General features: G+C 69.8%; 37 protein-coding genes (1 of these 37 running past the window's edge). 19 read left to right on the top strand and 18 right to left on the bottom strand.

Features of this window, described 5'->3' with window-relative positions:
• Both JJJ14_RS08975 and JJJ14_RS08970 read right to left on the bottom strand, forming a co-directional pair.
• A protein-coding gene (locus tag JJJ14_RS08975; RefSeq protein ID WP_201443917.1) for an amino acid ABC transporter ATP-binding/permease protein crosses the window boundary here: on the bottom strand, positions 1 to 167 show its start. 1687 nt of this gene lie to the left of the window's left edge; 167 of the gene's 1854 nt are visible here — the first part of the coding sequence; the start codon lies at positions 165 to 167; its stop codon lies off the left edge, out of view.
• Complete coding sequence (locus JJJ14_RS08970) at positions 164 to 1975, bottom strand: ABC transporter ATP-binding protein/permease (RefSeq protein ID WP_201443916.1); 1812 nt, start codon at positions 1973 to 1975, stop codon at positions 164 to 166. Before JJJ14_RS08970 ends, JJJ14_RS08975 begins: the two co-directional genes overlap by 4 nt.
• Positions 1976 to 2229: 254 nt before the next feature.
• On the opposite strand from JJJ14_RS08970, the gene JJJ14_RS08965 reads away from it, so the two are divergent.
• The 5 genes from JJJ14_RS08965 to JJJ14_RS08945 all read left to right on the top strand — a co-directional run bounded on the left by JJJ14_RS08965 (position 2230) and on the right by JJJ14_RS08945 (position 7261).
• Positions 2230 to 3216: a malate dehydrogenase gene (locus JJJ14_RS08965; protein ID WP_075373778.1), complete on the top strand. Its 987-nt coding sequence runs from the start codon at positions 2230 to 2232 to the stop codon at positions 3214 to 3216.
• Between the two features lie 386 nt (positions 3217 to 3602).
• Entirely contained in the window at positions 3603 to 4922 is a 1320-nt protein-coding gene (locus JJJ14_RS08960) for an ABC transporter substrate-binding protein (RefSeq protein WP_009407007.1), read from the top strand.
• Positions 4923 to 5065: 143 nt separating this feature from the next.
• Positions 5066 to 5995 carry a carbohydrate ABC transporter permease gene (locus JJJ14_RS08955; RefSeq protein ID WP_009747956.1) on the top strand — a complete coding sequence of 310 codons (930 nt, stop codon included), beginning with the start codon at positions 5066 to 5068 and terminating at the stop codon, positions 5993 to 5995.
• Between the two features lie 6 nt (positions 5996 to 6001).
• Positions 6002 to 6856, top strand: a complete 855-nt coding sequence (locus JJJ14_RS08950; protein WP_010613440.1) for a carbohydrate ABC transporter permease — start codon at positions 6002 to 6004, stop codon at positions 6854 to 6856.
• 114 nt (positions 6857 to 6970) lie between these two features.
• Positions 6971 to 7261, top strand: a complete 291-nt coding sequence (locus JJJ14_RS08945) for a hypothetical protein (RefSeq protein ID WP_236592786.1) — start codon at positions 6971 to 6973, stop codon at positions 7259 to 7261.
• 35 nt (positions 7262 to 7296) lie between these two features.
• Here JJJ14_RS08945 and JJJ14_RS08940 read toward each other — a convergent pair whose 3' ends face one another.
• Both JJJ14_RS08940 and JJJ14_RS08935 read right to left on the bottom strand, forming a co-directional pair.
• On the bottom strand, positions 7297 to 7788 hold the full coding sequence (locus JJJ14_RS08940) for a hypothetical protein (RefSeq protein ID WP_201443915.1): 492 nt from the start codon (positions 7786 to 7788) through the stop codon (positions 7297 to 7299).
• 9 nt (positions 7789 to 7797) lie between these two features.
• Positions 7798 to 9420: a DivIVA domain-containing protein gene (locus tag JJJ14_RS08935; RefSeq protein ID WP_201443914.1), complete on the bottom strand. Its 1623-nt coding sequence runs from the start codon at positions 9418 to 9420 to the stop codon at positions 7798 to 7800.
• 468 nt (positions 9421 to 9888) lie between these two features.
• Between JJJ14_RS08935 and JJJ14_RS08930 the strand changes: the two genes are divergently transcribed.
• The 3 genes from JJJ14_RS08930 (at position 9889) to JJJ14_RS08920 (ending at position 13825) form a co-directional block, all read left to right on the top strand.
• Positions 9889 to 11661, top strand: coding sequence for a hypothetical protein (locus JJJ14_RS08930; RefSeq protein WP_201443913.1), 1773 nt, complete (start codon positions 9889 to 9891; stop codon positions 11659 to 11661).
• Positions 11658 to 12707: a Tat pathway signal protein gene (locus JJJ14_RS08925; protein WP_141406736.1), complete on the top strand. Its 1050-nt coding sequence runs from the start codon at positions 11658 to 11660 to the stop codon at positions 12705 to 12707. Before JJJ14_RS08930 ends, JJJ14_RS08925 begins: the two co-directional genes overlap by 4 nt.
• Before the next feature lie 167 nt (positions 12708 to 12874).
• Entirely contained in the window at positions 12875 to 13825 is a 951-nt protein-coding gene (locus JJJ14_RS08920; RefSeq protein ID WP_201443912.1) for a tetratricopeptide repeat protein, read from the top strand.
• 101 nt (positions 13826 to 13926) lie between these two features.
• On the opposite strand, the gene JJJ14_RS08915 is transcribed toward JJJ14_RS08920, so the two are convergent.
• The 7 genes from JJJ14_RS08915 to glgX form a co-directional block, all read right to left on the bottom strand.
• Complete coding sequence (locus tag JJJ14_RS08915; protein WP_101558551.1) at positions 13927 to 16293, bottom strand: glycogen/starch/alpha-glucan phosphorylase; 2367 nt, start codon at positions 16291 to 16293, stop codon at positions 13927 to 13929.
• 1901 nt (positions 16294 to 18194) lie between these two features.
• Positions 18195 to 20405: a 1,4-alpha-glucan branching protein GlgB gene (gene glgB, locus JJJ14_RS08910; protein WP_201443911.1), complete on the bottom strand. Its 2211-nt coding sequence runs from the start codon at positions 20403 to 20405 to the stop codon at positions 18195 to 18197.
• An 88-nt stretch (positions 20406 to 20493) separates the two neighbouring features.
• Entirely contained in the window at positions 20494 to 22101 is a 1608-nt protein-coding gene (locus tag JJJ14_RS08905) for a phosphotransferase (RefSeq protein ID WP_101558549.1), read from the bottom strand.
• Entirely contained in the window at positions 22101 to 24023 is a 1923-nt protein-coding gene (gene treS, locus JJJ14_RS08900; RefSeq protein WP_201445147.1) for a maltose alpha-D-glucosyltransferase, read from the bottom strand. The genes JJJ14_RS08905 and treS overlap by 1 nt, the downstream gene beginning before the upstream one ends.
• An 11-nt stretch (positions 24024 to 24034) precedes the next feature.
• The gene (locus tag JJJ14_RS08895) at positions 24035 to 26194 is read right to left on the bottom strand and encodes an alpha-1,4-glucan--maltose-1-phosphate maltosyltransferase (protein ID WP_330831678.1); all 2160 of its coding nucleotides are present in this window, start codon (positions 26192 to 26194) and stop codon (positions 24035 to 24037) included.
• A 131-nt stretch (positions 26195 to 26325) separates the two neighbouring features.
• A complete protein-coding gene (gene trpS, locus JJJ14_RS08890) occupies positions 26326 to 27438 on the bottom strand; it encodes a tryptophan--tRNA ligase (protein ID WP_201443910.1) in 1113 nt (370 codons plus the stop codon).
• Between the two features lie 70 nt (positions 27439 to 27508).
• On the bottom strand, positions 27509 to 29902 hold the full coding sequence (gene glgX / locus JJJ14_RS08885) for a glycogen debranching protein GlgX (RefSeq protein WP_101558547.1): 2394 nt from the start codon (positions 29900 to 29902) through the stop codon (positions 27509 to 27511).
• Between the two features lie 203 nt (positions 29903 to 30105).
• On the opposite strand from glgX, the gene JJJ14_RS08880 reads away from it, so the two are divergent.
• The 7 genes from JJJ14_RS08880 (at position 30106) to JJJ14_RS08850 (ending at position 42853) form a co-directional block, all read left to right on the top strand.
• Positions 30106 to 30864 carry an electron transfer flavoprotein subunit beta/FixA family protein gene (locus JJJ14_RS08880; protein WP_201443909.1) on the top strand — a complete coding sequence of 253 codons (759 nt, stop codon included), beginning with the start codon at positions 30106 to 30108 and terminating at the stop codon, positions 30862 to 30864.
• Between the two features lie 97 nt (positions 30865 to 30961).
• Positions 30962 to 31942 carry an electron transfer flavoprotein subunit alpha/FixB family protein gene (locus JJJ14_RS08875; protein WP_201443908.1) on the top strand — a complete coding sequence of 327 codons (981 nt, stop codon included), beginning with the start codon at positions 30962 to 30964 and terminating at the stop codon, positions 31940 to 31942.
• Between the two features lie 55 nt (positions 31943 to 31997).
• Positions 31998 to 33122 (top strand): ATP-binding protein, encoded by a 1125-nt coding sequence (locus JJJ14_RS08870; protein WP_201443907.1) that lies wholly within the window; start codon positions 31998 to 32000, stop codon positions 33120 to 33122.
• Positions 33119 to 35665 carry a DUF5682 family protein gene (locus tag JJJ14_RS08865; RefSeq protein WP_201443906.1) on the top strand — a complete coding sequence of 849 codons (2547 nt, stop codon included), beginning with the start codon at positions 33119 to 33121 and terminating at the stop codon, positions 35663 to 35665. Before JJJ14_RS08870 ends, JJJ14_RS08865 begins: the two co-directional genes overlap by 4 nt.
• 14 nt (positions 35666 to 35679) lie before the next feature.
• A complete protein-coding gene (locus JJJ14_RS08860; RefSeq protein WP_236592785.1) occupies positions 35680 to 36837 on the top strand; it encodes a VWA domain-containing protein in 1158 nt (385 codons plus the stop codon).
• On the top strand, positions 36834 to 38978 hold the full coding sequence (locus JJJ14_RS08855; protein WP_201443904.1) for a hypothetical protein: 2145 nt from the start codon (positions 36834 to 36836) through the stop codon (positions 38976 to 38978). Before JJJ14_RS08860 ends, JJJ14_RS08855 begins: the two co-directional genes overlap by 4 nt.
• Before the next feature lie 716 nt (positions 38979 to 39694).
• Entirely contained in the window at positions 39695 to 42853 is a 3159-nt protein-coding gene (locus JJJ14_RS08850) for a DUF4132 domain-containing protein (RefSeq protein WP_201443903.1), read from the top strand.
• Positions 42854 to 42996: 143 nt separating this feature from the next.
• Here the strand turns inward: JJJ14_RS08850 and JJJ14_RS08845 are convergent, their stop codons facing one another.
• Positions 42997 to 45294 carry a hypothetical protein gene (locus tag JJJ14_RS08845; RefSeq protein WP_201443902.1) on the bottom strand — a complete coding sequence of 766 codons (2298 nt, stop codon included), beginning with the start codon at positions 45292 to 45294 and terminating at the stop codon, positions 42997 to 42999.
• Between the two features lie 141 nt (positions 45295 to 45435).
• On the bottom strand, positions 45436 to 46623 hold the full coding sequence (mnmA, locus tag JJJ14_RS08840; RefSeq protein ID WP_201443901.1) for a tRNA 2-thiouridine(34) synthase MnmA: 1188 nt from the start codon (positions 46621 to 46623) through the stop codon (positions 45436 to 45438).
• A 410-nt stretch (positions 46624 to 47033) separates the two neighbouring features.
• Between mnmA and JJJ14_RS08835 the strand changes: the two genes are divergently transcribed.
• Positions 47034 to 47330 carry a hypothetical protein gene (locus JJJ14_RS08835; protein ID WP_201443900.1) on the top strand — a complete coding sequence of 99 codons (297 nt, stop codon included), beginning with the start codon at positions 47034 to 47036 and terminating at the stop codon, positions 47328 to 47330.
• 195 nt (positions 47331 to 47525) lie between these two features.
• Here the strand turns inward: JJJ14_RS08835 and JJJ14_RS08830 are convergent, their stop codons facing one another.
• Positions 47526 to 47891 (bottom strand): DUF5655 domain-containing protein, encoded by a 366-nt coding sequence (locus JJJ14_RS08830; RefSeq protein ID WP_075377966.1) that lies wholly within the window; start codon positions 47889 to 47891, stop codon positions 47526 to 47528.
• Positions 47892 to 47926: 35 nt separating this feature from the next.
• Positions 47927 to 49159, bottom strand: a complete 1233-nt coding sequence (locus JJJ14_RS08825; RefSeq protein WP_201443899.1) for a cysteine desulfurase family protein — start codon at positions 49157 to 49159, stop codon at positions 47927 to 47929.
• Positions 49160 to 49350: 191 nt separating this feature from the next.
• On the opposite strand from JJJ14_RS08825, the gene nudC reads away from it, so the two are divergent.
• Both nudC and JJJ14_RS08815 read left to right on the top strand, forming a co-directional pair.
• The gene (nudC, locus tag JJJ14_RS08820) at positions 49351 to 50463 is read left to right on the top strand and encodes an NAD(+) diphosphatase (protein ID WP_201443898.1); all 1113 of its coding nucleotides are present in this window, start codon (positions 49351 to 49353) and stop codon (positions 50461 to 50463) included.
• A gap of 63 nt (positions 50464 to 50526) precedes the next feature.
• Positions 50527 to 52614: an ATP-dependent helicase gene (locus tag JJJ14_RS08815; RefSeq protein ID WP_201443897.1), complete on the top strand. Its 2088-nt coding sequence runs from the start codon at positions 50527 to 50529 to the stop codon at positions 52612 to 52614.
• Positions 52615 to 52644: 30 nt separating this feature from the next.
• Here the strand turns inward: JJJ14_RS08815 and JJJ14_RS08810 are convergent, their stop codons facing one another.
• Positions 52645 to 53625: a hypothetical protein gene (locus tag JJJ14_RS08810; RefSeq protein ID WP_201443896.1), complete on the bottom strand. Its 981-nt coding sequence runs from the start codon at positions 53623 to 53625 to the stop codon at positions 52645 to 52647.
• A gap of 168 nt (positions 53626 to 53793) precedes the next feature.
• Complete coding sequence (locus JJJ14_RS08805; RefSeq protein ID WP_442859441.1) at positions 53794 to 55023, bottom strand: YlbL family protein; 1230 nt, start codon at positions 55021 to 55023, stop codon at positions 53794 to 53796.
• Positions 55024 to 55269: 246 nt separating this feature from the next.
• Between JJJ14_RS08805 and JJJ14_RS08800 the strand changes: the two genes are divergently transcribed.
• Positions 55270 to 56832 carry a zinc-dependent metalloprotease gene (locus JJJ14_RS08800; protein ID WP_201443894.1) on the top strand — a complete coding sequence of 521 codons (1563 nt, stop codon included), beginning with the start codon at positions 55270 to 55272 and terminating at the stop codon, positions 56830 to 56832.
• 60 nt (positions 56833 to 56892) lie between these two features.
• On the opposite strand, the gene JJJ14_RS08795 is transcribed toward JJJ14_RS08800, so the two are convergent.
• A complete protein-coding gene (locus JJJ14_RS08795) occupies positions 56893 to 57474 on the bottom strand; it encodes a PPA1309 family protein (RefSeq protein WP_201445143.1) in 582 nt (193 codons plus the stop codon).
• Positions 57475 to 57671 lie beyond the last annotated feature (197 nt).

Genomic DNA, 57671 nt, shown 5'->3' with positions numbered 1-57671 from the left:
GGTGAGAGGACCGGGCGGGTGACCTGAAGCAGCCAGCGCACCAGCATCGCACGGGAGACAGGCGCCTGCGTGGAGGAATCGGCCCGGCCGGTCCCGCTGCCCCGCCCCGAGCCGGCGGCCCTCGAGTGGGGCGCTGAGGACCGTCTCGACTGGATCGATCGGATCATGCCCGCTCCTCCTGGTGATCCCCGTCGGAGGCCTTGGAGGAGGACCCGTCGGCCCCGGTGGCTTCCTGAGCGGGCGCCGCGCCGGCGGATGTGGGCGTCCCGGCTCCACCCACCTCGTGGACCGCCCCGTCCTCAACCCTCACCGTCCGGTCCGCTGCGGTCAGCGCCCCGACGCGATGGGAGATGGTGACGACCGTGCGGCCCTGGGACAGCTGCTCAAGGGATTCCACGATGGCCGCCTCGCTGGCGAGATCCACCTGGCTGGTGGGTTCGTCCAGGAGCAGTACGGGGCGGTCGGCCAGGAAGGCACGGGCCAGGGACAGGCGCTGGGCCTGGCCGCCCGACAGCCCCAGGCCGGCCTCGCCGACCTGCGTCTCCAGCCCTTCAGGCATGAGCGCCACCTCCTTGTCCAGGCGGGCCACCTCCAGGGCCTGCCACATCTGCGACGGCGTCGCGTAGGGCTGGGCCAGGCGCAGGTTGTCGGCAATCGTCCCGGTGAACAGCCAGGTCGTCTGTGCCACCAGTGCGGAGGCCGAGCGCACCTCGTCCTGCGTCGCGGCGCTCAGCTCGGTGCCCTCGACGCGCACGGTTCCACCGCTGGGTAGCAGGTTGCCGGCAAGCACCGCCATGAGCGTCGACTTGCCCGCCCCCGAGGGGCCGACCACCGCCAGGCTCTCGCCGCGGCGCACGCTCAGGTTGACGCCCTCCAGCACCGGATCGGCGTCCCAGGCGGCCTCGACGTCGTCGAGCACGATGGAGGACTGAGCGGCAGCCGGCGAGGAGACCGCGGCCCCGGGACGAGCGGTCGAGCGGGGCAGGGGCCGCGACAGGATCCTGCGGATGGCGCGCTGGTTGGCCATTCCGGCCATGCCCACGTAGAAGAAGGCGCCCACGTGGTCCAGCGGCTCGAGGAGCACGTAGGAGGTCAGGACGATCGCCAAGGCGTCACTGATGTCGATGGCGCCGGAGGACAGACGCACCAGGGCCAGACCTGCGGCCACGGTGATGAGGAAGAGCGAGAACAGGCCGTCGGTGAGCAGGATGACGAGCTGGTTGCCCGCCAGCAGCCCCATGACGGCGCGTCGGTTCGACTCCCCCTCCAGGCGCAAGCGTGCACTGGTGCGCTCCGCGGCCCGGGCCAGGGTGAGGGTGCGCAGTCCCTGGATCGCGTCGAGGTACTCGGCGGCCAGGCGCATCCGCGCCCGTCGGGAGTCCGACGACGAGGCCCGCAGCCGCGAGTGGCACCAGGCGATGAAGACCGGGACCACGATGACGGCCGCCGCCAGGACAAGGGCGGGAACGACGTCGACGAAGGCGGCCAACTCGATGAGCACCAGCAGGGGAGCCGCAGCGGCCGCCAATGTGGGGGCCAGGAAGGTCTGCCGGTAGAGGGCCACCCGCTCTGCGCCGTCGGTCAGCAGGGAGGCGGTCGCACCGCTGCGGACGTCGGCGGCGCGTGCCGGGCCCAGCCCCAGCAGGTGAGCCAGGGTGAGGCGGCGCAGGTGCGCCTCCTCGGTGAGCGCACTGAAACGGGCGACCCGCTGGGCCACCAGCTGGCAGGTGGCGCTCACGGCGGCCGCGGCCAGGGCCTGGGCGAGCAGGCCCGCCGCAGGCGAGGAGCTCAGCAGGGCGCCCAGGGCGCGTCCGGTGCAGATGAGGCACCACCCGGCTCCCAGGGCGCCCATGAGCGTCAGACCGAAGGAGAGGGCGCCTGCCCGACGCCCGGCCGGTGAGGAGACCGTGGGGCGGGGCGGGGAGCCGCGGCGCAGTGGCGCGAGGATGGGCGCGGGGGATCGGCGTGAGCTCATCACGGTCCTGGAAACGAGAAATGGGTTGGGGGAGGCCTCCAGCGTATCGACTAGGACGGGAGGTTGTCAGGGGCGGTGAGTATCTTGCTGGAATCACGGGCTACCAGGAGGAATCCCACCTCCATGGCTACGGGAAGTGGTGAGAGTCACGAAATACGGTGGATCGGTGTGTTCACCTGCACGAACGTCATAGCGTTGTCCTGCCGGGCTGCCGCCTGCGGCCCGCGACGACACACGTCTCGAAGGAGTCCTCGATGGCTAACGCTCCCGTCAACATCACCATCACCGGTGCTGCCGGCAACATCGGCTACGCCCTGCTGTTCCGCATCGCCTCCGGCGCCCTGCTCGGCCCGGACCAGCGCGTCAACCTCCGTCTGCTGGAGATCCCGCCGGCCGTCAAGGCCGCTGAGGGTACCGCGATGGAGCTGTTCGACTCCGCCTTCCCGACCCTGGGCAGTGTCGACATCTTCGACGACGCCAAGGCCGCCTTCGAGGGCGCCAACATCGCCTTCCTCGTCGGCTCCATGCCCCGCAAGGCCGGTATGGAGCGCGCCGACCTGCTCTCCGCCAACGGCGGCATCTTCGGTCCCCAGGGTGAGGCCCTCAACGCCGGTGCCGCCGAGGACATCAAGGTGCTCGTCGTGGGCAACCCCGCCAACACCAACGCCCTCATCGCGGCCTCGCACGCCCCCGACATCCCCTCCTCGCGCTTCACGGCCATGACCCGTCTGGACCACAACCGCGCCCTGGCCCAGCTGGCGACCAAGGCCGGCTGCCACGTCACCGACATCGACAAGGTCACCGTCTGGGGCAACCACTCCTCCACTCAGTACCCCGACCTGACCCAGGCCACCGTCAAGGGCTCGCCCATCACCGACATCCTGGCCGACCGGGCCTGGGTCGAGGACGACTTCATCCCGACCGTCGCCAAGCGCGGCGCCGCCATCATCGATGCTCGCGGCGCCTCCTCGGCGGCCTCGGCGGCCTCTGCGGCCATCGACCACGTGCACGACTGGGTGCTGGGCACCTCCGGGTCCTGGACCTCCTCCTCGGTCATGTCCGACGGCTCCTACGGCGTGCCCGAGGGCATCATCTCCTCCTTCCCCTGCACCTCGGAGAATGGGGAGTGGAAGATCGTCCAGGGTCTCGAGATCGACGACTTCTCCCGCGCCAAGATCGATGCCTCGGCGGCCGAGCTCGTCGAGGAGAAGAACACCGTGGCCTCCATGGGGCTCATCTGAGCCCTTCGGGCCCTCCGGCTCGGCGCCTGGGCTCGGCCTGAGAGCCGACCCGGGGCCGACCCTCTCCTGGTACGGACCACCTTGGGGCGTGGGGGACCGTAAGGCCCTGCCGCTCTTCCATCCGGGTCCTCGTCGCTCACCCGAGCGGCGAGGACCCTTTTTCACACATCGGAGCAGATTGGGCAGCGGACGAATCATTGCTGCTGCTGGTATGGACCGGTCATTCACGACCGGTACAATGATTGTTCGCGCAACGTATGTTTGAGTTTCGCTCAGTTTAGGTCTACTCTCCTTGCGAGTTCAGATGACTAGACAACATCTGGCCTCGCCGCCCGCGGCAACGGTGCCGTGGTCATGAGACACCGTCGTTTCTAAGGAGCAGTCCCATGCGTCCCACCCACTATCTCTCCCGCCGCGCCGTGCTGGCGGGGTTGGGAACCACTGCAGTCGCCGCCACCCTGGCCGCCTGTGCCACCTCCGGCAGCTCCGGCTCGAAGTCCGGTGGAGCCGCCGGTGAGGGGGACGCCAGCCAGGTCGACGTCGTCACCTGGTGGTCGGCCGGCTCGGAGAAGCTCGGTCTGGATGCCCTGGTCAAGGTCTTCAACCAGCAGTTCCCCAAGACGAAGTTCGAGAACAAGGCCGTCTCCGGCGGCGCCGGCAGCCAGGCCAAGCAGAAGCTCGCCGCCGACCTGGCCGCCAAGAACCCGCCGGACACCTACCAGGCCCACGCCGGCGCCGAGATCAAGGACCACATCGAGGCCGGCTACCTGCTGGACGTGTCCAACCTCTACGAGGAGTTCAAGCTCAACGAGGCCTTCCCGGCCACCCTCATGGACCGCCTCAAGGACTCCGACGGCAAGATCTACTCCGTGCCCTCCAACATCCACCGGGCCAACGTCGTGTGGGCCTCGGTGCCCGCGCTCAAGGCCGCCGGGCTCGACCCGACCAAGCCCGCCACCACCATCGACGCCTGGATCGCCGACATGGAGAAGGTCAAGGCCGCCGGCCTGACCCCCATCACCATGGGTATGGCCTGGACCCAGCTCGAGCTGCTCGAGACCATCCTCATCGCCGACCTGGGCGTAGACGCCTACAACGGGCTCTTCGCAGGCAAGACCGACTGGGGCGGCGCCGAGGTCACCAAGGCGCTGGGGCACTACAAGACCATCGTGGGCTTCACCGACTCCTCCCTTTACACCGAGGACTGGGAGCCCGCCATGAAGCCCATCATGGACGGCAAGGCCGCCTTCAACGTCATGGGCGACTGGGCCGTGGCCGGCTTCGACGCCGCCGGCAAGAAGGCCGGCCAGGACTACGTCTACTTCCCGGTCCCGGGCACCGACGGCGTCTTCGACTTCCTGGCCGACTCCTTCACCCTTCCCGACGGCGCCAAGCACCCCGGTGGTGCCAAGAACTGGCTCAACACCATCTCCTCCAAGGACGGCCAGATCGCCTTCAACACGGTCAAGGGCTCCATCCCGGCCCGCACCGACCTCACTGACGAGGAGAAGGGCAAGTTCTCCGAGTACCAGCGCTCGGCCATGGAGTCCTTCGCCAAGGACAAGATCGTCTCCTCCATCGCTCACGGCGCGGCCCTTCCGTCGAAGGCCACCAACGCGATGAACGACGCCCTGACCAAGTTCGCCCAGGGCGCCTCCGACGTCGCCGCCCTGCAGGCCGACCTCAAGGCCGCTGCCGCCTCCTGACCGGTTCCCCGGGGACGGGGGCGGGCCGTGCGCCCGCTCTGGTCCGCTCCCGTCCCCGGGACGACCCCTCGCCGATCATCCGGCCGGAGCTCATCACCACGACAGGCGGATTCCTTCCGCCACCTACGCATCAGGAGAACCTTGTGAGCACCAAGAGCGCCCCCGCGCGGCGCCGTCGGGCGAACTGGAGGCAGTGGGGCCCGGGCCTCCTGCTCATCTCGCCCTCGATCATCCTCGTCGGCGTCTTCGTCTACGGGATGATCGGTATCAACATCAACACCTCCCTGCTGGACATGCACACCGCCGGCCAGGTCTCCGGCCGCAGGGGGACCACCGTCGTCGGGCTGAGCAACTTCACGGCCCTGTTCGGCAACCCGGACTTCCGCCACTCCTTCATCAACCTCATCCTGTTCACCGTCACCTTTCTGGCCGGCACCCTCGTGGTCGGCTTCCTGTGGGCCTGGCTCCTGGACCGCCCCATCAAGGGGGAGGGGATCTTCCGCTCCATCTTCCTGTTCCCCATGGCCGTGTCCTTCGTGGCCTCGGGCGTGGTGTGGCGGTGGCTGCTGAACTCCGCGCAGGGCGAGAGCGCCTCGGGGCTCAACCGCCTGTTCGAGATGACCGGCCTGAGGTTCCTGGAGAACTCATGGACCCAGAACACCACCTGGGGCATCCTGGCCATCGCGCTGCCGGCCGTGTGGCAGCTGGCCGGATACGTCATGGCGCTCTTCCTGGCCGGCTTCCGAGGCATTCCCGACGACCTGCGTGAGGCCGCCCGGGTCGACGGCGCCAGCGAGTGGCAGCTTTACAAGTCGATCATCTTCCCCCAGCTGACCCCGATCGCCCTGAGTGCCGTCATCATCATCGGGCACATGTCCCTGAAGTCCTTCGACCTCATCATGTCGATCACGGACCAGCGCACCTACTCCACCAAGGTCCCGGCCATCGACATGTTCAACTTCATGACCGACAACGACTACTCCAACGCCGCCGCCGTCGGCACGATCCTGCTGGTCCTGGTCGCCGTCGCCGTCATCCCCTACCTCATCCACGACGCCAAGGGCAGGAGGTGAGCGGCGATGACACAGGCACTCACGATGCGCAGCCCGCGCCGCCCCGGCTGGGGCCAGACCGTCCGCTTCATCCTGCTGTTGGCCTCGGTGGTCCTCGTCCTCATTCCGGTCTACGTCCTGCTGGTCACCTCCTTCAAGGGATCCGCCGACGCCGACCCCTCGCGGACCTGGTACCTGCCCGAGGTCTGGGTCACCAAGAACTGGTCCAACGCCTGGAACCAGCTCAGTGGCGGGTTGCTGCGCTCTCTGGCGCTGGTCATCCCCTCCTCGATCATCTCCGCGATGCTGGGCAGCGCCAACGGCTTCGTCCTGTCCAAGTGGCGCTTCCCCGGGGCCAACGTGGTCTTCACCCTCATCCTGTTCGGCATGTTCATCCCCTACCAGGCGGTCATGATCCCGCTCATGCGCCTGGTGACCAGTGCCGACCTGGGCTTCGGGATCCACACGCTGATCCTCATGCACGTCGTCTACGGCATCCCGATCACGACGCTCATCTTCCGCAACTACTACGAGACGATTCCCAACGAGCTCATTGAGGCCGCCCGGGTCGATGGGGCCGGCATGCTGCGCACCTACGTCTCGGTGGTCCTGCCGATCTCGGTGCCCAGCTTCGTCGTCGTCCTCATCTGGCAGTTCACCTCCGCCTGGAACGACTTCCTGTTCGCCCTGTTCTTCGGCGGCGGGGCGCAGTCCGGGCCGGTGACGCTGGCGCTGAACAACCTGGCCCACGGCTCGATCCTGGCCGACTACGGGGCCTCCATGTCCGGTGCGCTCATCGCCTCGGTGCCGACCCTGGCGGTCTACATCCTGCTGGGCAAGTACTTCGTCGGCGGCCTCATGGCCGGCTCCGTCAAGGGCTGAGACGGGCCCGGGCCGCTCGCCCGCGTCCTACGCCTCGTTTGCTCTCGGCCTGCTCTCACATCCGGCTGCCGCCCTCGGCTTGGGGACGGCAGCCGGATGTGATGTGATCGGGGCATGGCACGTCGCAGATCCAAGCGCCCCTACGGGCAGGGGCACATCCCCTTGAGCATGGACCGTCTCGCCTCCGTGCCGCGTACCCAGACCGGCCCGGGCGGCGTCGACTTCACCGTGCGCCACCTGCGCGGCGGGGACAAGCCCTACACCTGTCCTGGTTGCCACCGCGTCATTCCGGCCGGCACCGCGCACGTGGTGGCCTGGAGCAACGAGTCCCTCTTCGGGGCGGACCGGGGCCTTGAGGAGCGACGTCACTGGCACACCTCATGCTGGGAGCGCCGCCTCTGGTAGAACCCGACGCCGACGCGAGGCAGCGGGGCTGAGAGTCACACGAGCGGCTCGGGGGAGCTCTCCTCCCATCCCGGCAGCAGGCGGTCCAGCGCGAAGCGCAGCGGCACGATATCCCCGTCGCGTCCGCCCTCACCGATGGTCATCGGCACTGGCTGGCTCTCGGGCCTGACCCCGCGCAGGCGCTGCGCCAGGCTCAGCGGCATCGACAGGACGTAGTAGCGCCCCTGCGTGTCGATGCCGACCGTCTCGTCGGCCCTCAGGTACCAGCCGCGCAGCGGGGTGCGGGCGCTGCCGCCCGCGTAGCCACGCACCCGCAGAGGAACGTCCTGGAGGCCCTCTTCGCGGGCGACCTCGAGGAAGAGCCCCACGATGCGGGCGGCCCGGGCGTGCTCGGCCTCCTGGCGCTCCTGAAGCATGCGGGCCCGCTGTGTGGCCGCACGACGACGCGACGCCGCCCAGTCGCAGTCACCAGAACCACGGGTGCTGGTCGACTCGGTCTCGAACCGGGCGGCGTCGTCGGCAGTCACGTCGGTGTCTCAGCGACGTCCTTTGCCTTGGCGGGGGTTGCGGTTGGTGGAGTTGCCGGAGGCGTTGGAGCTCTTGCCGGGGGCCGGGACGTGCTCGATGCGACCAGTGCCGCCCTTCTGGGCGTTCTTCGGGGCCGACTGCGCGCCCGCCTGTTGTCCACCACCGGAGGCTGCAGCCGCCTTGTTGCCGGCCGGCGCAGGGGCCGCCGAGGTGGCCGACGGCGCTGAGGAGGCACTGCCGGAGCCGGCCGAGCTCGGACTGCCTGCGCTGCCGGAGGCCGCCGGCTCTGCCGACTGCGCGGAGGTCTGCTCCGGCGCCGCGGCCGGACTCGGCTCCTGAGGCAGGGCTGCGACGTGGTCGCTGAAGGAGGGGGCCTGGGGCAGTGCACCACCCAGAACACCGCGCATCTCGGTGAGGTAGGCGGCGACCGAGTCGCGCTGGCGCTCGAGCTCCTGGAGCTGGCGGGCGGCCACCTGGGCGGTGACGTCGGCGTCGGCGCGGGCGTCGCTGATGATCTGCTCGGCCTCGAGACGGGCCTGTGCCAGAGTCTCCTCCGCCTGGCTGACGGCCTCCTCCTGGCGCTTGCGGGCCTCGGCGTCGGTGCGGGCGCGGACCTCCTCGGCCCGGGACAGCGCCTCCTGCAGGCGCTCCTCGGCCTCCTGGGCCTGGACCTGGGCCTGCTCCTGCATCTCCCGGATGCGCTCGCGGGTGGCCTCGTGGGCGTCGGAGTCCTCCTGGGCGGCCTGCTCGTGCGCCGCAGCGATCTCCAGGGTGGCCTGCTGGCGCAGCTCGGTGGCCTCGGAGCGGGCCGCGGCGGCCTCGTCGGTGGCCGAGCGACGCAGTGTCTCGGACTCGTTGCGCGCCGAGGTGAGGATCTCCTCGGCCTCGCGCTTGGCCTTGCCGACGGTCAGTTCGGCCTCCTGCTTGGCGGCCGAGAGGATCTCCTCGGCCTTCGCCGTGGAGGTCTTGTGCAGCTCGTCGGCCTCGGCCGCGGCCGCCTCTCGGTTGGCGGTGGCGTCGCGCTCGGAGGTGATGGCGATCTCGGCGGCCTGCTTGCGCGCCTGGGACAGGACCAGTGCGGACTCACGCTCCGCGCTGGCGCGCATCTCGGTGACGGCCGCCTCGGCGTCGGCGGAGATCTGGGCGGCCTTGCGCGAGGCGGAGGAGACCAGCTCCTGGGCGCGGGCCTCGGCGTTGGCCAGGGCGGTCGAGGCCTCCCCCTGGGAGCGGGAGCGCAGCTCGCTGGCCTCTCGGCGGGCGTCGGCCAGCAGGGTCGCCGCCTCCGAGGCGCTGCGCTCGGAGAGGTTCTTGGCGTTGGTCCGGGTCCGGGTCAGCAGGGCGTCGGCCTCGGCGTTGGCCTTGGACAGGACGGAGGCGCTCTGCTCCTCGGCGCTGCGCAGCAGCTGCTCGATCCGTGAGCCCAGGCCGGCGTAGGTCGGCTTGTCGGACTCCCGCAGCCGGCGCTGGGCGTCGGCCAGCTCGCCGGCCAGCGTCATGGCGCGCTGGTCGAGGCTGGCCACCTCACGACGGGCATCGGCCAGCTGGCGCGAGAGCTGCTCCAGCTTCCGGTCGACCTGAGCACGGTCATAGCCGCGCATCGTGATGGCAAACTCGCTGTATTCCTCAGCCACGTCGGGTTCCTCCTCCTGGCGAGCCGGGGACGCTCACCACCAGGGCAAGCCTAACGATTGGGTGTGATCGGGACGGTCACCACGAAAGTGTGACCATGCGCACAGAAGGTCTGGGGTGGTGGGGCTCCCGACCGCCCGGGAGGGGTGACGGATGGAGGCGCTGGTGGGTTCTCCGGAGACTTCCGATCTCGCGTGCGCGATTCTCCGCGTCTTCCTCCGTGTCCACTTCGAGACCATCGTGCTGCTCGCGGGGCCGGCGAGACCCTTTCTGCTGGCGGAATTCCGGGAGATATCGCTTCGCTCAGCGCGTGCCAGGTTGTGATCTTGGGCCGAGGTCGGTGCGGTCGCAGGGTCCGTCATGCGATTCTGGTCCCTAGGCGGGCGCACGGTGAGCGCTCGCAGCGATACCCGGCTCCACGGAGCCGGCCGTCGTCCATACCGTGTCCGCGAGCATAGGAGATCCGCGTCGTGAGTCGACGTATCTTGAGCGTGGTGGTGACCGTCCTCGGGCTGGTCCTCGTCGCCCTGGCCGTTTGCTCGGCCACCATCTGGAAACCCGGCTCCAAGGTCGAGGCGAAGCTCGCCTCCGGCCCTTCTCAGCCCTACGTCATCACAGCCCCCGGGGTTCTCAGTGGTGCGGAGTCCGACGTCACCGTGACGGCGAGCTCCTCCGACGGCAAGGACGTCCACCTCTTCGTGGCCAGGGCGGCCGATCTCGACGCCTGGATGAGCCCCGACGCTGACAATGCGCTGCCCTACACGGCGATCACCAGCATCGACGCCGACGCCGGGACCCTTGCCTCCAAGGACGAGACCCAGTACTGCCCGCCGGCCAACGCGGCTCCCGCTCCTTCCGCGGCGCCCTCTGCTCAGCCCTCCGCCTCCGCGCAGGCCGGCGGCTCGAAGTGCTCGGAGCGCAAGGCCAAGGGCGTGACCGCCTCGGGCTCCGACATCTGGCTGGGGGAGAAGACCGGCGGCTCGTCAGTCACCTTCGACACCGGCAAGGACGCCGACCGCACCATGCTGCCCCACAAGAACCTCGACGAGCAGATCGTCGTCATGGCCATGACCGACGGCAAGGCCTCGGCTCCCGGTCTGACCGTCAGCTGGAAGCGCCAGGTGGAGACCCCCTGGTACTTCTACGGGGGACTGGTTCTGGGCAGCGTCTTCGTACTCGTAGGGGCCTTCCTGTTCTTCATCGACCTCCAGCTGCGCCGCGCCAATGTCGATCGGCGTACCCGTTCGGCCGAGCGGGCGGCCCGTATCGCCAACGCCGACTCGGTCTCCACCGAGGGCATCCCCCAGGTGGACGATCCCGACCGACGGCTGACCCGGCGAGAGCTGCGGGACAAGGAGCGCGCCGAGGCCTCGGGCGAGCCCTGGACCGACCCGCGCACCGGGCGCGTCTACCTCGGCGGCGTTGAGGCACCCGCCGCCTCCCAGACGCCTGAGGCGCTCCCGGCTGAGGGCTACGACTACGGCCCCGCCGCCGGGCTCAGTGAGGTCCCCGGAAGCGGGTTCGGTGACGGAACCACTGCCGCCTACGGCGAGGGCCACGGAGGGCAAGGCGACCATGCGGTTGCCGGGCTTGCCCGAGGCGCGTCGGTCGTCCCCGGTCTTGACGAGGCCGCCACCCAGCAGCACCGGGCCGCCCGGGAGCCGGAGGGCCTCCAGGCCGGCGAGGCGCTCACCATCACCTCGGATGCCACCAACGTCCCCGACTCGTCGGCCTACTCCAACCCCCCGGCTCTCAGTGATGTCGCCGGCGGTGCCGCCGGCGCAGGCCACATGGCCGTGGGCGTGGACCAGGTCGCAGAGCAGCCCACCGGCGCCCCGGACCACTCCCGCTTCGCGCCGCCGGAGCACCACACCAGCCACGTGGCGAGCGGCAGCGACGCGCGGTCCTTCGAGACCGACACCGCCGAGTTCCAGGACGCGGCCTCCTCGGTCCCGCCGCAGGACCCCGGCCTCCAGATGCCGACCGGACTCGCCCAGCCGGAGGTGAGCGACGCCTCCCTGAGCTGGAGTGAGCAGGAGGTCGAGCCGACGCACGGGCCCACCTTCTCCCCGAGCGGTTTCGGGGACTCCTCTGCGACGTCGACCACCGTGTCCTGGCCCTCCTACTCCGACGGCGTCGAGCTGCCTCCCCAGGCCGACCCCGCCGTCATCCAGGCCGTTGACGCCGAGCCCCTCAGTGAGCCAGACCCCACCGCGGACCCCGACAACCAGGAGCGCGCATGATGTCCACCCGTCGAGCCTTTCTGAGCGCAGGCGGTGCCTCCGCCATCGCCCTGAGCCTGGCCGCCTGCTCGCGGTCTCAGCCCAAGACTGCTGAGACCGTGGCCTCCGGCACGCCGATCGCCGAGCCCGTCCTCAACGACAAGCAGCTCGAGGAGATCCTCCAGCGCGTCCAGACCGGTCTGGCCGCGGCGGACAAGGAGAAGAACGCGGACAAGCTCAAGGAGGTCATGTCCGGTCCGGCGGCACGGATCCGTGCCGCCGAGTACGCCACCGCCTCCGCCAGCGGGAATGCCTCCGTCATCCACGCCATGAACACCAAGATCCAGGGCGGGGGAGTGGGGCAGACCGTCGGCTTCCCCCGCAACGCAGCCGTCGCCTCGGAGAGCGACAAGAGCGTCTCGATCATCTCCCTGGAGCAGGGCTCGGCCCGGGACCAGTTCAAGGTGTGGGCCTGGGTGCAGGGTTTCGCCGCGCAGGCGAGCATTCCCGTGCTGACCAAGCAGTCGGCCCAGCACGCCAAGCAGGTGACGGCCGAGTCCACCGGGCTGGTCGCCACCCCCAAGGCGGTCCTCGACTCCTACGTCGATGCGCTCAACCACCCCGACGGCGAGAACGGCAAGGCCTTCCCCGACGACAGCCTGCGTCAGAAGGTCCAGGACGCCCGAAAGACCGACCTGAGCAACTTGGGTGAGGTCACCGTGACGGCGGTCCCCGGACAGGACGGGTTCCAGGGCCTGCAGCTGGAGGAGGGGGACGGCGGGGCGCTGGTCTTCACCACCCTGACCTTCACAGTGGTCTACAAGCGCACCGTTGACGGCTCCGACCTCACCCTGCAGGGCGACATTGCCGCCCACATGGGTGGCAACCAGAAGATCGTCGGTACCGTGACCGCCACCTACGACTCCATGGTTGCCTTCTCCATCCCCAAGGAGGGAAGCGGCGGGAAGGTGACTGTTCTGGGCGCCGAGACGGCGCTGATGAAGGTGGACCGGGACGACTCCAAGACGCCGGCCCCCACGGCGTCGGCGTCGGCCAAGCCGTCCTGACCGCCTCCGGTCCCCGGCCCGGCTCCGTGACTGCTCGGAGTCGGGCCGCTGGCGCGCCCAGGCCGGAGCGCAGCGTGAGGCCTGCCAACCGCGCCGGCGCTCACGAACACCGAAAGACCCAGATCCATGAAGCAATCGGGCCGCGGCCCGAGGAAGGCAGAGCTGCTATGAGCATGTTCGGCGCCGTCGACCTGTCCAGTCTCGCCCCCGCCACCAAGCCGGCCGGCTCTTCCGGCGTCACCCCGAGCCCCGCCACCGGGGACCGCCCTACTGGAGCTGCCGGTTCTGGTCTGCCGGTACCGCTCGTGGTCGACGTCGACGCCTCCACCCTGCGCGACGTCGCCGAGGTCTCCACCCAGGTGCCTGTCATCGTCGTCCTGCACAGCCCGCGCAGCCAGGCCAGTGCCGACCTCGCCGCGGTCCTGGAGGAGCTCGCCGATCAGTACTCCGGCCGTTTCCAGCTGGCGCGCGTCAACGTGGATACGGCCCCGGAGGTCGCCCAGGCTCTCCAGGCTCAGGCCGTCCCCACGGTGGTGGCGCTCATCGCGGGCCAGCCGGTGCCGATGTTCCAGGGGGCGGTGCCCCAGGAGCAGCTGCGCTCCGTCATCGACCAGCTGCTGGAGGTGGCGGCCGCCAACGGTGTCAACGGCACCATCTCCGTCGATGGCGCAGCCGGCGCCGGCACTGCTGAGGCAGAGCCTGAGGAGACCGAGGTCGAGCGGGCCGCCCGCGAGGCCATTGAGGCCGGGGACTTCGCCGCCGCCGAGGAGGTCTACACCCACGCCATCGCCCAGAACCCGGGCGACGACGACCTCAAGGTGGCCCGCAACCAGGTGCGTCTCATGGCCCGCCTGGACGGCCAGGACCCTCACGAGCTCCTTGCGGCGGCCGACGCCGCGCCCACGGATCTGGCCGCCGCTCTGGCCGGTGCCGACGCCGCCCTGGCCCTGGGGGATGTCAACGCCGCGCTCGGCCGGGCGCTGGAGGCCGTGCGCACCCACACGGGGGAGGAGCGGGAGGAGGCCCGGCTGCGGCTGCTCGAGCTCTTCGAGGTCATCGGCTCCACCTCCCCAGAGGTCGCCCAGGCCCGCCGCCGCCTGGCCACCATGCTCTACTGAGCCACGACGAACAGCCCTGCCGGGCGTTCTCGGCTCACCCAGCGCATAAGCGAGCGCCCCTCACCGGTTGCGGTGAGGGGCGCTCGCCCATGCCGTGACGATCAGGCGATGGGCTCGGGGTCGATCTTCCAGACCTCGCGGGCGTAGTCGCTGATGGTGCGGTCGGAGGAGAAGCGGCCCGAGCGGGTGATGTTCACCCAGGCCTTGCGCTGCCAGGCGCGGGCATCGGCGTAGTCGGCCGCCATGGCGTCCTTGGTCTCGCGGTAGGAGGCGAAGTCGCCCAGGACGTAGTAGACGTCGGCCGGCTCGTAGGAGGCCTCGAGCAGGCTGCGGCGCAGGTCGGCGAACCAGCCCGAGCCGTTGTCGTCCAGGGTGCCGTCGGTGAAGGCGTCCAGGACGCGCTTGAGACCGGGGACGTTCTCGTAGTGCCACACGGGGTCGTAGCTCTCACGCAGGGCGGGCAGCTCGTCCTCGGTGGCGCCGAAGATGTAGGCGTTGTCGTCACCGACCGCCTCCAGGATCTCCACGTTGGCGCCGTCGAGCGTGCCCAGGGTCAGGGCTCCGTTCATCATGAACTTCATGTTGGAGGTACCCGAGGCCTCCTTACCGGCCATCGAGATCTGCTCGGAGACGTCGGCGGCCGGGATGATGTGCTCGGCCGGGGAGACGTTGTAGTTGTGGACGAAGACGACCTTGATGGTCTTGGAGACCACGGGGTCGTTGTTGACCAGGTCGGCGATGGCGTTGATGAGCTTGATGACGCCCTTGGCCCGGATGTACCCGGGAGCGGCCTTGGCCCCGAAGATGAAGACCCGCTTGGGGACCTGCAGGCTCGGGTCCTGCTTCATGCGGAAGTAGAGGTCCAGGATGTAGATGGCGTTGAGCAGCTGGCGCTTGTACTCGTGGAGGCGCTTGATCTGGACGTCGAAGATGGCCTCCGGGTCGATCTCGATCCCCTCGCGCTGGGCGATCCAGGCGGCGAAGTCCACCTTGTTGGCGTGCTTGATCTCCGCCAGGCGGTCGTAGACGGACTCGTCCACGGAGTCGGTGTGCTCGGCCAGGACGGACAGGTCCTTGACCCAGGTGTCCGAGCCGGTGACCTCGTCCAGGAGCGCCGACAGGCGCGGGTTGCACTGGCGCAGCCAACGGCGCGGGGTGACGCCGTTGGTCTTGTTGTTGAAGCGCTCGGGCCAGATGGCGTGCCACTCGCCCAGGGTCTCGCGCTTGATGATCTCGGTGTGCAGCGCGGCGACGCCGTTGATGGAGTAGGAGGCGTAGCAGGCGATCCAGGCCATGCGCACCTTGTCCCCGGAGATGGGGGCCATGTAGTCGATGGTGCCCTGCTCCAGGCCTCGCTCGGCCATCTCCAAGCGGAAGCGGCGGTCGATCTCGCGGACGATCTCGGTGATGCGCGGGAAGAGGCGGTCGAAGATGGAGATCTCCCAGGTCTCCAGGGCCTCGGCCAGTACCGTGTGGTTGGTGTAGGCGAAGGTCTTGGTGACCACCTCCCAGGCCTCCTCCCAGCCCAGGTGGTGCTCGTCCAGGAGGATGCGCATGAGCTCGGGGATGGCGAGCACCGGGTGGGTGTCGTTGAGCTGGATGGCGTTGTAGTCGGCGAAGCCGGTCAGGTCCTCACCGTGGTGGTTGACGTAGTTCTCAACGATCTGCTGCAGGGAGGCCGAGCAGAAGAAGTACTGCTGGCGCACCCGCAGGACCTTGCCCTCGTAGGTGGTGTCGTTGGGGTAGAGGACACGGGAGATGTCCGAGGTGCGCTCGCGCTCGACGATGGCCTCGGTGAATCGCTGGGAGTTGAAGGCGTCGTAGTCGAACTCCTCGAGCGGCTCGGCCTTCCACAGGCGCAGAGTCCCCACGTTCTTGGTGCCGTAGCCGGTGATGGGCATGTCGTAGGGGATGGCGCGCACGGTCATGTCCTGGTAGTGGACCAGGCGCTGGGCCTCCTCGTGGCGGATGACGAAGGGGTAGCCCTCCTCCATCCAGGGGTCGGGGTGCTCGGTCTGGAAGCCGTCCTCGAAGAGCTGCTTGAACAGCCCGTAGCGGTAGAGGATGCCGAAGCCGTTGACCGGCAGGTCGAGGGTGGCGCAGGAGTCGAGGAAGCAGGCGGCCAGGCGGCCCAGACCGCCGTTGCCCAGGGCGGCGTCGGGCTCCTGCTCCAGGACGTCGCTGAGGCTGACGCCGAAGGAGCCGACGGACTCGCGCGCCTCATCGATCATCCCCAGGTTGGAGAGGTTGTTGAGCAGGGCGCGCCCCATGAGGAACTCGGCGGAGAAGTAGTGCTCCTGGCGCCCGGCGCTGTACTTCTGCTCGGTGGCGTACCAGTCGTCCGCGATGGTGTCGACGACGGCGGCGGACAGGCCCTGCCAGACCTCCATGAGGGTGGCTGCGGAGGCGGGGCGACCGGATACGGCGCGCACCTGCGCGGGGGCGCTCGTGACCAGCTTCTGTGTCATTCTTCTTCCCTTGTCAGGCATCGTGGTCGCCGACTGCAAGAGCCTTGCAGCGGACTGAAACATCGTACATCGACGGGGCCGGGCCGACCGGAGCGCGCAAGGGAACAGGGCTCCGGAGGCCGCGCGCCTGTGCGAGACGCACCCAGACTACCGGCTCGGCCTGCGATACGCGTAGGACGAATGCCGCAGATCCGTCATGCGGGTTTCCGGGTGCAGGAGATGGTTGGTTGCAGGGCATGCGCTTCGTTACGCCGCGGGTTGGTCGGAGTGGGGCCACGCTGGTCAGTACTGGGGCCCTCGATGCATCGAGGGCCCCAGGCTGCTCTCATCGCACACCTCTTGAGGGGCGGATGAACTGTTGTGTGCCGTTTGTGGATTCAATCAGTGATCGCTGTGCTCGCGACGCGCTTGAGGAAAAACAAAGACAATCCCTGAAGCGTCATCGGAATGAGGAGCAGTGTCGGCATCCATAATCCCTTCACGCCGTACAAGTTTATGCTGAATGGTACGCTGAGTACGGCGATCGTGGCGGTGGCACTGAAGCACAGAACTGATATCGCGAAAGCCAGCTGAGCATTCCGTCCGTGCGGCGAGGTAGATGTGCTCTGGGACATTACAGGTACCCAAAGCATGTCACGGCGCCTGAGATTGCTCCTGCCCCAAGAGTTGCGATGCCGCCGATGCATGCGGCGCATATGGCTGCTCCGACGCCGGTTGCAGCGCCAGCGCATGAGCCCCCGCATAATGACGTGATCGCCCAGGCGGCACCTCCTCCGATTCCGAGGACGGCGCCCAGGCATGCGGCGACAGCTCCCGCGCCTACGGGCACAGCTTGGTCGGGGGCGGATTTTTGCTTCGCGATGGCGGCTCGAGTTTCGTCGAGTTGTTGCTGCAGGACATCGTCCCCGACGAATTCATGACCCGTGTCAGAATCCTTGACTAGTTCCCCGTCCGTGTATGATGTCATTTGGAAATGATTTGCGGCATTGTGGGTGAGGTGGGTCTCGGAGTAAGTGGCTGGTGCGCCATCTGGGGACAAGACGATGGTTGTGTTGCTCGTCAAGCTCAATCCGTTTCCTTTGAGGGGGAAGGTTACGGCACTGTAAGTTTTGTCTTCTGTGGTGACACGAAGAACAGTTGCGTTGTCGGTATCCACTGCTTCTCGTGAGGTGTGGATGTTGGCGGTTCCAGAGTCAAGGGCCTGTTCGGCCTGCAACTTCGCTCTGCTGGCGACAGATGGATCTGTTTCGTTGCGAACAGTCGCAGTTTTTTTCCCCTGTTGTTCTGCGGCGCACCCAGTGGTGACTGTACTGGATCGTGCCTGCGAACTTGATGGGGGCGAGTCTGGCGGGGATGCAACAGCGGCGCCTGCGGTTGAAATGGATAGCGTGACGGTTGCGGCGAGTGTCACGAGGAGTCGTCCTGGTTTCATGGGTCTTGCCTTCCCTGTCATCGTTGATTCTCGGCTGTTGTCCTTCCGCCCCAAGAGGAATCGATCGTAAGATACTCAGTGTGGGCGAATATTGTTCGATATGCGATGGGGTTGCTGCTGTGCCATGAGTCTTGATGCTGCTTCGTTGTTGCAGGGAGCCCCGATTGGTGCTGCTGCGCACGAAAATAAACTGGCGTCAGTCAGACTGAGGCCGTGCATGTCGAACATTTATTATATACATGAATGTAACGGAGTAAATCGGGATAATTCTCTGGACCTTCCCTGAGAATAAACTGATGTCATTATCTGGTTTTTAAGGAATTATCAAGCAAACTGCTGGCCCATCATATGGGGCGCTCCCGTTGCCACAGCTGGGAGGGGGGCCGATGGCGCGCGAAGCGCCATCGGCCCCTGGCTCTAGGTCTGCGTGCAACCGCCGATGCCCGGCGGGTGCAGGTCCAGTTGCGGCTCAGTCCCGGCTCGGGCGCAGGAAGACCGCTCCCATCGGGGGGACCCGCAGGCGCACCGAGGCCGGGCGCCCGTTCCAGGGCAGGTCCTCGGCCTCGACCCGGCCCAGGTTGCCCACGCCGGAGCCGCCGTACTCCTCGGAGTCGGTGTTGAGGACCTCCTCCCAGTCCCCGGCGAAGGGCAGGCCCACCCGGTAGCCCTCATGCGGGGTGCCGGCGAAGTTGATGATGCAGACCATCAGGTCGGCCCGCCCTTCGGCGTCGGTCCCCTTGCGAAGGTAGGACAGGACGTTGTGGTCGCCGTCGCCGGCCTCGATCCACTCGAATCCTCGGTGGGAGAAGTCCTCCGACCACAGGGCCGGCGAGCTCAGGTAGAGGCGGTTGAGGTCGCTGACCAGGGCGAGCAGCCCCTGGTGACCGGGATCTTCCAGGATCCACCAGTCCAGGGAGGTATCGGCGTTCCACTCGGTCCCCTGACCGAACTCCTGGCCCATGAACAGCAGCTGCTTGCCGGGGTGGGACCACTGGTAGGCGTACAGGGCGCGCAGGCCCGCCAGCTCCTGCCAGGGGTCGCCGGGCATCTTGGACAGCAGGGAGCCCTTGCCGTGGACGACCTCATCGTGGCTCAGCGGCAGGATGAACTGCTCGGAGAAGGCGTAGACGAGGGAGAAGGTCAGCTCACCGTGGTGGTAGCGGCGGTTGACGGGGTCCTCCGCCAGGTAGCGCAGGGTGTCGTTCATCCACCCCATGTTCCACTTCAGTCCGAAGCCCAGGCCGCCGTACTCGGTGGGGGCGGTGACGCCCGGCCACGCCGTGGACTCCTCGGCGGCCATGATGATGCCGGGGTTCTTGCGGTAGGCGGTGGCGGTGGCCTCCTGCAGGAAGCTGATGGCCTCCAGGTTCTCGCGGCCGCCGAACTGGTTGGGATGCCACTGGCCGTCCTGGCGCGAGTAGTCCAGGTAGAGCATGGAGGCCACGGCGTCGACGCGCAGACCGTCGGCGTGGAACTCCTGGAGCCAGTACAGGGCGTTGGCGACCAGGAAGTTGCGCACCTCGTTGCGTCCGAAGTTGAACACGTAGGTGCCCCAGTCGGGGTGCTCGCCGCGCTGCGGGTCGGGGTCCTCGTACAGGGGGGTGCCGTCGAAGCGGGCCAGGGCCCACTCGTCCTTGGGGAAGTGGGCCGGCACCCAGTCCAGAATGACGCCGATGCCGGCCTGGTGGAGCTGGTCCACCAGGTAGCGGAAGTCGTCCGGGGTGCCGAAGCGCGAGGTGGGTGCGTAGTAGCTGGTGACCTGGTAGCCCCAGGAGCCGCCGAAGGGGTGCTCGGCCACCGGCAGGAACTCCACGTGGGTGAAGCCGGCCTCCTTGACGTAGGGGACCAGCTCCTCGGCCAGGCCGCGGAAGCCCAGTCCCTGGCGCCACGAGCCGACGTGGACCTCGTAGATGCTCATCGGCCCGCTGTGGGGGTCGGTGGTGGCGCGCTTGGCCATCCACTCCTGGTCCTCCCACTGGTGGAACTGGTCGGTGACCACCGAGGCGGTGGCCGGGGGGACCTCGGTGGCGCGGGCCATCGGGTCGGCCTTCTGGTGCCAGGAGCCGTCGGCGAAGCAGAGCTCGAACTTGTATCGCGCACCGACGCCGACGCCCGGAACGAACAGCTCCCACACTCCCGATGAGCCCAGGGAGCGCATGGCGGTGGCGGTGCCGTCCCAGTAGTTGAAGTCGCCGACGACGCGCACGGCGCGGGCGTTGGGGGCCCACACGGCGAAGGCGGTTCCCTCGACCTCACCCATGGGGCCGTCGTAGCGCTTGACGTGGGCGCCCAGGACCTCCCACAGCTCCTCGTGGCGGCCCTCGGAGATGAGGTAGGTGTCCATCTCACCCAGGGTCGGCATGTAGCGGTAGGGGTCGTCGACGGTGGTGGTCTCGTCGCCGTAGGTGACCTTGATGCGGTAGTCGGGGATCTCCTGGCCGGGCAGGACTGCCACCCACACGCCGTCCTGCTCATGAGTGGCCGGGTGGGTGCCGTCCTTGGTGACGACGACGACGTCGTCGGCCAGGTGACGGACGGTGCGGATGGTGACTCCGTTCTCGCCGACGTGGGCGCCCAGGACCTCGTGCGGGTCGTGATAGCGCGCGTAGGCGACGTCAGCCAGAATCCAGGGGTCCACAGGGACAGGGGCGAGGTCCTTCTCAGGTGTGTTGGCGCTCATACAGCAACTCTTCCATGCGTTGGTGATTAACGGGTGCTTTTGGACGTCGGACCGATGGGGATGAGGGGAATGGAGGATCGTCGTGTGCTCAGCCCTCCGCGTGCTTGGACAGGACCGACTCGATCCCCGCCAGGGGGATGCCCAGCCAGTCGGGACGGTTACGGGCCTCGTAGACGGCCTCGTAGAGGGCCTTGTCCAGCTCCAGGCAGGTCAGGACCGTCTGGTACGAGGCCTCGGCCTGCTCCTGGTCGCCGGATGCCGCTGGCGACGGGGTGAGCGAGCCGGTCTCCTGGCGTCCCAGGCGGTAGCCCTCCTCGAAGGCGGAGCGCACGGCGGGGAGCCAGTCGGGGTGGGGTGCCTTGCCCACGGCGGCGGCGTAGTCGAAGGAGCGCAGCATGCCGGCCACGTCCCGGGCCGGCAGGTCGGGGTCGGAGCGCTGGGCCAGGGGGCGCAGGGGCTCGCCCTCGAAGTCCAGGACGTACCAGCGCTGCTGGCCGCCGATCTCGTGAAGCACCTGCCCCAGGTGGTAGTCGCCGTGGATGCGGGTGGCCGGCTCCAGGGCCTCGAGCGCCTCGAGCCGCTCCATGGTCTGCTCCACCTTGAGCTCCAGGGCTCGGATGTGCCCGGAGAGCTCGGGCACCTCCTCCAGCGCCCACCGGGCGCGCTTGCGCAGGGAGGCGGCGAGCTCGGTCGGCGTTGGCGGTCGGCTCGTGCCCAGGGAGGCGGCCAGGTGGTGGTGCATCTGCGCGGTCGTGCGTCCCAGATCCCGGGCCAGCTCCACGGCCCGGGCCCGCACCGGTCCGTCGACGTCGTCGGTGGAGGCCAGTGAGCAGAACAGCTCGAAGCCGTCATCGGCGCGGGGGACGAAGCTGCAGGCCACGGCCGAGTCGGTGGACTCCTCCAGGGCGGGCTGGCCGCAGCCGCCCATGCGCGTCCAGGTCATGGTGGACCAGGCCACCGGCGTGGGCACCCGGTCCCAGCCGCTGCGGGCCAGGGCCACCGACAGCTCCACGTCGGGATTGCGCCCGTGCTCCAGGACCCGCAGGAGCTTGACGATGAGGTCGCCGGTGGCGGCGTCCTGCTCCCCAAGAGCCTCGGCGGGGTCGGAGGGGGCCGGCAGGATGACGGAGGTGTTGGACTGCTCCCCGGTGGTTACCCGCAGCCTCGGCGCCCGCTGGGCGATGGCCAGGGCTCCGGCCTCGCTCAGGACGGTGCCCGCCTTCAGCGTGCTCAGGGCCCAGGCCCGCCAGAAGGCCGGGTGGTGGGCGCCGTCGACGAGCGCCACCTGCGTGGGTGACCCCTGAGAGTCGGTGGTCACCAGCAGGCCGTGGTTGCCGGGTGCCTCACCGGGGGTGGCGAAGGAGTCGAGCGCCTCGGCGGACTCCAGGACCACTGGCACGTGCAGCAGCACCATCCCGTCGCGGTGACCGGTCTCGGCCTGGTTGCCCCGTAGGGCGGCGATGACGAGGTCTCGCACCCCCTCCTCCGGCTCCCAGGAGGCGATCACGCGCAGGGAGCCCAGGGGCGGAGCGGCGTCCCCCTTGAGCGGGAACCAGCGCCGTTGGAGCATCCACGGTTCTAGCGCAGCGAGGATCTCGGCATTGGTGGGCCAGGTCGACGGGGCCTGGGTGCTGCGCAGGGAGTGTGCTGGCACGGTGGCGGGCTGCGGTGCGGCGGAGATCGGTTCGTTTGGCATCAGACTTCCTCGGTCGGGTGGTTGTCGTGGTCGTCCTGGGGGGCGTCGTCGGGCTCAGTCCGGTCAATGGACAGCCAGTAGTATCCGCGCGCTCCCAGCGTCAGGGTGAGGCGGCCGCGCTCGTCAACGGGCGGGAAGGCACAGCCCCCGAACAGGTCCGTGGTGCCCCTGCCAGCCAGCTCGGGAACCTCGATCGTCATCGACCGGGGGGTGGCCGAGAGGTTGGCGACGCACAGGAGGGTCTCTGCCCCCTCCACCGGCGCCTCGTCGCAGCGCGTGTGCGCCAGGACGGCGTCATCGCTGGTGGAGCGCAGGAGGAAGCTCCCGCGTCCCAGGACGGGGTGGGCGCGGCGCAGGTGCAGGATCCGCCGGGTGAACTGCAGCAGCGAGTCGGGCCGGGCCATCTCGGTGGCCACCGTCAGGTGCGCGTAGCCGGGGGCCTGGATGAGCGGAAGCGTCAGGGCGCCCGGGTCGACCACTGAGGAGAAGCCCATGTTGGGGGAGTCGTCCCACTGCATGGGGGTGCGCACGGCGTCGCGGTCCTCCAGCCAGATGTTCTCTCCCATGCCGATCTCGTCGCCGTAGTAGAGACAGGGGCTGCCCGGCAGCGACAGGAGCAGGGCGTAGGCCAGTTCCACCTCGGCGCGCGAGGCGTCCAGGAGCGGGGCCAGGCGGCGCCGGATCCCGATGTTGGCGCGCATGCGCTCCTCGGGGGCGTACCAGGCGTACATCTGGTCGCGCTCGGCGTCGGTGACCATCTCCAGGGTCAGCTCATCGTGGTTGCGCAGGAAGGTCCCCCACTGCCCGTGGGCGGGGATGTCGGGGGTCTTCTCCAGCACCCAGCGGATGGCCGAGGCCGAGCCCTGCCGCAGTGCGTAGAAGATGCGCGGCATGACCGGGAAGTGGAAGCACATGGTGCACTCGGGCGCCTCCTCGGTGCCGAAGTACTCCACGACGTCCTCGGGCCACTGGTTGGCCTCGGCCAGCGTGATGGTCCCGGGGAACTCCCGGTCGAGCATCTGACGGATCCCGGCGATGATCTCGTGGGTGCCGGCCAGGTTCTCGCAGTTGGTGCCCTCCGACTCGGTCAGGTAGGGGATGGCGTCGAGGCGGAAGCCGTCCACCCCGGTGCGCGCCCAGAAGCGGATGACGTCGTGGATCGCCTCGATGACCGCCGGGTTGCGGTAGTTGAGGTCGGGCTGGTGGGAGAAGAAGCGGTGCCAGTAGAACTGGCCGCGCTCGACGTCGTAGGCCCAGTTGGACTCCTCGGTGTCCACGAAGATGATGCGGGCGTCGTCGTAGCCGGAGTCGTCGTCGGCCCACACGTAGAAGTCCCCGTAAGGGCCCTCGGGGTCCGAGCGGGAGGCCTGGAACCAGGGGTGGGCGTCCGAGGTGTGGTTGACGACCATGTCGATGATGATGCGGATCCCGCGCTGATGGGCCTGGTGGACCAGCTCGCGGAAGTCCTCCATCGTCCCGTAGCGCGGGTCGATGGCCGTGTAGTCGGAGATGTCGTAGCCGCCGTCGCGCACGGGCGAGGGGTAGAAGGGCGGGATCCACACGCAGTCCACGCCCAGCCACGCCAGGTAGTCCAGGCGGGAGATGAGCCCGCGCAGGTCTCCGATGCCGTCGCCGTCGGAGTCGGCGAAGGAGCGCAGCAGCGCCTCGTAGAAGACCGCCGTGCGGAACCACTCGGGGTCCGGGCTCAGGCCGGGGCGGGCCTGGGCAGGTAGGGCCGGCACCCCGGGGATCGGTGGGGCCACCGCCAGCGGCATGGGGATCCCGCTGCTGGGGGTGGGGATCGCCGACATCTGGGCCGCCACGGGCGCCGTGACGGGCACGCCCGCCGCGGGCGGGCCGAAGGCTCCCCCCGGCGCCGCGGTTGGAGTCTCGCTGCCGGGGGGCACCTGGGCAGTACTCATCGGATCGGTGCTCACAGCGGCTCCACGGAGAAGACGTGGGCGACCTGCCCGGCGAAGGGGTCGAGGCGCACATAGTTCTGCCCCGACCACTCGTAGGAGTCTCCGGTGAGCGCGTCGGTCACCCGCACCACCGGGTGCGAGGCGTCCACCCAGCCCGGCAGGCCCAGGGCCTCCAGGTTGAGGTAGACCTCGCCGGCCCTCGCCCCGTGCGGGTCGAGGTTGACCACCGTCAGGACGACGTCGTCCCTGCCCGTGGGGCTGTGGAAGGCGTCCACCCGCTTGGAGTAGGCGAGGATCTGGTCGTCGCTGGTGGGGTGGAAGTAGATGTCCCGCAGCTGGCGCAGCGCCGGGTGAGCGGCCCGGGCGGCGTTGAGACGTGTGAGGAGGTCCTCGATGCCGTTGCGGCGAGCGGCGGCGAAGTCACGCGGCTTGTACTCGTACTTCTCGTTGTCGATCTGCTCCTCATAGCCCGGGCGCGGTGTGGACTCGGCCAGCTCGTAGCCCGAGTAGATGCCCCAGGTCGGGCTGAGCGTGGCCGCCAGGACGGCGCGCAGCTTGAAGGCCGGCACCTTCCCGTTGGTCATGAAGGGGGTGAGGATGTCGTGCGTCGTGGGCCAGAAGGCCGGGCGCAGCAGGTGGGCGGTGTCCTTGCTGAGCTCCATCATGTACTCGATGAGCTCGTCCTTGGTGTTGCGCCAGGCGAAGTAGGTGTAGGACTGGTGGAAGCCGATCATGCCCAGGGTGCGCATCATGGCGGGGCGGGTGAAGGCCTCGGCCAGGAACAGCACCTCGGGGGACTCGGTGTGGATCTCGGCGATGAGCCGCTGCCAGAAGGGCAGGGGCTTGGTGTGGGGGTTGTCCACCCGGAAGATCGTCACCCCGTGCGCGATCCAGGTGCGCACGACCTCCAGGATCGCCTGGTAGATGCCCTCGGGGTCGTTGTCGAAGTTGAGCGGGTAGATGTCCTGGTACTTCTTAGGCGGGTTCTCGGCGTAGGCGATCGAGCCGTCGGCCAGGACCGTGAACCACTCGGGGTGCTCGGTCACCCACGGGTGGTCCGGGGAGCACTGGAGCGCCAGGTCCAGGGCCACCTCCATGCCCAGCTCGCGCGAGCGCGCCACCAGGGCATCGAAGTCCTCGAAGGTGCCCAGGTCGGGGTGGATGGCGTCGTGGCCGCCGTCGGGGGAGCCGATGCCGTAAGGGGAGCCGGGGTCGCCGGGACGCGCCGTCAGGGTGTTGTTGCGGCCCTTGCGGTTGGTCAGGCCGATGGGGGAGATGGGCGTGAGGTAGAGGACGTCGAAGCCCATGGCCGCGATGCGGTCCAGCCGCTCGGTTGCGCTGCGCAGCGTCCCCGAGTGCCAGGTGCCGTCCTCATCGGCCCCCGAGCCCAGCGAGCGCGGGAAGATCTCATACCAGGAGCCGGTCAGGGCGCGCTCGCGGTCCACCTGGAGGGGGTACTCGGCGGAGGGCGAGACGTGGTCGCGCAGCGGCAAGCGCTCCAGGGCGGCCTGGACCGAGTCCGACATGCCCGCAGCCAGGCGGTCGGCCACGGGGTTGGAGGGGTCGCGCATGATCCACACGGCGTCGTTGAGGGCCTTGACGCCCTCCTCATCGCGCCCCTCAACGGCCACCGCCCGGTCCAGGACGCGGGCGCCCTCCTCCAGCATGAGCTCGACGTCGATGCCGGCGGGAACCTTGATGCCGGCGTCGTGGCTCCAGGTGGCGTACGGGTCCGACCAGCCCTCGACGCGCAAGCGCCAGTCCCCGGGGGCGTCGGGCGCCACGGAGGCCTCATAGCGGTCCAGCCCCGGGGCGATGTCGTGCATGCGGGCGCTGGGGCCGTCGCTGCCGTCAGGACGTACCAGGACCGCGGTGGCGCCGTAGCGGTCGTGCCCCTCGCGGAAGACGGTGGCGCGGATCGGAATGACCTCGCCGACGACGGCCTTGGCCGGCCAGCGCCCGTCCTCGACGACGGGGAAGACCTCGGTGACCGGGATCCGGCCGATCAGCGAGAACGGGGCCGGCTGCGGCGCCGCGCAGGCTGCGGACGACCCCGACGGCGCGGTCTGCGTCCCGGTGCCCTGAGCGGGTGCGTCGGTGGGAGCGGCAGAGGACTTGGAGGGACGGGTGGACTGCTTCTTGCCGGCCTTCGGCGTCGTGTTCGGAGTCACAGGATCAAGAGTACGGTGAGAAACGACCTGAGTCACATGCCGGCTCGCAGGACGCGGATCGGCCCGGTACGCGCGTCGCGAACCGGGCCGATCGAGGGGGTGTGCGGGCCGGCTCAGCGGCCGGCAGGCCCTCAGTAGTTCATCTGCATGGCGGTGCGGACGTCGTCGAGCGTCCGGTTGGCGACCTCGTTGGCCCGGGCGTTGCCCTGCCTCAGGACCTCCAGGAGGTAGTCCTCGTTGGCCGCGAGCTCGGCGCGGCGGGCCCGGATGGGGGAGAAGAACTCGTTGACGGCCTCTGTGGTGACCTTCTTGAGCGTGCCCGCTCCGCCGTCGCCGATGCGCTCGGCGATCTCCTCGGGAGCGCCCGCCCCGCACAGGGAGGCCAGCATCAACAGGTTGGAGACCTCCGGCCGGTTGGCCGGGTCGTAGGTGATGACGCGCTCGGAGTCCGTCTTGGCCTTCTTGAGGGCCTTGGCGGTCTCATCGGAGCTCATGCGCAGCTCGATCGTGTTGTGCCGCGACTTGCTCATCTTCTCCCCGTCCAGGCCCAGCAGCATCGGGGCCTGGCTGAGCAGCGCCTCGGGGCGGCGGAAGACCGGGTGGTCCTTGACCGCCCGCCCGTAGCGCTTGTCGAAGCGCTGGGCGATGAGCCGGGCCTGCTCCAGGTGGGGGAGCTGGTCCTTGCCGACGGGCACGAGGTTGGCCTGGCAGAAGAGGATGTCGGTGGCCTGGTGAACCGGGTAGGTGAGCATCAGGCCGCTCATGGCCCGCCCGTCGGTGGCCTCCAGCTCCGACTTCACCGTGGGGTTGCGGTGCAGCTCGGACTCGGTGACCAGGGACAGGAAGGGCAGCATCAGCTGATTCTGGGCGGGGACCGCCGAGTGAGCGAAGATCGTCGAGCGCTGCGGGTCCACGCCCACCGCCAGGGCGTCGGTGACCAGGGACAGAACCCGCTCGCGAATGGGGCCCACGCCGTCGCGGTCGGTGATGACCTGGTAGTCGGCCACGAGGATCCAGGTCTCCACGCCCGCGTCCTGGATCGTCTTCCAGGAGTGCATGGTGCCGAAGTAGTGGCCCAGGTGCATGTTCCCGGTGGGGCGGACCCCGGTGAACATCCGGTAGCGGCCGGGGTTGACGGCGATATCGGCCTCGATCTCGGCGGAGCGGGCGATGGATCGGGCCAGGGAGGCGTCATTGGTGGCGTTGGCCAGGGCCTCCTCGGCCGCGGTGGGGGTCTGAGTCATGCCCTCATCCTAGGGGGTGCGCTGCGGCGGCAGGCCGACGGCGGCCCGCCCCGAGCGCAGTGGTGCCGGCTCAGACCGCCTCGGCGCCCGGGGTCAGGGTCTCCAGCGGTTCACCGGAGAAGTAGATCCGCAGGGACAGCGCCTCCAGCATCGTCGTGTCGCCCGGCCGGTCGTGATGGCAGTCCGTGAGGCTCTCGGCGGTGTGGCCCTCGGGTTCGGCGGCCGTGGTCCTGACCTCCTTGACCTCGCCGGAGCCGTCCGTCTCGATGATGACGTCGGCCTGGGTGTCCTGGGGGCTTCGGCTCACGCGCCGTGCCTGGGAGAAGGGTGCTGTGTGAGGCTGGGGGACCGCCCAGGTCGAGTCCCAGGCCAGGTGCCAGTCGGTCCCGCGTCCCTCGGGCAGGACGACATCGACCTGGTCCAGGGCGCCGTTGATGACCACGAGCATGTCGTCGTCGTTCCAAGGGTGGCCCGAGCGCAGCATCTGGACGACGCGAGTGTGCGGGTCGTGCCAGGAGTCCCCGTCCATCGGTGCGGCATCCGCCCGGTACCAGGCCAGATCCGCGATCGCGTCGCCTTCCAGGACCTGCCCGGTCGCGAAGCGCGAGGGACGCACCACCGGGTGGCTGTGGCGCTGGTGGATGAGGAATCGCGTCGTGGCGACCAGGTCGCGCTGCCAGACCTCCAGGTTCCAGTCCACCCAGGAGAGCACGGAGTCCTGGCAGTAGCAGTTGTTGTTGCCCTGCTGGGTGCGTCCCATCTCGTCGCCCGCCACCAGCATGGGGGTCCCGGCGCTCAGCAGCACGGTGGCCAGCAGGTTGCGCATCGACCGGCGGCGCAGCACCTCGATCGGGCCGCCGTTGATGCCCTCGACGACGTCCCCCTCGAAGCCGTGGTTCCAGGAACGGTTGTTGGAGTTGCCGTCCCGGTTGTCCTCCTTGTTGGCCAGATTGTGCTTGTGGTCGTAGACCACCAGGTCGCGCAGGGTGAAGCCATCGTGCGCGGCCACGAAGTTGACCGAGCCCAGCGGGCCGCGACCACCGGGGAACTCCCCGTGGCTGAACAGGTCCGCGCTGCCCGACAGGCGCGTGGCCAGGTCTCGCAGGTCCGAGCCCAGACGGCCCTTGGAGATCTCCGAGGCGTCATGCAGCCAGAAGGAGCGCGTGGTGTCGCGGAAGTGGTCGTTCCAGTCCTGGAAGGGCTCGGGGAACTGCCCGGTGCGCCAGCCGCCGGGCCCCACGTCCCAGGGCTCGCTGATGAGCTTGACCGTGCTGAGCACCGGGTCCGTGGCGATCGCCGTGAGCAGCGGGTGACGCGGAGAGAACTCCGCGGCGTGGCGCCCCAGGGTGGTGGCCAGGTCGAAGCGGAAGCCGTCGACACCGACCTCGGTGACCCAGTAGCGCAGCGAGTCCAGAACCAGCCGGATCGCACCCGTGGCCCGGAAGTCCACCGTGTTGCCGGTGCCGGTGACGTCCATGTACTGCGCCGGCAGGTAGGGGGCGTGCAGGTAGTAGTCCAGGTTGTCCAGGCCGCGCAGGCTCAAGGACGGGCCGTCGACACCGCCCTCGCAGGTGTGGTTGTAGACGACGTCGAGCACGACCTCCAGGCCGGCCTCGTGGAGCATGGAGACCATGCCGCGGACCTCGTCCAGGACCGCCTGCGGGCCGGCCGCACGCGCCGCGGCCGTGGCGTAGGAGGGCTCGGGCGCGAAGTAGCTCAGCGTGGAGTAGCCCCAGTAGTTGCTCAGGCCCCGCTTGGTCAGGAAGGGCTCGCTCACCGAGGCGTGGATCGGCAGCAGTTCGATCGTGGTGATCCCCAGGGCCTTGAGGTGCTCAACCGTCACCGAGTGGGCCAGCCCCGCGTAGGTGCCGCGCAGCTCCTCGGGCACCCCGGGCAGCTGGTAGGTCAGGCCCTTGACGTGGGCCTCATAGATGACGGCGCGCTCGCGGGGCACACGGGGGCCCGGAACCACCGGGAAGGTGTCACCGGTGACCACGCCGACGGCGGTGCTGCCGGCCGAGTCCAGGCGTGAGGGCCTCCACGGCTCGGCCGCAGGGACCAGGTCATCGGTGACCTCGTGGGCGTAGACGGCCGGCCCCAGGTCCACGTGGCCGTCCAGGGCCCGGGCGTAGGGGTCCAGCAGCAGCTTGCGGGGGTTGTAGAGCAGGCCCTCGTGCGGGTTCCAGGGGCCGTGGGCGCGGTAGCCGTAGCGCTGACCGGCACCAACGCCGGGGACGTGCGCGCTCCACAGGCCCCGCGAGGGCCCGTGCATCCCGATCCGGGTCTCCTCCACCACGGCGCCGTCGGCATCCATGGTCAGCAGGCACAGGTCCACGGCCGTGGCATGCGGGGCGTGGACCGCGAAGTCCGCGCCATCTCCGTTCAGGGTGACGCCCAGCCCGTGGTCGGGAGCTGCGGGCAGGTCGGCGCGCGGTGCTGGAGCGGGCTCTGGCGTCGAAGGCATGGGCCCATTGTCCTGGCGGCCGCTGGTTGCTACCACTTAAAGGGACGTGAGGTCTCCCTCGTGGGAGTGCGCCCCGTCGCGTTCAACCCACCCGCCGTGACTGCCTCGTCATCATCGCGTCGTCTTCATCCCTGTCCTGACGCCGTGTCAGGGTGACTGAGCGCTCAGTGGCGAGATGCCGCTGTTATGGCAACCTTGAGCCCATGAGAATCGTGGTCTGCATCAAGCACGTTCCTGATGTCCAGTCCGAGCGTCGCATCGAGGACGGTCGCCTCGTGCGCGGCGAGGAGGACGTCCTCAACGAGCTCGACGAGAATGCCGTCGAGGCCGCCGTCGCCCTGGCTGAGGAGGCCGACGGCGAGGTCATCGCCCTGACCATGGGGCCGGAGGATGCTGAGGACGGGGTGCGTCGCGCCCTGCAGATGGGGGCCGACTCCGGGGTCGTCGTGGCCGATGACGACCTGGCCGGCGCTGATGTCGTCACCACCGCCCGGGTCCTGGCCGCCGCCATCGAGCGCATCGGCGAGGTCGACCTGGTCGTCACCGGAATGGCCTCCCTGGACTCCATGACCTCTATGCTGCCCGGCGCCCTGGCCGCCGCCCTGCGCCGTCCGGCCCTCACGCTGGCCAACCGGCTCGAGGTCGACGGCGGCGTCGTAACCGTCACCCGCACCGTGGGCACCGTCCGCGAGGTCCTCAGTGCGCCGCTGCCAGCGCTCGTCAGCGTCACCGACCAGGCCAACGAGCCCCGCTACCCCAACTTCGCCGCCATGCGCGCCGCGAAGAAGAAGCCCATCGACTTCTGGGATGTTTCCGAGCTCGGCCTCCAGATCGCCGAGCCGGCCGTCGCCGTCGTCGACGACGAGGCCCGACCCGCCCGTGAGGCCGGCATCATCCGCACCGACGCCGGAGAGGCGGGCCGCGAGCTCGCCACCTGGCTCGTGGAGAACAAGCTCGTCTGACGGCCGGCCGCAGCGCCCGCCCACGTCCCGGCAGGGACGCTGGACGCCGTCGCGCCGCCCGTCCGCCTCCTACCACTCGCGAAAGAAGCTGATTCCCATGCTCGATGCCCCCCTGCTCGTCCTCGTCGACCTCGAGACCACCGAGGCCGCCCCCACCGGCCCCAGCCTGGAGCTGCTCACCGCCGCCCGGGAGCTGACTGGCGGCGACGTCGTCGCCCTGGCCCTCCAGCCTCTGGGTGAGGCCGCCTCGGCGGCCCTGGCCGGCGCCGGAGCCACCCGCCTGCTGTCCGCCGACCTGGGTGAGGCCGCCCACCTGCCCGCCACCGCAGCCGACGCCGTCGTGGCGGCCGTCGGCGCCGTCCAGCCCGCCGCGGTCCTGGTCGTCTCCGACTACCGCGGCAAGGAGCTGGCCGGACGGGCCGCCGTCGTGCTCGGCTCGGCCTGCGTCTCCGACGTCACCGCCCTGGAGGCCGCCGGCACCGAGCTGCGTGCCTCCAAGCTGGTCCTGTCCGGCTCCTGGTCCACCACCGCCGGCGTCGCCTCGGGCGGCAATGCACCGATCATCGCCGTGCGCCCCGGGATCGCCGAGGTCGCTGCGGCCGAGGGTGCGCCCCTGACGGCCGAGCCCCTCGAGGTTCCCGTCAGCGCCGAGGCCGCCGCCGTGCGCCTCGTCTCGCGCGAGGCCACCTCCGTGGCCTCCGGTCCGGTCCTGAGCGAGGCGCGCACCGTCGTCGTGGGCGGCCGCGGCGTGGACGGCGACTTCGACCTGGTCCGCTCCCTGGCCCAGCCGCTCGACGCCGCCGTCGGTGCCACCCGTGTGGCCTGCGATGAGGGCTGGATCGAGCGCAGCGCCCAGATCGGTCAGACCGGCGAGACCATCTCCCCGCGCCTGTACATCGGCCTGGGCGTCTCCGGGGCCGTCCACCACACCAGCGGCATCCAGGGGGCCGGCACCGTCGTCGCCATCTGCGACGACTCCGAGGCCCCGATCTTCGAGATGGCCGACTTCGGCGTCGTCGGCGACGTCACCGAGGTCGTGCCCCAGCTCGTCGAGGAGCTCGCCAGGCTGCGCGGCTGATACGGCAACGGGTGGACGGACGAGGCAGCACCGATCGATCTGTGGAGGCAGGAAGATGACCGCAGGATCGAGCGGACGGTCTGCGCCTGAGACGAGCAAGCCACTGCGTCCTGCCGCTGAGGAGAGGTGGGCCGATGAGCTGGCCGCCCTGGCGGCCGCCGACGCCCAGCGCGGCGCGGAGATCCCCCGGGGATGGCGCCTGTCGCCGCACTCCGTGCGCGCCTTCATCGTCGGGGACGAGGTTCTCGGCGTCACCCGGAAGTTCTACGGGGACGACCCGCTCGTCGATCGGGCGATCGTGACGCTGCTCGGACGCCAGGGCCTCATGCTCGTCGGCGAACCGGGAACCGCGAAGTCCATGCTCTCCGAGCTGCTCGCCGCAGCGGTCTGCGGCGCCTCGACCCTGACCATCCAGGGCTCTGCCGGCACCACCGAGGACCACGTCCGCTACTCGTGGAACTACGCGCTCCTCATCGCCGACGGCCCTACGCGCAGGGCCCTGGTGCCCTCGCCGGTCTACCAGGCCATGGAGCAGGGCAGCATCGTGCGCTTCGAGGAGATCACTCGCTGCCCGCCCGAGATCCAGGACACGCTCGTTTCCGTGCTCTCCGAGAAGCAGCTCATGGTCCCGGAGCTGGGAGACGGCTTCCGCGTCAGCGCGGCTCAAGGATTCAACGTCATCGCCACCGCGAACCTGCGTGACCGCGGCGTCCACGAGATGTCCTCCGCGCTCAAGCGGCGCTTCAACTTCGAGACGGTGCGACCCATTGCCGACCGAGCCTTCGAGGCCGAGCTCATTGAGCGTGCCCTGGACGCCGAGCTCGGCGAGCAGCGGGTACCCATGAGCCCTCAGGTACTCGACGTCCTGGTCACCGCCTTCGCTGACCTGCGCACCGGGACCACGCAGGCCGGTACCCCGGTCAAGCGCCCCGAGACCGTCATGTCCACCGCTGAGGCCGTCAACGTCGGTGTGGCCGCGTCGTTGAGCGCCCGCTACCTCGGAGACGGCACAGTCAGGGCCTCCGACATCGCCCGCCAGATGGTGGGAGTAGCGCTCAAGGGCGAGGACGAGGACGCCGCACGCATCCGTTTCTACCTCGACTCGGTGGTGCGTGAACGGGCCGAGAGCAGCGCCGAGTGGAGAGACTTCCTGGTCGCCTCCCAAGGACTGTGGGAGTGAGCGCTCCGACGACCCAGGTCCCCGCCCGGCTCCAGCGCGCCGTGGACGCCCAGCGGCGTTGGGGCGAGGCGGGCGTTCACCTCGTCCCCATCCGTCACCACTCGCCCGCCTGCGCCCTGGCCCTGTCGGCGCTTCTGGAGGAGGTGCGTCCCGCCACAGTCCTCATCGAGGGGCCCGTCGAGTACGCCGCCCTTCTGCCCTCCCTCCAGGACCCGCGGACCGTGCCGCCGGTCGCACTACTGTCCCTGGGGGAGCGCACGGCTTCCTACTACCCGCTGGCCGAGTTCTCCCCGGAGTGGGTGGCCCTGCGGTGGGCGGGGGAGCACGGGGCCGAGGCTGTCTTCATCGACCGCAGCGCCTGCCTTCGAGAGGATGACGATCCTCGCAGCGACACTCGAGGTGATGTGCGAGGCGGGGTCGCCCGCACGCTCCAGGCCGAGCGGTACCTGGCGCGCTCGCGCAGCCTGGACGCCCTCGCCCGGCGCCTGGGCTGCCGTGACTACGATGAGGTCTGGGAGCATCTCTTCGAGGACCGGGCCACTGCCGATATACGATCCTGGCGGGGCTTCTTCTCCGACACCCTGGCATGGGCGGGACTAGCACGGCTCGACGTCGGGCGTGAGGCCCTCGATACCGACGGCACCCACGCCCGCGAGGCCGTCATGGCGGCGGCCCTGAGACGGTACCTGCCGGAATCATCCGCATCGAACGGTGCAGACGGGAAGGGCTTCGAGGCTCCGGCCGCCCCGGTCGCGGTCGTCACCGGGGGCTTTCACACCATGGCACTGCTCGACTGCCTCGATGCGACCGAGCACGCCGAGTGGCTGCCCGAGGCGCAGCCCCAACCCGGTGGGCCGGCATGGCTCATCCGCTACGACTACGCACGCCTCGACGCCCTGCGCGGATACGGCGCCGGCATGCCCTCACCGGGCCTGTGGCAGCGAGCCTGGCGGGCCCGCACCGGGGCCGCTCCTCTCGCGGGCAGCGGAACAGGCTCTCGACGAGCCAGGCGGCGCACTGCCCAGGAGGCCCCGGAGTCGGCTGGGGCTGCCCGAGCCTTCGCCACTACCGTGGTCATTGACGTCGCCACCGCCTTGCGCGGGCTCGGCGAGCCACTGGGGACCGCTCAGGTGCTGGCCACCGTGGAGCAGGCCATGGGACTGGCCACACTGCGCGGCCGGGCATGGCCCGGACGCTGCGACATGCTTGATGCCCTCACCAGCTGCCTGGTCAAGGACGAAACCGGGCTGTCGGGCAATCTGGGAGCCGCCGTCGCCTCCGTCCTGGCCGCCTCCGACGTGGGAGAGGTGCCCGACGGCATCGCCACCCCGCCACTGGTCCGCCAGGTGCGCGACCGCCTGCGCACCGCGCGCTTCATCATCGACGACGCCGTCGAGCACCGCGTCAGCCTCGACACCAGCCGCCGACCTCGCCACCGCGAGCGCCGTGAGCTGCTCGCCCGCCTGCGTTTCGTCAGCTCCGGCTTCGCCCACCAGATCTCAGGGGCCGACCTCGTCTCCGGCACCGGCATGGGACAGTTCCTGGAGGAGTGGGTCTACAGCTGGACCCCCATGGTGGAGGCCGCACTCGTGCGCGCGGCCCAGGAGGCCCCCGATCTCGATGTCCTGGTGCGAACCCGACTGGCCCAGCGGCTCACCGGTGAGCTCAGCGCTGAGACCCTGGTGGCGCTGGTCAGTGAGCTGGCGGTCATGGGACTCGGCACCGAGGCCGGCGATGTCTGCGACCGCCTCGAGAACAGCCTCGGCCGTCTCAGCGACCTGGGGGAGCTCGTTGAGGCCCTGCACCGGCTGGCGGGTCTCATCGAGTCCACGTCCCGTCTGCGTCTGAACGATGCCGGCGCCCGGATCCGGTCCATTCTGCACCGGGGCGACGCCATGATCGCCCGGTGCGTCTCCGGCCTGGTCGGGCTGGAGGATCAGGAGGCGGCCGGGGCCGTTGACGCCCTCATCTCGGTGCGGGACCTCATCATCAGGTCGGCCGGCGACGACGAGCGCGAGCGTGAGGCCTCCCAGGGCGCCGGCTTCGGGGCGGTACTGCGTGAGATCGAGGTTCTGCGTCGAAACCGCGACGCGGCCGCGTCCCTTGTCGGCTGTGCCACCGGCATCGCGGCCTCGGTGCGGGTAATCAGCGAGGAGGAGGCGGTGCGCGCCGTCGTCACTCATCTCGCCATAGGTGCGGATCCGGCGCGGGCCGCAGACTTCATCGTGGGCCTGGTGCGAACCGCCCCGGACGTGCTTCTGCGTTCTCCCGACGCCGTCGAGGCCGTCACCGGGGCTCTGACCCGCCTTGATGATCGGGCCTTCGTCGCCGCGCTGCCCGACCTGCGCCGGGCCTTCACCACGCTGAGGCCCATGGAGACCCATCGCCTGGCAGAGATAGTGGCGCAGCTCGTCGGGACCGCCGCCTCCGATCTCGACACCGTCTGGACCGTGGATCCGGCCCACGCCGCGCTGGGGGCTCAGCTCGAACGGGAGCTGGTCGCCTCCCTGGTGCGTGACGGACTGGGGGAGTGGTCAGGATGACGAATGGCACGCCGTTGAACGCTTCCGCCTCTGGGGAGGAACCGGACGACGATCTGGCAGCACGTCGCTGGCGGATGGTGCTGGGCCGATACGCCGAGCCGAATCTGCCGCGCAGGCATCAGGACTCCGACCTCGATGACGCCCTGAGCTATGTCTATGATCGCGAGTACACGGGCCGTGGGCACCGGCTGGGCGCAGGAGGCGGCGACGGGACGAGAGCCACCCTGGGACCCTCGGTCATACGAGCGGTCGACTGGCTCGATGGTGCCCGCAGGCTCTTCCCCGCCTCCACCCTGCAGCGTCTCGAGAGCGACGCGCTGACCCGGTACGGGCTCGCCGAGCTGCTGGCCGACCCGGATGCCATCGAGGCCATCGACACCAGTCCCGAGCTCGGGGCCGCACTGCTGCGGATCAAGGGGACGATCTCACCCCAGCTCACTGACGGGCTGCGCGCCCTCATCTCCCGGATCGTCGCCGACATCATGGAGCGCCTGCAGTACCCCGTGACGACGGCCCTGAGCGGAGTCCGTCGGCGCAGCAACAGCCCTCACGCCTTGGCGCGCAACTTCGACTGGCGTCGCACCATCACCGCGAACCTGGGCAACGTGGACCCGGACACCGGCCGCATGATCGTCGAGGACGTGCGCTTCATGTCCCGCCAGAGGAGACGCAACCTGACCTGGGACGTCATCATCCTCGTGGACCAGTCCGCCTCCATGGCCTCCTGCCTGCTCCACAGCGCCATCATGGCCTCGATCCTCGCGGGTCTTCCCGGCCTGTCCGTACGACTGGCCATTTTCGACACCACCGTCGTCGACCTCAGCCACATGGTTCACGATCCCGTCGAGGTTCTCATGACCAGTCAGCTGGGAGGCGGGACGGATATAGCCAACGCCGTCGGCTATGCCGCTGGAACCGTGACCAGTCCCAGCCGAACGATTGTGACGGTCATCAGTGACTTCGAGGAGGGTGGATCGGTGTCCACCCTCGTCAAACGGGTGCGTGACCTGGTCGCTCAAGGCGTGACCGTGCTGGGGCTGGCCTCCCTGGACGAGAGGGGCCACGCCTGGTACGACCATGACGTGACCGAGCGCCTGGCCGAGGTCGGTATGAGGATCGCCGCCATGACCCCGGACCGGTTCGCCGCCTGGCTGGCTGAGGTGACTGTATGAAGGAACGTACCGGCCAGTCCCAACGCTCCGCCGGCGCCTCCGACGCCCCGGCCCCGGAAGCCCACGGTGGCCCCTGGGCCGCTGCTTTCTCGGTCTACGGTGCGCTTGACGATGTCGCCCTGATCGCCCTGGGCAACCGGGGCCTACTGCGTCGCGGGCGCGCCGAGCTGGCCGCCGACCGGGTCGCACCCGTCAACGAGCCGGCTGACCCCGGAGCAGGGGCGCAGCCAGTGGCCGAGGAGGTGACCATCGGCGTCGGCCGGCCACCGGTTCCCGTCACCTTGACCGTCTCCGGCCCGCAGGACGCGCGCTGCCCCTGCCCTGTGGCCGGCATCTGCGTGCACATCCTCGCCGCCTGCCTGTGGATGCGCCAAGCCATCTACCGGGACGGGGCCGACGAGAGCACCACGGCCGCCGACACGCCAACCGCCCCCGCATGCCCGGAAGCCCGCGCGACCTCCACACCCGCCCAAGCGACTTCGAGCGATCCGGTCCTGGAGGAGGTCCTCGCCTGGGAGCCGACCGACGTCGAGAAGTCCCTGGGAGCTGAGGCCCGGCGGCGCGCGCAGGCGTCCCTGGCTGGAATGGCACCGGATCGGCTCGCCGCCAGCACCGAGGTGACCACTGCCCCTGGACGTCTGAGCATCACCTGGCCCGACGCCCCCGAGATCGTCGTGATCGCAGGACTGGGGCCACGAGGCATGATCGTCTCAGGACGCCACTCCTCGGCCGCCAACGCGGCCTGGCGCCTTCAAGCCGTCATCCGGCTCTTTGCCCGCGCAGACCGCGCCTGGCCGTGGCCGGACGAGAAGACCACCTTCGATGACCGGAAGCGAGACGTCGTTTCAACAGTCGCAACCTCCATCGAGACACTCCTCTCCGCAGGGCTCTCACACGCCGGCCCCCGCAGCGCCACCGACCTGGAGCGTCTGACCCAGGTCACCCGCCTGGAGGAGCTGCCCCGCCTGTCCCGACTGCTGACCTCCGCCGCAGGGAGGCTCCGAGCGCTCGCCGAGCGCGACGATGCCGTCGACGAGTCCGCCGTCCTCAGCGCCCTGGCCGCCGCCTGGTCCCTGACTCAGGCGCTCACAGCCGTCACCGGCTCACCCGACCCGGCTCTCATCGGGCGAACCGACACGGAGACGGCGCGGACCGGGCTGCTGCTCCCGCTGAGTGCCACCTGGTGGACGGCCCCCTCGGGAAGCCGGGGACTGACCATGAGACTCTGGGACCTGGACAAGGGCCGGCCGGAGATGGTCACCACCGGGCGCGCCGCCGGGGCCGACGCCGCCTTCCACTATTCGCAGGACGCCACCCTCCTGTGGGGCACATCGGTGAGGAACATCCTGTCCGGCCCCCTGCGCCTCACAGGCGTTCAGCGCCGGCCCGATGGCTCCCTGGCCCCCTCCAACCGCACGTCGGTCACCCGCAGCAGCACTGATCCCGGCTACGACGACATCGACCTGGAAGCCGTGGCCGATCATCTTCAACAGACCGGCTCCGGGCCGGAGGCCACCCGCTTCGAGGCCCCCGTGCCCCGGCTCCGTCTGATCCTGGTTGCCCAGGACGGCCTGGGATCGATCAGCATCGATGAGGTCCACCAGCACTACCTGCTGCCGGTGACGAGCACCGACGGGTGCAGGTACCTGCTGTGCATGGAGGTCGGAGGCTGGGAGATGCAGATGGTCTCCGACGTGCTCTCCCGCGACCTTCAGGTGCACGCCATCACGGTCGAGGGCGACCGCCCCTCCGGTGTCTTCGTGCGCGAGCACGACCGGATCGGCCTTCTGGCGGCCACCTTCCCTCCATCTCGCGGTGCCTCGGGACGGGGGTGCGGCCGGCCGCGCAGAGGCCCGGAGGCGGGTCGCGCTCAAGAGGCCGAGACGAACGGGGAGGATCGCACCTCTATACGGGTACTGGTCCAGGATGTGCGCGAGGCGCTCACCGCGCTCGCTGCCTCCGGGACGATGCGACCCACCGGCATGGTGGCGCACGTCCTGCGCACGCGAGTCCGCCGGGCCGGTGACCTCCAGCTCACCACCCTGTCGGCCGCGCTCGCCGAGGTGGGCGATCGGCCGAGTCCCGGCGCCGTGCTGCGGGCCTGCGCCGTCGTCGACCGACTCGATGCCTTGACCCCCTGATACTGCCGGAGCCACCGGCCGAGTGGCACACGGCCTGCACGGTCCATCCGAACCGCATGGCCCTCGCGGCATCGGGAACTGACGGCCGGAAAAGGAGAAAGTGCTCGGAGCGCGAAACTGCGCCTGTAGGATTCCTGGCTACCGACCGGTATATCGAGTCGAGTGAATGTGCTGTGCGGATGCTGATGGAGAGTGCTGTGAATCTGGAAGAAGTCGCTGAGACTCGCGAGGGCGCCGCGTCCGATGAACTGGCCAGGGCACTCCTGCCCCTGCGGGCGGTCAGTGAGGACCTCCACGAAAGGGCCGTCGCTTATGTGCTCTCAGGAGATCCTGAGGACGTCGTGGAGCACGTGTGGCAGGAGTCGGAGACGGACGCGTTGTTCGGTGGCGTTGGCGCGCTGAATCGAGGGCTTCATGTGAGGGACGACCTCGCAGATCGACTGTCTGCAGTAGGTGTCGCATGGCCCTCGGATATGAGAGATCCGCTTGGAGATCGTCGTCGGGTTCTGTATGCGCTACGTGACAGTCTGTATCGTCATGAAGCGTTCAGTGCTCAGCAGTGGTGGCGATATGGTCAGCTCCTTCGTGCGATCTGGGCAGCTGATACTCCGGGAAAAAAAGACTGGCGCCGGAAGCCTCTCACCCCTCTGTGGTTGCTCCTCTTGAATGAGGACGTCGTCAAAACCGTCTCCCCCTGGGAGGAGAAGGCAGTGAATATGGCGAAGGAACGCCCGACATGGGTGCCTGAACGCTTCGCCGAGGTCCTGGCTCTCGATGGAGTCAAAGCGGGCAAGCTCCTCTCCCAGGTACTGACCTTATGGCTGTCGAGAGACTCGTACTCTCACGGCGAGGGCCGAGCTCCGTGCCACCTTCCGGGAATCACGGAGTACCTTCAGTCGCAGGGATCGCGGATTCCGGCCTCGTTCATCCGCACTCTGGGCGACTACAACCGTCGTGATCTTGTGCTGCTCCTGGCCGATCTCGACATGGATCTTGAGCCAGTGGCCCACCTCCTGGTCCCACTGACGCTGGAGGAGGAACGCGAAACGCGTCTCCGAGCCGTCGACATGCTGAGCCGGGTTCCCGATGCCCCACGCCGCGAGGCCCTCACCGAGCTCCTGGCCGGGAAGGCGATCCGCAGCAAGGCGGGCAGCAAGCGCTCCACTGATCTGCTTGAGCACCTGGCCGAGGGGCCGGATGCGGATCTCCTCGACGTCGCAGCCGAGAACAACCCCGTTCTCGCCGTTGCTGTCGAACAGCTGCGTGCCCGCGCGGCCTTCTCCCAGTGCGCGGCCCAGGAGTCCGAACAGGCTCCCGTCGTCCTGCCGGAGGTGGAGCACATCGCTCTCGACCAGCCGGCCGATACGGCCCGGCAGCAGCTCTGGCGGATCCTCAACCGGATCGTCGATGACGCCTGGGATCCTCACGGTGCGGAGTCGCGGGAGGAGGTCGCCGCGAGGTACCTGGCCACCGAGCAGGACGTGGAGGAGTTCATCGCAGTCGCCGAGGGGCGGTCAACGGGGGTTCCGGCCATCCTCGAGAGGTACCGCCTCGGATGGGTGGGCTCCTTCGTGCCGGCCCTGTCAGTCGTCCACCGCCTGCGACTGACCGTCAACGACCCCTCCATCAGATGGAGAGATACCCTGCTGTGGAGAGAGGGCGCGGCTGCTGATCCTCGAGCCATCGAAGCCGTGCTGAGACACTTCAACCTCCCGATCGACGCCGCGGTGGATCACGTGTTCTGGAGTACGGGGGATCCTGAGATGCTGTGGCCGTGGGTGTGGGAGCACCTCGATGTCCTGGATGAAGGGCTCGACAGCTCGGAGAACGCTCCTCGAGCGCTGGACATCCTTGAGGTCTTCCCGCGACTGCCTTCCCAGATCCTTCCCAAGCTCGCGCGCATGGCCGTCACGGCCTCCCCGCGGGTGCGTCGACGGGCGCAGCGCCTGCTCAGCGCCTCCTCGGCCGCACCCACTCTGGCTGAGCCCATGCTCAAGGATCCGTCAGCGGAGATTCGGCGTTCAGCGGCCGAGTGGCTCGCCTCTCTGGCGCCTCAGCAATCCGTCGAGCCCCTTCGAGCGGCCTGCGCCACGGAGGAGGATATTGCGGTTCGAGCCAGCATGCTCAAAGCCATGCGAGCCTGCGGTGAGGACCTCACCGAGCTGCTGTCTGCCGACCAGCTCCAGCAGGAGGCTGTGGAGGGGCTGGAGGCCAACCCGGCTGCCGGTCCGGACTGGCTCGACTGGGACGGCCTGCCCACTGTGCACTGGCGAGACGGCGGTCCAGTGAGCCCACAGGTGATCTGCTGGTGGGTGACCCTGGCCGCGATCATGAAGGACCCCGACGGCCGGGGCCTCATCGGCCTCTACCTCTCTCTTCTGGATCCTCAGGACGCCCGTCGGCTGGCCCTCCACCTGGTGCGGGCCTGGATCGCGCACGATACGGCCCACCCGAGCCCGGAAGAGAGCCTCTCCTACGCCCAGAGCCTCGGGGCGAGGCGGCATCAGGCCATCCAACTGCAGTGGAGCTCGGCGGCCCAGAGCGACGACCCCGAGGAACGGGAGGTGGCCAGGCAGAAGCTGGCTCGACCTCTGGAGAGCTACGTCAAGGAGGTCTATGACGAGCATCAGGGGACGTACCTGGGCTCGGCGATGGCCGACAAGGGCCTCATGGCCTTCGCCGTTGAAACCGATGGCGGCGAGCTCGCCACCCTGGCCCACAGCTACATGCGGAACCACCGCAACCGTCGACCCCAGTACGAGGTCCTCATCCGGGCTCTTCGAGCCAACGGCCAGGACCCCGCTCTCCAGGTGCTGATCGGCGTGGCGCAGCGTCACAAGATGGCGAGCCTGCAGAAGACCGCCCGCGAGCTGCTGGACGAGGTCGCCGTCGAGCGGGGCTGGAGCACCGAGCAGCTGGAGGACCGGACCGTCCCCACCGCAGGTTTCGGGTCTGACGGCCTGCTGCACCTGAGCTACGGAGCCCGTTCCTTCACCGGCCGGCTGACCGCGGACTTCAAGATCGCACTGACCGGGCCGGAGGGGAAGATCCGGGCCTCACTGCCGGCACCCCGGGCCGACGACGATGCGGACGCCGTCAAAGCCGCCAAGAAACAGCTCACCGCCTCCCGCAAGGAGGCCAAGAACGTGCTCTCCGGCCAAAGCGGCCGACTCTACGACGCCATGTGCGTGGAACGGGGGTGGAGCCCTACCGAATGGCGTGATCTTCTGTTCGCCCACCCGCTCATGAGGCACCTCGTCACTCGGGTCATCTGGCAGTTCGTCCCGGCTGACGGTGGTGAGCCGCTCGTCTTCCGTCCCACACCGGAAGGGGAGCTGCTGGCAGTCGACGACGCCGTCGTCGACCTCCCGGGGCAAGGGAAGATCGCCGTGGCGCACGGGACCGTCATCGGGCCCGATGCCGTGACGGCGTGGCGCGAGCACCTGACCGACTATGAGGTCGAGCCGCTGTTCGACCAGCTCTCCGCCCTCGCACCCGTCATCACGCCGGGCCAGCAGCGGCTCACCGATCTTCGTGGGCACATGACCGACGCTTACTCCGTGCGCAATATCGCCTCCAAGCGAGGCTACCGCCATGGGGGAATGGAGGATGGGGGATGGTTCACCGAGTATCTCCGCACGATTCCCACAGCGAGCCTCACCGTCGCACTGACCTTCACCGGCGCTTACGTGTCGAACGGTAACACCCCGTGTGCGACCGGCAGCCTGGAGCTGCGTCGCGGAACCGGTCGTCGTCTGGTGGCGCTGGACGAGGTGCCCACCCCGCTGCTGGCCGAGAGCTACGCGGACTACGCAGCCCTGGCGGCACTGGGAGCCTACGACCCGGACTGGGAGGACAGGACCAGACTGTTCTAGAGGCGGTGACGAGAGCCCGCGGGGCTCGGCCACGCTCGTCGATGGCGGCATGACGCGGTTCAGAGTCGCCCTCAGCGAGCCTGCAGCAAAAGGGGGTGGAGCGGATCCGTATCCGCTCCACCCCCTGCGTACCCGACGAGGTATCAGCTCCTCCGGTGCCCCAGTCCGGTGACCTTGAAGCCGTCCTCACTGGGAGTGAGGATGAGCCAGGCCCCGTACTCGAACTGAGCGCGGTGGTTGGGAAGCGGCTGCATCCAGGGCTTGGACTGATCCTCCGAGGTGATCGGGCACAGGATCGACCCGGGAGCCAGATCCTCAGAGATCACCATGGTCCCGAACAACGAGTCCTTGGGGCCCGCCAGCAGGCAGGAGGCCACCTTGCCTCCCTTGGGCAGGTAGGCGCTGCGCGCCGTGGCGTCACCGGCCTGCGTGGAGCCGGCCGGCTCATCCAGGGAGGAGAGCACCGCGGAGTCGACCTGGTCGGTGACCTTACTGTCCTCCTTAGCGGCCAGGGCGTCGTAGACGGCCTGAACCTTGACCAGTGACGGGCGGTGGATGTCCTGGGTCGGGAGGTGGTAGACGACGTCGAACAGCGCCAGGGACTCACCGTCCCACTGAGCGGCGACGGCGGCCGTCCCCGAACCGGAACAGGCCTTGCAGTCCATGTCCCCGGCGACCATGAGCTGGGGCATGTTGAACAGCACGGTTCCGCCCACGACGCGCAGGTTCTCCATATGGGTTGCCGGAGTGTAGCCGATCTCGTTGCTGCCCTCCATGATGAGGGAGCCGACCATCTGCTTGTCCCCGTTGTAGGCGGCCAAGACGTCGAAGGCCGCAGCGGTGCCGCTGTTGCACTCCAGAACCGCGACCGTCACCGGGGAGGAGCCGAAGAAGCCCGGCTGCGCCTCCTTCAGCGCGACGGTGAAGTTGCTTCCGCCAGGACCGTTGCCCGCCGCCGCGGTCGCGGTGCCGCTGGAGAAGGTGAGGCTGGTCTTGTCATCCTTCATCTTCTCGACCACCTGCGACTTCGTCGTGCCGCGGACCACGGAGGCGAAGCCGTCGGCGCAAACGGTCGGGACATCGAGGGTGGTGCCGCCCAGCTCCTCCAGGCTGGGGGCGGGCTTGGCTGCGGAGGTCGGGGCCGAGGTCGGCAGTGCCGTGGCGCGGGGCGAGCTCGAGCCGGAGTCGAAGGTCATGACCGACGTCGTCGAGCCGTTGAAGACCACGACGTAGCCATCGCCGGCCGCCCACGAGGTCACCGGGGTGGAGACCCGCCAGATCGTGCTCCCGTCGACCGGGTCGAGGGCGCGCAGCGAGTCCGGGTAGGCCATGACGAGGGCCCCCTTGCTGGTCTGCCAGCGGGGTACCACCTCGGTGCCCAAGGTGTTGAGAGCGCCCGCGCCCTCGGGGAGCTTGCTCGACCACAGTACGCTGCTGCCGTCCAGGCCGGCCACGGTGACGCCGTCACTGACCACCCAGACATCACGGCTCATCGGCAGGTTGACACTGACGAGCTTGCGGGGCGCCTCGACTCGGGTCGCCCATACCGGCTTGGAGCCGTCGAGCTTCAGTCCCGAGACCTTCTCCCGGTTGACGCTCACGGTTCCGTCGGAGCTGACCGACAGGGGTTTTCCGTCCCCGGGAGTGTCGCTCAGCCGCACCGAGGCGGGTGCCGGTCCCGAGGCCCGCGTGCTCGGTGACGCCGGTGCGCCAGGAGTGGAGGACGGGGCGGCGGAGGGAGCCGCGGGACCCACGGGGTTCGTGGGGGCCATGCCATTGGGGATCTTCGAGGGCCCGCTCTGGGAGGGAGTGGCTGAGCGGGCGTCACTGGGCTGGGGTGCAACCGGTGAGGCGGGCGCTGTGGGGGCCTCGGCGGAGACAGTTGAGGGCTTGGCGGGGGAGTTGATCCCCGAGGCCAGATCGATGCTGATCTGGTCACCGCAGTCCAAGGTCTTGGCGTTCATCCGGCAGTCGAGGTACTGGCCAGCCAGATTATCGGGGATGGGGACCTGCCACGCGGCGTAGGACGATGATGAGCTCGGGTTCAAAGCCACCAGTGCCTCACGTCGATCAGCGATCACCCGCAGGATCGTCAGCTGCTTGCTGGTGATCGTCGTGGTGCCGTTGGCGTCGAAGGGCGCCGCCGCGAGCTCCTTGCCGATGTTGGACAGGTCCTGCTGTGCCTGGAGGATCGGGGCCGTGACCATGGAGAGCGGGTCGGAGCTGCGCGTCAGCGCCCAGATGCCTCCACCGCCGAGCGCCAGGACCAGGGTGACGACGGCGCTGAGGATCCCGAGCCGTGCCCGACGGCGCCGCTGAGGCGGGGGCGGTGAGGTGAGGGCAGGAGGCCCCTGGGGCGGCGCCGCAGGCGGCGGGGTCGTGGATGAGGGGGCCTCCGGGGAAGGCGATTCGGGAGCAGGGGAGTCAGGAGACGGAGACATAACCGCAGCCTAGAAGGAAATGGGCCGGCCGAGAGGCGGAATAAGATTCATACCGATCGGTTGAATAGACTTCCTGTCGTGCGGGCACATGTCCGGGGAAATTGCCGTCATGTCCGTATCCGGCACAGCCCGGGTGGGACGTCAGGCGACGGCGTGGCTGGGGGACTGCTCGGACGCGACGGTCGCCTGGGCCAGGACCTGGTCGCCGTCGTCGCCGCCGTAGATGACCAGGCTCTGACCGGCGGCCACGCCACGCAAGGGCACGGCCAGGTCGGCGTGCAGGAGCCCGCGCGTCGCATCGACGCGGACCCTTGCCGGGACCGGGCGGCCGTGGGCGCGCACCTGGATGCTGGCCTCCTGCCAGCCGACGGCGGGGGAGCCGTCAGAATCGGTGGTGCCGGTGTCGGGGCCGGTGGTGAGCGGCTCGGGGTCGGCGAGCAGGACGAGCCCGTCGCCGTCGACCGCGGTGCGGCTGAGCAACTCCTCGGGGCCGACGACGACCTCGTTGGTGGCCGGACGCGTCTCGATGACGTAGCGGGGGCGGCCGTCCTCGGCCGGGCGGGACAGGCCGAGGCCCTTGCGCTGGCCGACGGTGAAGCCGTAGTAGCCCTGGTGGGTGCCCAGGACCTCGCCGTCGGGGGAGACCATGGTGCCCTCGTGGGCGCCGAGCGAGCGGGTCAGGAAACCGCGGGTGTCGCCGTCGGCCACGAAGCAGATGTCGTAGGAGTCCGGCTTGGAGGCCACCGGCAGGCCCCGGGCCTCGGCCTCGGCACGCACCTGCGCCTTGGAGGGGGCATCCCCCAAGGGGAAGAGGGCCCGGGCCAGGCCCTCACGGCCGGAGACGGCCAGGACATAGGACTGGTCCTTGGCGGCATCGACGGCGCGGCGCAGCGTGAGGCCCTCGGTGTCCCCGGGGCGGCCGGAGGAGGCGCCGCCGCTCAGGCGCGCGTAGTGACCGGTGGCGACGGCGTCGAAGCCCAGGGCCAGGGCCCGCTCCAGGAGCGCGTCGAACTTGACGCGCTCGTTGCAGCGCACGCAGGGGTTGGGAGTGCGCCCGGCGCGGTACTCGTCGAGGAAGTCGGCCACGACGCGCTCCTCGAACTCCTCAGACAGGTCCCACACGTAGAAGGGGATGCCCAGGATCTGGGCGGCCCAGCGGGCGTCGGCGGAGTCCTCGATGGAGCAGCAGCCGCGTGAGCCCGAACGGGTCTGGGCCCGGTTGCGGGTCAGGGCCATGTGGACGCCCACGACCTCATGGCCGGCGTCGACGGCGCGCGCCGCGGCCACGGCGGAGTCGACTCCACCGGACAGGGCGGCCAGGACGCGCACGAGGATCTCCTCCAGTCAGACGGGTAGCCGTTGCTACAGGCCGTGGCAGGCTACCGCAGGTCGACCGCAACGGGGCAACCGGAACAACCCAGGGGACCTCGTGGTGCCCGGCATAGACGGCGCTGAGGGAGGAGATGTCATACCTGACAAGTGCGTCACTGGCGCCGGCAGCTTCGCCCGGACCCTGCGCGATCAGTGTTGATGCCCAGGGTTCTTCGTTTTCCGTCGGGGGAGTGCAAGCGCATTCTCAGCGTGGCGGGTGAGCATGTGACGGTAGTGCCCAGGCATGTTCCAGCAGCGCCTGCCCAGCGGTGGCATGCTGTTCGTCGGGCTCGACTCGACAAAGGCGTGGCAGTGCGTGTCAGTGTGCTCATGGTGCTCTTGCCTCATCGTTCACGAAAGGAGTCGCGATGTCTGATGCGTGGTTGGCCTTCTTGGTTATTTTCGCCATGCTGCTGGCGATCTGGCGGATAGCAGACAGTCGAGAGCGTCCGATGACGAAGAGCGAGCAGGAACGCATGTTCTTCCGGCAGACCTACAGCCTGTCGATCGATCGCATGCTCTCGGAGAGCCCGCTGGACCGGAACGAGGTACGGCGCCTGCGTGACTCCGGGAGAAGCGACGGGAGTGCGCGAGCCATTAGGTACGTACAAGAATGGGACCCCGTTCCTCGGGAGATCGCCGCTCAGTTCGTCGACCGCGTGTGAGAGGGGCTGCGCTGGATCGAGAACTGCGTTCTCCGCCCAGGACGTACTTTTCCCCCACACGACTGCTGACGGACTCCAGTCGTTTGGGGGATATCGCAGTCCTCGGTCACCAAGTACGTCCCCGATGGCCAAGAACTCGGGCACCAGAGCGGATGGCCGGCAGCATGGCGCTGTTGCGTGGCCATTGAGGGGCGCTCAACGGGCGGCGAACTCATGGCCGGCGCGAATGAGGTCCCGGAGCCAGTCGCTCTGTGCGGCCTCCATCGTCTTGACGACGACGTGGTGGTTCCACCTGTTGGCGCTGACCTGGTCGACGCGGTGGACGTGCGGATCCTCCACGGGACGATCGAGCCTCACGTTGAGGAACAGGGTGCCGTCGCCCGTCCTCTCATAGGCCCAGACCCACAGGAACTTCCGGTTGACGGAGAAGCTCACCTGGGCCGTCAGGTGCTTCGTGACGGAGCCGAGCGAGAGGGTGTAGGACTCGATCGCCGTGTACATGGCGTTCGATGCCGGCTTGCCGCTGAAGTCGCCGATCATCTTGTTCGAGGTGGTGGGCATGCGGTGCTCCTCGTGAGTCGTCGGACTGGATGCTGTTACGAGTGTGTCCCGGCCGCCTTGTGCGTCACCTTCCAGGATCGCCTGGCTCCCTCCAGGGCGGCGGGCAGGGCGGCGAGCAGGCGCTCGACGTCGTCGGGGATCGTCTCCCGGCCCAGGGAGCAGCGCAGCGTGGAGCGGGCCGGCCCCTCCTCAAAGCCCATTGCCAGGAGCACGTGACTGGGCTGGGTGACCCCGGCGTGGCAGGCCGACCCCGCCGACGCATCAATCCCCGCCAGGTCCAGGGCCATGAGCAGCGCCTCGGCGTCGGCCTCCTCGAACCACAGGTGCGCCGTGGAAGCCACATGATCGGCACCCTCCGGCAACGTGGCGTGAACGCCCGCAAGCGCCCCGGCCCCCTCCAGGATCCGACGTCGCAGCGCCGCCAGCCGGGCCTCCTGCTCCTCCCGCTCGGCGACCGCCAGCTCCACCGCCAGGGCCAGCGCCCGGGCCGCCACCACGTCCTGAGTACCCGAGCGGAGCCCCCGCTCCTGACGGCCCCCGCCCGTGGCCGGCGTCAACGCCAGGTCGCGGCGAACCACCAGGGCCCCCACGCCCACCGGCGCCCCCAGCTTGTGCCCCGTCAGGCTCATCGCATCCAGGCCCCAGCCATGGAAGTCCACCGGAACCTTCCCCAGCGCCGCCACCACATCAGAGTGGACGGGCACGTACCCGCTCTCGCCGGGGCGCCCGGCGCCACTGGCCTCCCGCACGCGCTCCACCAGCGCCGCCATGTCCTGCACCACGCCGGTCTCATTGTTCGCCGTCATCACCGACACCAAGGACGCGGGGGAGTGGTCGGTACTGCCCGCCGGCACCAGCGCCCGATCCACCGAGTCGAGCTTGACCTGCCCCGCGCCGTCAACCTCCAGCAGGCTCAGCCCCGCCCCCAGTTGGTCCACGGCGGTGCGCGCCGAGTCCAGAACCGCCGGGTGCTCAATTGGAGAGACCACCAGCCGCCCGCCCGGCACCGCGCGCGCCCGCCCCGAGACCACCAGGGCATCGGCCTCGGTCCCACCGGAGGTCAGCAGCACCTCATGCGCATCCACCCCCAGGGCACTGGCCAGGCGGGCGCGCGCCTGCGCCAGCAGGGCCCCCACCCGCCGGCCCGCAGTGTGCTGCGCACTCGGATTCGCCCAGCCCCCGAGCCCACTGGCCAGGTCCTCGGCAACCTGCTGGGCGACCTCGGGACGGACCGGGGCCGAGGCGGCATGATCGAGATAGGTGCGCACACCCCCAGCCTAGACGGCGGCACCGGCGACCAGAATGGTCCGCACGCGGCCTCCGCGCCGCCCGCACACCGCCCGCCTTCTCGCAGAACGCCTCGCCCCTCGCCCCGGCAGCCCCCGAGTCCCATATTCATCTCCTATCGGTATGGGCGTGCCCATGTGCGCCTCGAAGCAGGGGGTGGGAGAGTGACCCCATGCGCACCGACCAGCTCGCCCTGTCCCGCTCCGCCACCGACCGCGACGCCGAGCGACGCAGCGAGCCCGGGCTGCTGGAGCGCCTCGCCGCCGACCCCGACACCCGCCTGCTGCTGGTCGACGCCCGCGGCCGCGTCGCCCTGACCGGCCCCGCCATCCACCCCGACCTGCCCGACGACGGCCTCACCCCACCCAGCCTCATCGGCAGCCCCGGCGCCACCGCCTGGGAGGGCCCCGGCACGCGCAGCGGCTGGGGCCTGCCCGACCTTCGCGTCGGCTACCTCGGAGCCTCCGCCCCCACTCGCTGCCCCGACCTGACCGTCCTCTACATGGGCCGCGAGCTCGCCGACGCCACAGCCTCGGGCCCCGCCTGGATCGCCGTCGTCGTGCCCCAGGCCCTCGAGGTCCCCGACGCCCCCGAGCCGCCCGCCACCGGCTCTGACGCCGAGGGCACCGCCGTCGACCACCCCGACCTGCGCCGCCTGCTGGAGCGCTACCCGCTCTCCGCCCTGAGAGCCATGGGCGCCCAGATGACGGCCCGCGATGCCGGCCTGGCCACCACGGCCACCGCCCTGGCCGCCTGGCACGCCCGCTCCGCCTACTGCCCGGCCTGCGGCGGACGCACCGAGATCATCGAGGCCGGCTGGGCCCGCCGCTGCTCCGACTGCGCCACCGTCCACTTCCCACGCACCGACCCGGCCGTCATCATGGCGGTCACCGACACCTCCGACCGCCTCCTCCTCGTGCGCGGCGCCACCTGGGCTCCCCGGCGCTACTCGGTCGTGGCCGGCTTCGTCGAGGCCGGCGAGTCCATTGAGGCGGCCGTGGCACGAGAGGTGTGGGAGGAGACCGGGCTGCACGTGGCCGACGTCGAGTACCTCGCCTCCCAGCCCTGGCCCTTCCCACGCTCCCTCATGCTCGGCTGCCGCGCCCGCCTGGCCCCCGGCGAGGACCGGCCCCGCCCCGACGGTCAGGAGGTCGTCGAGGCCCGCCTCGTCTCCCGTGACGAGCTCACCGCGGCCGCCGACGAGGGCAGCATCCTCCTGCCCGGCCCCACCTCCATCGCCCGACTCCTCATCGAGGACTGGTACGGCGGCCCCATCGTCAGCTGACGCCACCCGGCGCGGGACAACAACCGTCGGTTCCTGTCACCGCCGCATGGCAGGCTGGTCCCGATGAGCCCGACCACCCCCCACCACGCCCCCCTCGACGCATCCAGGCTCCTGGAGGCCCTCGACCCCGACCAGCGCGAGGTCGCCGAGCACCTCGAAGGACCCCTGTGCGTCCTGGCCGGCGCGGGCACCGGCAAGACCCGGGCCATCACCTACCGCATCGCCCACGGCGTGGCCACCGGCGCCTACCAGGCCACCCAGGTCCTGGCCGTGACCTTCACCGCCCGCGCCGCCGGCGAGATGCGCTCGCGCCTGGCCGACCTCGGCGTCCCCGGCGTCCAGGCCCGCACCTTCCACGCCGCCGCCCTGCGCCAGCTCACCTACTTCTGGCCGACCGCCATCGGCGGACGCCGCCCCGACATCCAGGCCCACAAGGCGCCCCTGGTCGGCGCCGCCGCCCGCCGCCTGGGCCTGCCCACCGACCGGGCCACCGTGCGAGACCTGGCCGCCGAGGTCGAGTGGGCCAAGGTCACCATGACCCTGCCCGAGGACTACGCCCAGGCCGCCGTCGCCGCCGGCCGCACCGGCGTGGCCGGGCAGGAGGCGGCCACCGTCGCCCAGGTCCTGTCCCTCTACGAGGAGGCCAAGAGCGAGCGCGGCGTCATCGACTTCGAGGACGTGCTCCTGCTGACCATCGGGATCCTCCTGGACCGCGAGGACGTCGCCGCACAGGTGCGCGGCCAGTACAAGCACTTCGTCGTCGACGAGTACCAGGACGTCTCCCCGCTCCAGCAGCGCCTGCTGGACCTGTGGCTGGGCAGGCGCCGCCAGCTGTGCGTCGTCGGGGACGTCTCCCAGACCATCTACTCCTTCACCGGCGCCACCCCAGCGTTCCTCACCGGCTTCACCACCCGCTACGAGGGCGCGCGCACCGTGCGCCTGAGCCGCGACTACCGCTCCACCCCGCAGGTCGTCTCCCTGGCCAACCGGGTCCTCTCCCGCTCGCGGCGCGGGGGCGGCGGCCTGCACCTGCCCGCAGGCGCCGTCGAGCTGGTCGCCCAGCGGCCCAGCGGCCCCGCCGTGCGCTTCGAGACCTACGACGACGACATCGCCGAGGCCGAGGGCGCCGTCGCCCAGGTGCGCCGCCTGCAGGCCGCCGGGGTCGCCCTGAGCGAGATCGCGATCCTGTACCGCACCAACTCCCAGTCCGAGGTCTTCGAGCAGGCCCTGGCCGGAGCCCAGATCGGATACCTCGTGCGCGGCGGCGAGCGCTTCTTCGAACGTGAGGAGGTCAAACGCGCCATGGCCGTCATCCTCGGGGCCGCCCGCACCGAGAAGGCCACTCTCACCGGCGATCTCGGCCAGGACGCGCGCACTGTCCTGTCCCGCGAGGGCTGGAGCGAGGAGCCGCCCGCACCGCGTGGAGCCGTGCGCGAGCGCTGGGACGCCCTCAACGCCCTGGTGGCCCTGGCAGACGAGATGGCCCAGACCCGCGGCGCCGACCTCGACGCCTTCCACACCGAGCTGCGTGAGCGCGCCGACGCCCAGAACGCCCCCACCGTCGAGGGCGTCACCCTGTCCTCCCTGCACGCCGCCAAGGGCCTGGAGTGGGACGCCGTCATCCTCGCCGGCGTCTGCGAGGGCCTGCTGCCGATCTCCCTGGCCGAAGGGCAGGCCGCCATCGAGGAGGAGCGGCGCCTGCTCTACGTGGGCGTCACCCGCGCGCGCGAGCACCTCATCATCTCCTACGCCCGCGCCCGCAACGCCGGAGGGCGAGCCTCCCGCAAACCCTCCCGCTTCCTGGACGGCCTGTGGCCCACCGGCCACGGCAGCCGAGACGCCTCCCGGCGCCAGGGCCGCCAAAGCGCCAAGGAACGCTCCCGACAGTCCGCCGCCGACTTCGAGGCCAACAACGACCCCCGCACCATCGCCCTGTTCGAGGAGCTGCGGGCCTGGCGCTCCCAGATCGCCAAGGAGAGGTCCAGACCCGCCTACACGGTCTTCGCCGACGCCACCTTGCGGGACATCGCCGTCGTCAAACCCACCAGCCTGCCCCAGCTCTCCCTCATCCGCGGCGTGGGCGCCACCAAGCTCCAGGACTACGGCGGGCCGGTCCTGGCCCTTCTGCGCGACTTCGAGGCCGGGGACTGAGCGGCCCGAGGCACTCCTGCCCGACGGCGGTCACAGCTGCGAGCACAGGCACTCAGGGTGACGCTCCCAGGGCCTGTGCCGCCCCCGGGGCTCCTGGCCGGTGACCTCCACCGAGTGCGTGGACCACCACGCGGCCGAGCCCCCGCTCGCCTCCCCGCCCGGTTCAGCCTCGTCCCCGGTGCCGTCGGCCCCGGTCACCTGGGCCACCAGCGTGTCGATGACGGCCCGCGCCGTCGACGCCGCCGCCTCGTGCAGGACCAGGTGCTCAACCTCCGGCATGGACAGGGTGCGCATCTGCGTGGCCAACGCCGGCCAGCACGGGTCGGCGTCCCTCTCCCACAGGTCCAGGCAGGTCGAGCACGGACCCTGACCGTTGAGTACCGGGCCGATGCGCACCCCCGCCTCGCCGACGACGACCGGCAGGTGCACCACGTCCTCCTGAGCGAGCCGGCGCGCGAGCAGCGGCTCGACCACGTGCGCGTCCACCGTCACCATGACATCAGGACGGGTGCGCAACGGCGCCCGAGTCCTCAGGGCCGGGAAACGTGCCGACAGCAGCGGAGCCAGGCCCCCGTCCTGCGGGGAACGGGTGGACAGGATCGTGCCCACCCCAGCCTCCGCCAGCCACAGAGCCGCCTCCTGAGCCAGGGCGCTCACGCCGTGAACAGCCAGGACGGCCTGGGACAGGAGGGCGCCACGGCCCTTGGCGTCGGCTCCGAGCCGGTCCCAGTACACGCCGTCGGCCCCGCCGAGCTCGCTGGTCGCCGAGGACACCAGCACCCCCTGACGCTCCAGGTCCGCGACGATCTCACGCGCCCGCGCCACCGGCACCCGGCTGCGCCGAGCGGCCCGGTAGACGCCCGTGCTCTCCAGGCTGCGCGCGAACTCATCGAGCAGCCGCTGCTCGGCCAGGCTCAGGTCACTGACAATGGTGCGCCGCCCGGGACTCGTCCCGATCTGGCTGACACCCTGCTGGCGCCACAGGATGGCGCACCCACCACGTACACGCATCGTGCCTCCTCACAGTCCTCCCGGGACCCGAAGGGGCGCCGGGAGATCGACGTCCTGGCGAGAGCGTCAGGACACGGTGCGACAGTGGCACGGAGCGCGTCCAAGCCACCAGAGGCAGGTGCCGGCCTGTGGATAACTATCCCCGACCGAACGCCGGGTCAGCGGGGGTCACTTGGCCGAGCAGGTGGCCAGACCGGAGGTGTCGCCCGAGGCGATCGCCTCGGTGGCGGTGACGGCCTCGTGCAGCGTACCGACGGCGAAGACCTGCATGCCCTTGGGCTCATGGCCCTTGACCTCGTCACAGTTGCTCGCCGGGGCCAGGAAGTACGTGGAGCCCGCCTTGCGGGCACCGGCCATCTTCTGCTGGATACCGCCGATGGGGCCGACCTGGCCGTTGATGTCGATCGTCCCGGTCCCGGAGATGTCCTTGCCGCCGGTCAGCGCCCCCGGGGTGATCTCGTCAACGACCCCCAGGGCGAACATCATGCCGGCACTGGGCCCGCCGACGTCGGACAGGCCGAAGGTGGCGTCCACCTTGCTGTCCACCGAGATCTTCAGGCTCAGCCCCAGCAGGGAACCGGTCGTCCCCTCCTGCGGGGCGATCGTGGTGAGCGCGGCGGCCACCTGCTGATCGCCGCGGCGCACCCCGAGGGTCACCCGAGTGCCCTCGGCAATGGTGGTCATGAGCTCTTTCAGCTGGGAGAAGGAGGTGATGGTCGTGGCCTGGCCGCCCTCAGGAGTGATGGTCTCCAGGACGTCCCCGGCCTGGACCTCGGTCGAGGTCTGCTGCTCGGCCACCTCGGTGACGGTCAGGTGCATGGCTCCGGCCTTGCCGGTCTCCACGAGCGCGGCGATGACGGCGGAGTCCTGCGAGGCGGTCATCTGAGCCTTGCCGGTCTCCTCGACCTGCTCGGCGCTCTGATCCTGCGGGCACACTTCGTTGCGGTCCACGATCCGCTTGTCCGCCGAGAACCAGGCGGCGATGAGGTCAGCGGTGGTCACCGGGTAACCGGGGCAGCCCGACACCGAGACCGTCGTCATCCGCAGGGCGCCCTGGGTCGGGTAGGTCTCGGTTCCCGAGACCTTCAGGACGTCCTGGCTCGACGACGAGCCGTTGTCCAGCACGTTCCAGGTCGGGCCGGGGGCCTCGATGACCACGTTGATCGGCACCGTGAAGACGGCGACGATGAGGGCCACTACCACCAGGACCGCCCCGACCGCCGCGGTGCGCCGCAGCCTGCGTCGGCGCCGGTCCTGTGGGGAGGGCTGCGCCTGCGGGGCCTCGGCGTGCTCGGCCTGGTCGAGCCGATCATCCTCGGGCTCCGGGGCCGGCCGGGTGTCGTCAGGGGCGAGCGAGCCCGCGGTGTCGACGGCGTCGTGCTGGTCTGGGTGCGTCACGCGCTCATCATGCGACATCTTCCTGAGGAAGACGCGCAGATACCGACACGAACCCGGCACGATCTCGACACACTGCCGGCACGGACAGGACGCGGGCCCGACCGGGACGGAGTGGGCACGCCGTCGGCGAACGGAACATAGCCCCGGCACAGGAATGGGTGCGACCATAGGGCCGTTAGCGACAGTGTCCGGTCGCCCCAGACGGCCCGGACGATGCCCAAGGACGACCCGGCGAGAGGAAACCCCGTGAGCGAGGACGCCTTCGACGAGCTCGAGAAGATGCTCGCATCACTGTTCGGCGAGCAGATGGCCTCCGACGCCGTCAGCGCCCTGCGCTCATCCGGGGTGGATCCCAGCTCCATCGCCCAGATGCCGGGGGTGGGGGACATCTCCCAGCTCAGTCCCGCCCAGCTGTTGGCGATGCGCGCCCAGTTCCAGCAGATGTTCTCCGCCTCCACCGCCGAGCCGGTCAACTGGCAGATGGGGCAGGAGCTGGCCCTCCAGCAGGCGCGCGGCGACGGCGACCCCACGGTGACCGCCGCGGTCGCCGAGTCCACGCGCCAGGCCCTTCAGGTGGCCGACCTGTGGCTGGACACCGCCACCGAGTTCATGCCGGCGCCCGGACAGCGGGAGGCCTGGAGCCGCAGCGGCTGGGTCGAGCGCACGCTGCCGGTGTGGAAGGACGTGTGCGCCCCGGTGGCCGAGGCCGTCACCACCGCCCTGGCCCGCACCCTGGAGAAGCAGATTCAGGAGATGCCGGCCGAGATGGGGCAGGCCGCCCAGCAGATGGGGGCGCTCGGGTCCATCATGCGCACCATGGCCGGCACAGCCTTCGGCCTCCAGATCGGCCAGGCCATCGGGGAACTCGCCAAGGAGGCGCTGGGGGCCACCGACACCGGCCTGCCCCTGACCCGTGAGCCCGGTACGGCACTGGTTCCCGCCAACGTGACCGCCTTCGCCGAGGGGCTGGAGGTCGATGAGGACGAGGCCCGCATGTTCCTGGCCGTGCGGGAGGCCGCCACCGCCCGCCTCTACGCCCACGTGCCCTGGCTGCGCGGGCAGGTGCTCCAGGCAGTGGTCGCCTACGCCCGTGAGATCCGCATCGACACCGAGACCCTGGAGTCCGCCGTGGCCCAGGTGGATCCCAACGATCCCGACGCCTTGCGCGAGGCCCTTGAGAGCGGGCTGTTCGCGCCCCAGGAGACGGCGGCCCAGCGCGAGGCCCTCGAGGACCTGGAGACGCTCCTGGCACTCGTTGAGGGCTGGGTCGAGGTGGTCACCGCCCGCGCCGCCGCACCGCACCTGCCCCACCTCATGGCACTGGCCGAGATGATGCGCCGGCGCCGGGCCCAGGGTGGCGCCGCCGAGCAGGTCTTCGCCCGCCTCATCGGCCTGACCTTCCGTCCCCGCCGGGCCCGGGAGGCCGCCGAGCTGTGGGCCCACCTGGGCGCCCAGGCCGGTGACGCCGAGCGCGATGCCTTCTGGAACCACCCCGACGTCATGCCCACGGCCTCCGAGCTCGCCAATCCCAAGGACTTCCTCACCATGCGGCGCATGGCTCAGGACATCGACGCCGAGATCGACGCCGACCTGGCCTCCCTGCTGGACGGGACCCTCGGGTACGCCGAGGGCGCCAAGGAGGCCGACGAGAACAGCCCCGAGGGGCTCGGGGACCGGAGCCCTGCCTCCGCCGACGCCGCTTCCCAGGAGCCCAACCAGCCGGCCGACCCCGCCTCGGCCGGCGCCGGGGGCGAGGACTCGCCCGGAGAGCCCGACGAGCAGGACCCGACCGACACGGACAAGGACTGAGGCGCACGGGGCCGCGCGGTGCTGGTGACCGGCGTCGAGTGCTCGCCCGAGGGCGACCGGCTACAGGAAGGTCGCCTCCAGGGCCTCGACCAGGCCGGGGACCAGGCGCTCACCCTGATAGAGCGAGGCGTCGTCGTCGTGACTGCGTGAGCGCAGTACGCACCAGGACTGCCCGCCGCGCAGGACCCCCACCACCATGCGGATGTCCTCGCGGTCCGGGCGCTCCTGGAGGAAGGCCAGACGCTCGGCGGCATCGGTGATGGCCTCGGCCTCCTCCTGGGCCGCAGGCGGCAGGACCAGCCGCTCGACGCTGATGGCGGCGCCGTGGACGGAGTCGGGCCAGGCGAGCTGGGCCAGCAGGTGCTCCAGGTCCGCGGCGGGCGGCAGCCCCTCCTGCTCCACCACCATGAGCAGCTCGGGGTTCGAGCGGGCCTCCTCCACGGTGGCGGCGTCCAGGAGGTCGGCCACGTCCGGGTCGGCCTCAAGAGCCTCGGCGGTGCGCACCAGCGCGAAGACGCGCACCGGCTGGTCCCAGCCGTGGGCCGCCACGTGAGTCTCGGTCTCCGTCACCGCGCGGGCCAGGGCCCCTGCCGATAAGGCTGCGGCTCGACCCGCCCCCTCGGTGGTCGCCTCGTCATGCATTGTGTCAGTCACGCCGCCATCGTCTCACTGGTGGCGCCGCCTCCTCCAATGACGAGGCTTCATCAGTCAGGTGGCGCGCCCTGGCCACCCGAGGCGTTTTCTCATCCTGGAGAAGGTTATGGCCGTGTCAGAGGTGTGTGGGACGATGGTCCGAGCGGCCCCTCCGGCCGATGACGCCATGTTTCACCGTGTGCGAG

Origin of the sequence: Actinomyces sp. HMT 175 (assembly GCF_016694895.1) — a bacterium.
In the GTDB taxonomy this organism is placed as follows: domain Bacteria; phylum Actinomycetota; class Actinomycetes; order Actinomycetales; family Actinomycetaceae; genus Actinomyces; species Actinomyces oris.
This window is presented reverse-complemented; position numbering and strand designations above follow the sequence as displayed.

Bases quoted from the DNA above. Each gene is read 5' to 3' on its own strand.
- JJJ14_RS08970 (WP_201443916.1), bottom strand. From the start codon at position 1,975: ATGAGCTCACGCCGATCCCCCGCGCCCATCCTCGCGCCACTGCGCCGC.
- JJJ14_RS08965 (WP_075373778.1), top strand. From the start codon at position 2,230: ATGGCTAACGCTCCCGTCAACATCACCATCACCGGTGCTGCCGGCAAC.
- JJJ14_RS08960 (WP_009407007.1), top strand. From the start codon at position 3,603: ATGCGTCCCACCCACTATCTCTCCCGCCGCGCCGTGCTGGCGGGGTTG.
- JJJ14_RS08950 (WP_010613440.1), top strand. From the start codon at position 6,002: ATGACACAGGCACTCACGATGCGCAGCCCGCGCCGCCCCGGCTGGGGC.
- JJJ14_RS08945 (WP_236592786.1), top strand. From the start codon at position 6,971: ATGGCACGTCGCAGATCCAAGCGCCCCTACGGGCAGGGGCACATCCCC.
- JJJ14_RS08925 (WP_141406736.1), top strand. From the start codon at position 11,658: ATGATGTCCACCCGTCGAGCCTTTCTGAGCGCAGGCGGTGCCTCCGCC.
- JJJ14_RS08920 (WP_201443912.1), top strand. From the start codon at position 12,875: ATGAGCATGTTCGGCGCCGTCGACCTGTCCAGTCTCGCCCCCGCCACC.
- JJJ14_RS08915 (WP_101558551.1), bottom strand. From the start codon at position 16,293: ATGACACAGAAGCTGGTCACGAGCGCCCCCGCGCAGGTGCGCGCCGTA.
- glgB (WP_201443911.1), bottom strand. From the start codon at position 20,405: ATGAGCGCCAACACACCTGAGAAGGACCTCGCCCCTGTCCCTGTGGAC.
- JJJ14_RS08905 (WP_101558549.1), bottom strand. From the start codon at position 22,101: ATGCCAAACGAACCGATCTCCGCCGCACCGCAGCCCGCCACCGTGCCA.
- treS (WP_201445147.1), bottom strand. From the start codon at position 24,023: ATGAGTACTGCCCAGGTGCCCCCCGGCAGCGAGACTCCAACCGCGGCG.
- trpS (WP_201443910.1), bottom strand. From the start codon at position 27,438: ATGACTCAGACCCCCACCGCGGCCGAGGAGGCCCTGGCCAACGCCACC.
- glgX (WP_101558547.1), bottom strand. From the start codon at position 29,902: ATGCCTTCGACGCCAGAGCCCGCTCCAGCACCGCGCGCCGACCTGCCC.
- JJJ14_RS08880 (WP_201443909.1), top strand. From the start codon at position 30,106: ATGAGAATCGTGGTCTGCATCAAGCACGTTCCTGATGTCCAGTCCGAG.
- JJJ14_RS08875 (WP_201443908.1), top strand. From the start codon at position 30,962: ATGCTCGATGCCCCCCTGCTCGTCCTCGTCGACCTCGAGACCACCGAG.
- JJJ14_RS08870 (WP_201443907.1), top strand. From the start codon at position 31,998: ATGACCGCAGGATCGAGCGGACGGTCTGCGCCTGAGACGAGCAAGCCA.
- JJJ14_RS08855 (WP_201443904.1), top strand. From the start codon at position 36,834: ATGAAGGAACGTACCGGCCAGTCCCAACGCTCCGCCGGCGCCTCCGAC.
- JJJ14_RS08850 (WP_201443903.1), top strand. From the start codon at position 39,695: ATGGCGAAGGAACGCCCGACATGGGTGCCTGAACGCTTCGCCGAGGTC.
- JJJ14_RS08845 (WP_201443902.1), bottom strand. From the start codon at position 45,294: ATGTCTCCGTCTCCTGACTCCCCTGCTCCCGAATCGCCTTCCCCGGAG.
- JJJ14_RS08835 (WP_201443900.1), top strand. From the start codon at position 47,034: ATGTCTGATGCGTGGTTGGCCTTCTTGGTTATTTTCGCCATGCTGCTG.
- JJJ14_RS08830 (WP_075377966.1), bottom strand. From the start codon at position 47,891: ATGCCCACCACCTCGAACAAGATGATCGGCGACTTCAGCGGCAAGCCG.
- nudC (WP_201443898.1), top strand. From the start codon at position 49,351: ATGCGCACCGACCAGCTCGCCCTGTCCCGCTCCGCCACCGACCGCGAC.
- JJJ14_RS08815 (WP_201443897.1), top strand. From the start codon at position 50,527: ATGAGCCCGACCACCCCCCACCACGCCCCCCTCGACGCATCCAGGCTC.
- JJJ14_RS08810 (WP_201443896.1), bottom strand. From the start codon at position 53,625: ATGCGTGTACGTGGTGGGTGCGCCATCCTGTGGCGCCAGCAGGGTGTC.
- JJJ14_RS08795 (WP_201445143.1), bottom strand. From the start codon at position 57,474: ATGCATGACGAGGCGACCACCGAGGGGGCGGGTCGAGCCGCAGCCTTA.